This is a genomic window from Algibacter ulvanivorans (assembly GCF_048381495.1).
GTDB classification, from domain to species: domain Bacteria; phylum Bacteroidota; class Bacteroidia; order Flavobacteriales; family Flavobacteriaceae; genus Algibacter_B; species Algibacter_B ulvanivorans.
Window position 1 is genome coordinate 57672 of the sequence record NZ_JBLWGD010000001.1, and the last position, 57671, is coordinate 115342.

At 32.7% G+C, this 57671-nt stretch carries 54 protein-coding genes (2 of these 54 cut by a window edge); 22 read left to right on the forward strand and 32 right to left on the reverse strand.

Annotation, left to right across the window (positions count from 1 at the left end; genetic code table 11):
* The 3 genes in view from ACNG5D_RS00295 to ACNG5D_RS00305 are tightly spaced (at most 1 nt apart) and all read left to right on the forward strand, a layout consistent with a single transcriptional unit that may run on beyond the window.
* Positions 1-691 carry the 3' portion of a tetratricopeptide repeat protein gene (locus ACNG5D_RS00295; protein WP_418181494.1) on the forward strand. Its footprint begins 671 nt before the window's first position, so only the last 691 of its 1362 coding nucleotides appear in the window; the start codon falls outside the window, past its left edge; the stop codon is at positions 689-691.
* On the forward strand, positions 691-1458 hold the full coding sequence (gene lolB1, locus ACNG5D_RS00300; protein WP_418181495.1) for a lipoprotein insertase outer membrane protein LolB1: 768 nt from the start codon (positions 691-693) through the stop codon (positions 1456-1458). Before ACNG5D_RS00295 ends, lolB1 begins: the two co-directional genes overlap by 1 nt.
* A gap of 1 nt (position 1459) precedes the next feature.
* A complete protein-coding gene (locus ACNG5D_RS00305) occupies positions 1460-2689 on the forward strand; it encodes a murein hydrolase activator EnvC family protein (protein ID WP_418181496.1) in 1230 nt (409 codons plus the stop codon).
* A 278-nt stretch (positions 2690-2967) separates the two neighbouring features.
* Here ACNG5D_RS00305 and ACNG5D_RS00310 read toward each other — a convergent pair whose 3' ends face one another.
* Together ACNG5D_RS00310 and ACNG5D_RS00315 are read right to left on the reverse strand one after the other, a co-directional pair.
* On the reverse strand, positions 2968-3477 hold the full coding sequence (locus ACNG5D_RS00310; protein ID WP_418181497.1) for an acyl-CoA thioesterase: 510 nt from the start codon (positions 3475-3477) through the stop codon (positions 2968-2970).
* A gap of 66 nt (positions 3478-3543) precedes the next feature.
* Positions 3544-4479, reverse strand: a complete 936-nt coding sequence (locus tag ACNG5D_RS00315; RefSeq protein WP_418181498.1) for an HU domain-containing protein — start codon at positions 4477-4479, stop codon at positions 3544-3546.
* Positions 4480-4583: 104 nt separating this feature from the next.
* On the opposite strand from ACNG5D_RS00315, the gene dprA reads away from it, so the two are divergent.
* Positions 4584-5687 (forward strand): DNA-processing protein DprA, encoded by a 1104-nt coding sequence (gene dprA / locus ACNG5D_RS00320; protein WP_418181499.1) that lies wholly within the window; start codon positions 4584-4586, stop codon positions 5685-5687.
* Here the strand turns inward: dprA and ACNG5D_RS00325 are convergent, their stop codons facing one another.
* Positions 5688-7169 carry a hypothetical protein gene (locus tag ACNG5D_RS00325; RefSeq protein ID WP_418181500.1) on the reverse strand — a complete coding sequence of 494 codons (1482 nt, stop codon included), beginning with the start codon at positions 7167-7169 and terminating at the stop codon, positions 5688-5690.
* Positions 7159-8127 carry a tryptophan--tRNA ligase gene (gene trpS / locus ACNG5D_RS00330; protein ID WP_418181501.1) on the reverse strand — a complete coding sequence of 323 codons (969 nt, stop codon included), beginning with the start codon at positions 8125-8127 and terminating at the stop codon, positions 7159-7161. Before trpS ends, ACNG5D_RS00325 begins: the two co-directional genes overlap by 11 nt.
* Before the next feature lie 104 nt (positions 8128-8231).
* On the opposite strand from trpS, the gene ACNG5D_RS00335 reads away from it, so the two are divergent.
* Positions 8232-8969, forward strand: a complete 738-nt coding sequence (locus ACNG5D_RS00335; RefSeq protein WP_418181502.1) for a lysophospholipid acyltransferase family protein — start codon at positions 8232-8234, stop codon at positions 8967-8969.
* A gap of 88 nt (positions 8970-9057) precedes the next feature.
* On the opposite strand, the gene ACNG5D_RS00340 is transcribed toward ACNG5D_RS00335, so the two are convergent.
* The 4 genes from ACNG5D_RS00340 to recA all read right to left on the reverse strand — a co-directional run bounded on the left by ACNG5D_RS00340 (position 9058) and on the right by recA (position 12726).
* Positions 9058-10605 carry a hypothetical protein gene (locus ACNG5D_RS00340; protein ID WP_418181503.1) on the reverse strand — a complete coding sequence of 516 codons (1548 nt, stop codon included), beginning with the start codon at positions 10603-10605 and terminating at the stop codon, positions 9058-9060.
* Positions 10606-11148, reverse strand: coding sequence for an RNA polymerase sigma factor (locus tag ACNG5D_RS00345; RefSeq protein WP_418182483.1), 543 nt, complete (start codon positions 11146-11148; stop codon positions 10606-10608). It lies immediately after the preceding gene.
* 23 nt (positions 11149-11171) lie between these two features.
* Positions 11172-11582: a hypothetical protein gene (locus ACNG5D_RS00350; RefSeq protein ID WP_418181504.1), complete on the reverse strand. Its 411-nt coding sequence runs from the start codon at positions 11580-11582 to the stop codon at positions 11172-11174.
* Positions 11583-11715: 133 nt separating this feature from the next.
* On the reverse strand, positions 11716-12726 hold the full coding sequence (gene recA / locus ACNG5D_RS00355) for a recombinase RecA (RefSeq protein ID WP_418181505.1): 1011 nt from the start codon (positions 12724-12726) through the stop codon (positions 11716-11718).
* Between the two features lie 173 nt (positions 12727-12899).
* Here recA and ACNG5D_RS00360 point away from each other — a divergent pair, with 173 nt between their 5' ends.
* From ACNG5D_RS00360 to ACNG5D_RS00395, 8 genes are all read left to right on the forward strand, one after another.
* Positions 12900-13211 carry a hypothetical protein gene (locus ACNG5D_RS00360; protein WP_418181506.1) on the forward strand — a complete coding sequence of 104 codons (312 nt, stop codon included), beginning with the start codon at positions 12900-12902 and terminating at the stop codon, positions 13209-13211.
* Between the two features lie 277 nt (positions 13212-13488).
* Positions 13489-14559, forward strand: a complete 1071-nt coding sequence (gene trhO / locus ACNG5D_RS00365) for an oxygen-dependent tRNA uridine(34) hydroxylase TrhO (protein ID WP_418181507.1) — start codon at positions 13489-13491, stop codon at positions 14557-14559.
* Positions 14559-15563 (forward strand): radical SAM protein, encoded by a 1005-nt coding sequence (locus tag ACNG5D_RS00370; RefSeq protein ID WP_418181508.1) that lies wholly within the window; start codon positions 14559-14561, stop codon positions 15561-15563. The genes trhO and ACNG5D_RS00370 overlap by 1 nt, the downstream gene beginning before the upstream one ends.
* Positions 15564-15764: 201 nt before the next feature.
* Entirely contained in the window at positions 15765-17069 is a 1305-nt protein-coding gene (locus ACNG5D_RS00375) for a PSP1 domain-containing protein (RefSeq protein WP_418181509.1), read from the forward strand.
* Positions 17056-17550, forward strand: coding sequence for a gliding motility lipoprotein GldH (locus ACNG5D_RS00380; RefSeq protein WP_418181510.1), 495 nt, complete (start codon positions 17056-17058; stop codon positions 17548-17550). Before ACNG5D_RS00375 ends, ACNG5D_RS00380 begins: the two co-directional genes overlap by 14 nt.
* Before the next feature lie 76 nt (positions 17551-17626).
* Positions 17627-19978, forward strand: coding sequence for a penicillin-binding protein 1A (locus ACNG5D_RS00385; RefSeq protein ID WP_418181511.1), 2352 nt, complete (start codon positions 17627-17629; stop codon positions 19976-19978).
* A 127-nt stretch (positions 19979-20105) separates the two neighbouring features.
* Positions 20106-20807 carry a CoA transferase subunit A gene (locus tag ACNG5D_RS00390; RefSeq protein WP_418181512.1) on the forward strand — a complete coding sequence of 234 codons (702 nt, stop codon included), beginning with the start codon at positions 20106-20108 and terminating at the stop codon, positions 20805-20807.
* Between the two features lie 98 nt (positions 20808-20905).
* A complete protein-coding gene (locus ACNG5D_RS00395) occupies positions 20906-21559 on the forward strand; it encodes a 3-oxoacid CoA-transferase subunit B (protein WP_418181513.1) in 654 nt (217 codons plus the stop codon).
* A gap of 297 nt (positions 21560-21856) precedes the next feature.
* On the opposite strand, the gene ACNG5D_RS00400 is transcribed toward ACNG5D_RS00395, so the two are convergent.
* Complete coding sequence (locus ACNG5D_RS00400; RefSeq protein ID WP_418181514.1) at positions 21857-23536, reverse strand: ABC transporter ATP-binding protein; 1680 nt, start codon at positions 23534-23536, stop codon at positions 21857-21859.
* A 223-nt stretch (positions 23537-23759) separates the two neighbouring features.
* On the opposite strand from ACNG5D_RS00400, the gene ACNG5D_RS00405 reads away from it, so the two are divergent.
* Positions 23760-29177: an immunoglobulin-like domain-containing protein gene (locus ACNG5D_RS00405; protein ID WP_418181515.1), complete on the forward strand. Its 5418-nt coding sequence runs from the start codon at positions 23760-23762 to the stop codon at positions 29175-29177.
* A gap of 61 nt (positions 29178-29238) precedes the next feature.
* Here the strand turns inward: ACNG5D_RS00405 and ACNG5D_RS00410 are convergent, their stop codons facing one another.
* From ACNG5D_RS00410 to hemA, 18 genes are all read right to left on the reverse strand, one after another.
* Entirely contained in the window at positions 29239-29952 is a 714-nt protein-coding gene (locus ACNG5D_RS00410; RefSeq protein ID WP_418181516.1) for a 3'-5' exonuclease, read from the reverse strand.
* A complete protein-coding gene (locus ACNG5D_RS00415; protein WP_418181517.1) occupies positions 29949-31100 on the reverse strand; it encodes a serine hydrolase domain-containing protein in 1152 nt (383 codons plus the stop codon). Before ACNG5D_RS00415 ends, ACNG5D_RS00410 begins: the two co-directional genes overlap by 4 nt.
* Before the next feature lie 58 nt (positions 31101-31158).
* Positions 31159-31680 (reverse strand): DUF4442 domain-containing protein, encoded by a 522-nt coding sequence (locus ACNG5D_RS00420; protein ID WP_418181518.1) that lies wholly within the window; start codon positions 31678-31680, stop codon positions 31159-31161.
* Between the two features lie 2 nt (positions 31681-31682).
* On the reverse strand, positions 31683-32156 hold the full coding sequence (locus tag ACNG5D_RS00425; RefSeq protein ID WP_418181519.1) for a methylated-DNA--[protein]-cysteine S-methyltransferase: 474 nt from the start codon (positions 32154-32156) through the stop codon (positions 31683-31685).
* Positions 32156-33241, reverse strand: coding sequence for a CNNM domain-containing protein (locus ACNG5D_RS00430; RefSeq protein ID WP_418181520.1), 1086 nt, complete (start codon positions 33239-33241; stop codon positions 32156-32158). Before ACNG5D_RS00430 ends, ACNG5D_RS00425 begins: the two co-directional genes overlap by 1 nt.
* Positions 33242-33339: 98 nt before the next feature.
* Positions 33340-35847, reverse strand: a complete 2508-nt coding sequence (locus tag ACNG5D_RS00435; RefSeq protein ID WP_418181521.1) for a T9SS type B sorting domain-containing protein — start codon at positions 35845-35847, stop codon at positions 33340-33342.
* A 90-nt stretch (positions 35848-35937) separates the two neighbouring features.
* The gene (gene hemB / locus ACNG5D_RS00440; protein ID WP_418181522.1) at positions 35938-36927 is read right to left on the reverse strand and encodes a porphobilinogen synthase; all 990 of its coding nucleotides are present in this window, start codon (positions 36925-36927) and stop codon (positions 35938-35940) included.
* A 36-nt stretch (positions 36928-36963) separates the two neighbouring features.
* On the reverse strand, positions 36964-37329 hold the full coding sequence (locus ACNG5D_RS00445; RefSeq protein WP_418181523.1) for a YchJ family protein: 366 nt from the start codon (positions 37327-37329) through the stop codon (positions 36964-36966).
* Position 37330: 1 nt separating this feature from the next.
* Complete coding sequence (gene hemF / locus ACNG5D_RS00450) at positions 37331-38233, reverse strand: oxygen-dependent coproporphyrinogen oxidase (RefSeq protein ID WP_418181524.1); 903 nt, start codon at positions 38231-38233, stop codon at positions 37331-37333.
* Positions 38234-38271: 38 nt separating this feature from the next.
* Positions 38272-38907: a transposase gene (locus tag ACNG5D_RS00455; protein ID WP_418181525.1), complete on the reverse strand. Its 636-nt coding sequence runs from the start codon at positions 38905-38907 to the stop codon at positions 38272-38274.
* A 78-nt stretch (positions 38908-38985) separates the two neighbouring features.
* A complete protein-coding gene (locus ACNG5D_RS00460; RefSeq protein ID WP_418181526.1) occupies positions 38986-39333 on the reverse strand; it encodes a 5-carboxymethyl-2-hydroxymuconate Delta-isomerase in 348 nt (115 codons plus the stop codon).
* A gap of 2 nt (positions 39334-39335) precedes the next feature.
* Entirely contained in the window at positions 39336-39881 is a 546-nt protein-coding gene (locus tag ACNG5D_RS00465; RefSeq protein ID WP_418181527.1) for a GNAT family N-acetyltransferase, read from the reverse strand.
* Positions 39871-40629, reverse strand: a complete 759-nt coding sequence (locus tag ACNG5D_RS00470) for an EI24 domain-containing protein (RefSeq protein WP_418182484.1) — start codon at positions 40627-40629, stop codon at positions 39871-39873. The genes ACNG5D_RS00465 and ACNG5D_RS00470 overlap by 11 nt, the downstream gene beginning before the upstream one ends.
* Before the next feature lie 3 nt (positions 40630-40632).
* The gene (locus tag ACNG5D_RS00475) at positions 40633-41988 is read right to left on the reverse strand and encodes a TrkH family potassium uptake protein (RefSeq protein ID WP_418181528.1); all 1356 of its coding nucleotides are present in this window, start codon (positions 41986-41988) and stop codon (positions 40633-40635) included.
* Positions 41989-42203: 215 nt separating this feature from the next.
* The gene (gene hemE / locus ACNG5D_RS00480; protein WP_418181529.1) at positions 42204-43229 is read right to left on the reverse strand and encodes a uroporphyrinogen decarboxylase; all 1026 of its coding nucleotides are present in this window, start codon (positions 43227-43229) and stop codon (positions 42204-42206) included.
* A gap of 33 nt (positions 43230-43262) precedes the next feature.
* Positions 43263-43628, reverse strand: a complete 366-nt coding sequence (locus ACNG5D_RS00485) for a four helix bundle protein (protein ID WP_418181530.1) — start codon at positions 43626-43628, stop codon at positions 43263-43265.
* A 78-nt stretch (positions 43629-43706) separates the two neighbouring features.
* Entirely contained in the window at positions 43707-45281 is a 1575-nt protein-coding gene (hemC, locus tag ACNG5D_RS00490) for a hydroxymethylbilane synthase (protein WP_418181531.1), read from the reverse strand.
* Positions 45274-46539 carry a glutamyl-tRNA reductase gene (gene hemA / locus ACNG5D_RS00495; protein WP_418181532.1) on the reverse strand — a complete coding sequence of 422 codons (1266 nt, stop codon included), beginning with the start codon at positions 46537-46539 and terminating at the stop codon, positions 45274-45276. The genes hemC and hemA overlap by 8 nt, the downstream gene beginning before the upstream one ends.
* 189 nt (positions 46540-46728) lie before the next feature.
* Here hemA and ACNG5D_RS00500 point away from each other — a divergent pair, with 189 nt between their 5' ends.
* The 7 genes from ACNG5D_RS00500 (at position 46729) to ACNG5D_RS00530 (ending at position 53150) form a co-directional block, all read left to right on the forward strand.
* Positions 46729-47628 carry a helix-turn-helix transcriptional regulator gene (locus ACNG5D_RS00500; RefSeq protein ID WP_418181533.1) on the forward strand — a complete coding sequence of 300 codons (900 nt, stop codon included), beginning with the start codon at positions 46729-46731 and terminating at the stop codon, positions 47626-47628.
* 25 nt (positions 47629-47653) lie between these two features.
* A complete protein-coding gene (locus tag ACNG5D_RS00505) occupies positions 47654-47815 on the forward strand; it encodes a hypothetical protein (RefSeq protein WP_418181534.1) in 162 nt (53 codons plus the stop codon).
* 98 nt (positions 47816-47913) lie between these two features.
* Positions 47914-48948 (forward strand): ferrochelatase, encoded by a 1035-nt coding sequence (gene hemH / locus ACNG5D_RS00510; RefSeq protein WP_418181535.1) that lies wholly within the window; start codon positions 47914-47916, stop codon positions 48946-48948.
* 1 nt (position 48949) lies between these two features.
* Entirely contained in the window at positions 48950-49498 is a 549-nt protein-coding gene (locus ACNG5D_RS00515; protein WP_418181536.1) for a CopD family protein, read from the forward strand.
* A gap of 170 nt (positions 49499-49668) precedes the next feature.
* Positions 49669-51153: a sensor histidine kinase gene (locus ACNG5D_RS00520; protein ID WP_418181537.1), complete on the forward strand. Its 1485-nt coding sequence runs from the start codon at positions 49669-49671 to the stop codon at positions 51151-51153.
* Positions 51154-51166: 13 nt separating this feature from the next.
* The gene (locus ACNG5D_RS00525; protein ID WP_418181538.1) at positions 51167-51949 is read left to right on the forward strand and encodes an enoyl-CoA hydratase/isomerase family protein; all 783 of its coding nucleotides are present in this window, start codon (positions 51167-51169) and stop codon (positions 51947-51949) included.
* Positions 51950-52076: 127 nt separating this feature from the next.
* The gene (locus ACNG5D_RS00530; protein ID WP_418181539.1) at positions 52077-53150 is read left to right on the forward strand and encodes a PA0069 family radical SAM protein; all 1074 of its coding nucleotides are present in this window, start codon (positions 52077-52079) and stop codon (positions 53148-53150) included.
* A gap of 98 nt (positions 53151-53248) precedes the next feature.
* Here ACNG5D_RS00530 and ACNG5D_RS00535 read toward each other — a convergent pair whose 3' ends face one another.
* Complete coding sequence (locus ACNG5D_RS00535) at positions 53249-53851, reverse strand: hypothetical protein (protein ID WP_418181540.1); 603 nt, start codon at positions 53849-53851, stop codon at positions 53249-53251.
* A 292-nt stretch (positions 53852-54143) separates the two neighbouring features.
* Entirely contained in the window at positions 54144-54731 is a 588-nt protein-coding gene (locus tag ACNG5D_RS00540; RefSeq protein ID WP_418181541.1) for a hypothetical protein, read from the reverse strand.
* Between the two features lie 204 nt (positions 54732-54935).
* Between ACNG5D_RS00540 and ACNG5D_RS00545 the strand changes: the two genes are divergently transcribed.
* Complete coding sequence (locus ACNG5D_RS00545; RefSeq protein WP_418181542.1) at positions 54936-55811, forward strand: helix-turn-helix domain-containing protein; 876 nt, start codon at positions 54936-54938, stop codon at positions 55809-55811.
* Positions 55812-55822: 11 nt separating this feature from the next.
* On the opposite strand, the gene ACNG5D_RS00550 is transcribed toward ACNG5D_RS00545, so the two are convergent.
* The 3 genes from ACNG5D_RS00550 to ACNG5D_RS00560 all read right to left on the reverse strand — a co-directional run.
* A complete protein-coding gene (locus tag ACNG5D_RS00550) occupies positions 55823-56476 on the reverse strand; it encodes an HD domain-containing protein (RefSeq protein WP_418181543.1) in 654 nt (217 codons plus the stop codon).
* A gap of 77 nt (positions 56477-56553) precedes the next feature.
* Complete coding sequence (locus ACNG5D_RS00555) at positions 56554-57555, reverse strand: acyl-ACP desaturase (RefSeq protein ID WP_418181544.1); 1002 nt, start codon at positions 57553-57555, stop codon at positions 56554-56556.
* 14 nt (positions 57556-57569) lie between these two features.
* On the reverse strand, positions 57570-57671 hold the end of the coding sequence (locus ACNG5D_RS00560; protein ID WP_418181545.1) for a lysophospholipid acyltransferase family protein. It continues 636 nt past the right edge of the window; only the last 102 of its 738 coding nucleotides appear in the window; its start codon lies off the right edge, out of view; the stop codon is at positions 57570-57572.

Sequence of the window (57671 nt, forward strand, 5' to 3'; positions counted from 1 at the left end):
AAAAGAAAAAGCTTTTGAAACGGCAAAAGAGTTACTTAAAATTAACCCCAATTCGCAATTAGTACATTTGGCTTTGTATAAGTTTTATTTAGATGATAATGATGCCGAAAAGGCTATAAAATCTATGAAAACTGTAGTTAAAAGTCCCGAAATAAAACCAGAAGCTAAATTAAAAGTACTGACCGATTTTATAAATTTTGTTAAAGAAAACCCCAAATATGAAACCGATTTAGTAGAAGCAACAGCTTTGGTTAGTAATACCAACAACAGCAAGTCGGTTGAAGAGCTTGGGCAATATTATTTAGCTAAAAACAATAAACAAAAAGCGTTAGATAATTTTGAAGCAGCATTAAAATTAAACCCAGATAATTTTAGTGTATTACGAAATGTTATGCTTTTGTATTTAGATTTAAAAAAATACAATTTAGCTAAAGAAAAAAGTAGCGAAGCACTTGAAATATATCCATCTCAGCCAATTTTATATTTGGTAAATGGAGTTGCTTTAAACCAATTAGCTAAACCAAATGAAGCTATAGAGCCTTTAGAAACAGGTTTAGATTATATAATTGACGATACAAAAATGGAAGCCGATTTTTACAACCAATTAAGTAAAGCTTATACACTACTAAACAATACAGATAAAGCAAAAACGTTTAGTGATAAAGCAAAACAAACACACCCACAAAATTAATGCATAAATACTCTAAAATTATTTTAGGCATAGTAACTATTTTGTTATTTCATTGTAAATCTGCTAAAACCATTAGCAATGGCGAGGTAAATTACAACCTTTCTACCAGACAATTAATAAAAGAAAACACCAAACAAGTAGCAACATTTAATACCTTACAATCCAGATTAAAAATTACGTATACCCAAAAAGGAAAATCGCAAACACACTCGGTTAATTTTAGAGTTAAAAAAAACGAAGCTCTTTGGATAAATGCTACGTTTTCGGTAATAAGAGCACTTGTAACACCAGAAAAGGTAAGCTTTTATAATAAATTAGATAAAACATATTTTGATGGCGATTATAAATACTTAAGTCATTTATTAGGCACCGATTTAGATTTTGAAAAAGTACAAAATTTGCTGTTAGGCGAAACCATTTATAAATTAAATACCAGCGATTATAAAGCTACGGTTAATGATGGTGCCTATGTGGTACAACCTAAAAAACAGCGCGATTTATTTGAAATTTTCTTTTTATTAAACGCATCAAATTTTAAAGTTAAATCGCAACAAATATCTCAACCCGAAGCTTATAGGCATTTACAAATAGACTATTTAAAGTATCAAGATGTTAACCAACAAATAATACCCGAGTTAATTAAAGTAATAGCTGTAGAGGCTAACGAAGAAATGAGTATTGAGTTGGAAATGAAAAATGTATCTTTAAACGAAGAACTGCGTTTTCCGTTTAAAATACCATCTGGTTTTAAAGCAATAGAGTTTTAAAATGAAAAAAAATGTCGTTACATATAAACTTATTTTCATTTTAGGCTTTTTATTAAGCTCTAGCTTTTGTTTTTCGCAAAACGATAAGCAAAAACAATTAGAGTCTCGCAGACAAGAATTACGTCGAGAAATACAGAAAATTAACGAGTTACAAAGCGAAAATAAATCGAAAACAAAATCGGAATTATCATTAATAGAAGATTTTAATTATAAAATAAATGTACTTTCTAACCTAATAAAAGTTACCAACCAACAAGCCAATTTATTAACGCGCGAAATAAACTCAAACCAAAACAAAATATCAAGCTTAAGAGACGAATTAAAGGATTTAAAGGCCGATTATGCTGCCATGGTGGTAAAGTCTTATAAAAGCAAAAACGAGCAAAGTAGGATTATGTTTTTGCTTTCGTCTGAAGATTTTAAGCAAGCGTATAAACGACTACAGTATATTAAGCAATATTCAGATCATCAAAAGAAACAAGGCAACATTATAAAGCAAAAAACAGTAGAATTACAAGAGGTTAATGCTAGTTTATTAAAACAACAAGACCATAAAAAGAAACTTATAGCAGATAATCGAGTGGTTCAAAAATCATTAGAAGCCGAGCGTAAGCAACACCAAGCTGTTATGGTTTCTTTAGAAAAAAATATGTCTCGATATGTGGCTCAAATAAAGCAAAAGCAACGCGAAGCAGATAGGATAGACCGTGAAATTGATAGGATTATTAAAGCAGCCATTGCAAAGTCTAATGTTAAAGCAGGAAAAACATCAAATTCTAAAAGTTTTGCATTAACGGCCGAAGAGAAAGTACTAGCATCAAATTTTATATCAAACAAAGGAAAGTTGCCTTGGCCTGTAGAAAAAGGCTTTGTGCGTTTAGGTTACGGTACGCAACCACACCCTATTAACAGATCGTTAAAAATAAAAAGTAATGGTGTACGTATTGCTACCGAAAAAGGAGCAAAGGCAAGAGCCGTTTTTGATGGAGAGGTAAGTGAAATTTTAAAAATGAAAAACGTAAACCCAATAGTAATGATTCGTCATGGTAATTACTTAACATTATACAGAAACCTATCGCAGGTTTATGTAAAAAAAGGCGATAAAGTAAAAACCAAACAACCTATTGGCGAGGTTTTTACCAACCCTTCTAACGGAGAAACCATTTTAAGCTTTACTCTTTCTAAAGGAACAGCGACCGAGAATCCTGCTAGTTGGATTTATAAAATGTAATAAGCTGTTACCTTCTTGCGAGTTAATATTATATGTAATTTGATCTTGTGAAAATTTTTAGTAATCTCGTTTAACGTTGTACATAAGTTATTAAAACAACTTATATTTAATAATGTATTGAACGATTTTTTTAATAAGCACAAGCTATTTTATTTATAATCAGAATTTAGCAAACAAACCTGCGTTAGGGATTGTAATGTAAAGCCCACAGCCCGACGTAGGAGGTGCGAGGACTTGCAATGTAAAGCCCGACCCTTTTTGGGTAACGCCCAAATTATTTAATCGAATAAGGCTTTTAGCTCGGTAGCATCGCTAGGTTTTATTTTTCCGGCTAGTAATAGGCTTAGTTGTTTGCGGCGTAAAGCGGCATCGAAACGTGCTGTTTCAAGCTCCGATTCTGGGGTTATTTCGGGTACCTTTACTGGGCGGCCAGTTTCGTCTACAGCGACAAAGGTGTAAATGGCTTCGTTAGCTTTGGTTCTGGCTCCAGATTCGCGATCTTCCATCCAAACATCAATAAAAATTTCCATAGAGGTTTTAAAAGCCCTCGATACTTTAGCTTCTACGGTTACTACGCTTCCTAATGGAACTGCGCGGTTAAAAGCTACGTGGTTTACCGATGCTGTTACTACAATACGTCTAGAATGACGGCGAGCAGCTATACTTGCAGCACGATCCATACGGGCTAGTAATTCGCCACCAAATAGGTTGTTTAATGGGTTGGTTTCACTAGGTAAAACCAAATCGGTCATGGTTGTTTTTGATTGTTCTGGAGTTTTTGCCTTCATCTTTAAATTTTGATGCGGCAAAGTTACGTATTAAAGCAGTAAAATATAAGTGAAATGTTTGTTAAACTAATTTAGTTTTTTAACAAGTAACCAAGCGTCTTTATTATGCGATTTTCTAATGTCTCGTATAGCATTTAATGCTTCTTTTCCTGTTTGGTAACTGCCGTAAACAACTTGATGCAAACCGTATTTATTTGTGCCAATTTTTCTAGCACTAAAGCCTTCTGTTTTTAATTGTTTAACTTTTTTGTCGCAGTTTGCTTCTACTCTAAATGCTCCTGCAACAATATGATAGTTACCTGTTTGTTTGGTAAGATTTAAAGTTATTGCTGGTAAAGGGTTTAAATTAAATGTTGCTTGTTGTATTTTAGTATCTAACTCTTGTGTTGCTTGCTCTTGGGCTAATTGATTATGCGTTTCTACTTGGTTAACATAATATTTTGAAGCACCAAAACCACCTAAAGTTAAGGCTATTAAAGCAACAGCAGCATATTTTAAATACGATTTAGATTTGCGTTTTTCTGGTGTTACACCTATAGGAATAACATTTTCTATAGCTTTAGCTTCTTCTTTTAAGGCTTCGCGAGTTACAATTGGTGTTTCAAATTGCGATAAACCAAAAGCATCGGTTAAATAATTTAAACTATTTGTTGGTTCGAATAAAATTTTACCTTCTTTATTAAAAACAATTTCGCCAATATTTTTAAAGGTAAGGGTTTCGCCTTGTGTTAAGTAAGATTTTAAAAGTTTAACACGTTTTGCAATTTTTTTATTAGCAACCTCAAAAGGTATTTTTTCTACATCGGCTATATAATGTGCTAGTAAACCATCGTTTTGCTGAATTTGCTCATTAAAAGAGATTACTTTTTTAGGCGCATAAAATGTATTTGTTGCATCGTTAATAGAAGCAGATACGCGTTGGGTTAAAAATGCACCAAACTCTGGGATGGTAACACACTCATATCTATATAGTAAGTCGCTTATGTAGGTTTCTAATTGCATGAAAACAAAGTTAAAAAAATGTGCTTTCCAATAAAATTTGGGCTTAACTATTTATTAACAATGTAAAAATTCTTTTATTGCGGTTTCAAAATCAATAAGATACAATGGAAAAAAATAATTTGCTTTATACTTTAGCGCTTCAGCATGTGCCAAATATTGGAGATATTACAGCAAAACGTCTTATTTCTCATTGTGGTTCGGCCGAAGCTGTTTTAAAAGAAAAGAAGCAAAATTTATTGAAAATTGATGGTATTGGTAGTGTTACTATTAGCGATTTGTTTAAACCTCATCATTTAAAAGAAGCTGAAAAAGAATTATTTTTTATTAAAGAAAATAACATTAGTGTGTCTTATTTTGAAGATAAAAATTATCCTGAAAAGTTAAAGCATTGTATTGATGGGCCTATTTTGTTGTTTCAATCTGGAAACATAGATTTAAAGCAACAGCATATTATTAGTGTTGTTGGTGCTAGAAAAATTACAACTCAAGGCGTTGCATTTTGCGAGCGTTTAGTCGAGCAATTAGCGGTATATAATCCAATAATTGTTTCGGGTTTTGCTTACGGAACCGATATTACAGCTCATAAAGCAGCCATGAAACAAAATTTACAAACAGTAGCATGTTTGGCTCATGGCATGAACCAAATTTACCCAAAAGTACATAAGAAGTATATGGTAGATATGGAATTAAATGGTGGTTTTTTGTCCGATTTTTGGAGTACAGATACTTTTAATAGGAACAATTTTTTAAAGCGAAATAGAGTTATTGCAGGTTTAAGTGAAGCTACCATTGTTATAGAATCGGCCGAAAAGGGTGGTAGCTTAGTAACAGCCGATATTGCAAACTCATATAATAGAGATGTTTTTGCTGTACCAGGCAGAACTACAGATAGCCAAAGTATGGGTTGTAATAATTTAATAAAACACCAAAAAGCCCACATGCTTACCACACCTTTAGATGTGCCTTATATTTTAAATTGGGAATTAGAGGCTGAAAAAGAACCTGTAATACAGAAACAATTGTTTGTTGAATTGGATGCTTCTGAAACTTCTATTTATAATTATTTAAAAGCTAATAATAAGCAACAATTGGATGTTATTGCCATTAATTGTGAGTTGCCTATTTTTAAAGTAGCCAGTATTTTACTTAGTATGGAGTTAAAAGGTGTTGTTAGGCCGCTTCCAGGAAAATTGTTCGAGGTTATTTAATTATAAGTTTATTTTCATAACCCATATATCTTTAAAATCATTAAGTTTTAGTAAGGCTTTTTGTTTTTGGTAAATGGTGTTTGGGTTTGGGTCTGTTTTTAAATAAATGTAAGTCCACCCGTTTTCTGGGTTTACAAACGATTTGGGCAAATACCCTTTATTTTTTAAATAGTTAGTCCAGTTTAAGGCATTGGTTTTTTTAGAAAATATATTGGTTACTAAATAATAGCCTTTTTTTATTGTAGGGATGGAAATGGATTTTAATTTTTTTATTTTTTCAAGACCTTCATCTATAACTTTGTTATTCCTATTATTAAGTACTAAAATGGCGTTTTTGTCTTTTTTTATATCGATATAAATTGGCGATATTTCGGTTTCGAAGGCCACAAAAAACAAATAGAATTGGTCTGCTTTACTGTTAAGCTGTATAGTTGCTTCTGATACGTTATGAGAAATAACATGGTTATCATCATTTGGTAATTTAAATTTTAATGCATCAAAACCAAAGGTGTTTCTATGGTTTGGGTTTCTGTCAGTAAAAATGGTATCGTTAATAGAAATGGAACTATTAAAGAAATTTAATTTAGGTCTTAATTTATTAAATAAAGGAATGTATGTATTGTTTTGGTAATTATAAAACGCGCAATTATCCGATTTAAATTTTTGATCGCCTTCTAGAGCGCCTATTAGTAACGAAGTTTCTATTTTTCCTTCCTCTGGCGATTTAAAATCGTTAAAACGAATATTTACAGGCTTTTTGTATACATCTATAAAGCCATTATATGATGTAAAGTATTTTGGGGTTGCTGCTTCTGTTTTATAAACGATATAAAGCAACCATCCGCCAGCGGCACCTCCTGTAACAAAACCTTGGGTTGCTTTTATATTTGCAACGGTATAGGTGCCGTTTATAGTTGTATTGTTTTTTAAAAGCGAAGTTACATTAGCATAACATACATAAGGTTTGGTGTCTGGGTAGGCTTCTTCTTCATTAAAACTATCGTAAATAATTTGCCCATTAATAGGGTTGTATTTGCCATTGGGTGTTTTAAATAAAATGGAGTTTACCTTGGTAGTTCGAGTTTCGTTGCCTTTGTATACGTATTTTTTATAAAGCTTTCCTTTTCTTTTAAAATTTACTACATTTTTTTTGCCTTTATCATATTTATAAATGGCGCTCCAGTATAATGCCGCATATTCTATTTCAGCATTATTTTCTATACCATTTAAATTGGCTTGACTAGACGAAAACGTGTTTGGGTTATCATCAACATCAATAAAGTGTAGTTCACTAAAGTCGTTTACAGCATTATTGTTAAGTGTTTTTTTTGAGTCTATACTAAGAATATTATTTCCTATTAAGGCAGACTTTCCTTTAACATAGATTTTTGTGTTGGGTGTAAAATTTTTTTGCGCAAGAACAAAGTGTGTAATGCTTATAAAAGCAATAAAAAACGCGTTTTTTATAAGATTAATATCCAACTTTTTCTCGCACTCTTTTTAATACATTATCTGCAACTAATTTTGCTTTTTCGGCACCAACCATTAATGCTTTATCTACTTCATCAAGGTTATTCATGTAGTAATTATAGCGTTCTCTTGGCTCAGCAAATGTTTCTATAATTAACTCAAACAAAGCTTGTTTGGCATGCCCGTAGCCGTAACCACCTTTTTCGTAGTTAGCTTTCATTTCTGCAATTTGGGTGTTGTTAGCTAATAAACTATAAATAGCAAAACAGTTACATGTGCTCCAATCTTTAGGGTCTTCAAGCGCTGTGCTATCAGTTTGAATGCTCATTATTTGTTTGCGTAACTTTTTGTCGGTTAAAAATATATTAATAGTATTGTTTCTGCTTTTACTCATTTTTTCGCCATCAATACCAGGAATAAGTTTGGTGTTTTCTTGTACTTTTCCTTCAGGTAAAATAAAAGCATTTCCAACTTTAGCATGAAAACGAGAGGCTACATCGCGTGTCATTTCAATATGCTGTAATTGGTCTTTTCCAACAGGAACAAACTCTGCATCGTATAACAAAATATCGGCAGCCATAAGCATTGGATAGGTAAATAACCCAGAGTTTACATCGTCTAACCGGTCTGCTTTGTCTTTAAAACTATGGGCAAGTGTTAAACGTTGGTAAGGAAAAAAGCAACTTAAATACCAAGATAGTTCGGTTACTTGTGGTATGTCGCTTTGTCTGTAAAACACCGTTTTGTTAATATCTAACCCGAAAGCCAACCAAGTTGCAGCAACAGAGTATGTATTGTCGCGTAATACATTTGCATCTTTAATTTGAGTTAGCGTGTGCATGTTTGCTATAAAGAAATATGAATTATTTTCGGGGTTTTCGGCCATTTTTATAGCTGGTATAATGGCGCCTAAAATGTTTCCTAAATGTGGTGTTCCTGTACTTTGTATGCCTGTTAGTATTCTTGCCATAATATTTCCCGTTAAGACGAGAATTTTTTTATTGGTTAAACTTAATAAGCAAAGGTAATTTTTTTAATAGAATTGCTCAATACAATTGTGTATTTTTGGGTTTCATGAAAATATTTAAATACATATTTTGGGTATTGTACCGCGTTTGGTTTTATATTCTTGTAGCTTTACCTATACTTATACTTTTTCCTATACTTTTAATTTCTATTTTAAAAGAGTCTTGGTACCCCTTTTTTTTTAAGCTTGCTAGGTTGTGGGCTAACATTATTTTAGTAGGTATGGGTTTTGTTTATAAAATAGAAAGAGAGCAAACTCCAAAAAAGGATAAGAGTTACATGTTTATAGCTAACCATACTTCGATGGCAGATATTATGCTTATGTTGGTGTCGGTTAAAAATCCATTTGTTTTTGTAGGCAAAGCAGAATTAGCAAAAATACCTCTATTTGGATTTTTTTATAAGCGTACTTGTATTTTGGTTGATAGAAGTTCCCCTAAAAGTAGGCAAGCCGTTTTTTTAAGGGCGCAGCGTAGGCTGAAGTCTGGACTTAGCATTTGTATTTTTCCTGAAGGCGGTGTGCCAGAAGAGCATGTGGTATTAGACGATTTTAAAGATGGTGCTTTTAGATTGGCTATTAACCATCAAATATCAATTGTACCCATAACTTTTGCTGATAATAAAAAACGTTTTTCTTACACTTTTTTTAGCGGCAGCCCTGGAAAAATGCGTGTTAAAATTCATGAATTTTTATCAACCCAAGGTCTAGTAATTGCAGATACTAAAGTTTTAAATAATAAATCTAGGGGTATTATTTTAAAGCAACTTAAGACTTTTAATAAATAAAAAAACTGCTTGTGGGAGCAAGCAGTTTCTTTTTCGGTATAAGCTTTCGAGCTTAATTGAAAACCTATACCCAGATCTAACCAAAAACCTAGAATTTAATAGCAAATCCGGTATATACACCAATAAAAAATGGCGAGAAATTACCAGAAGTATTGTTAAATGTATTGAATTGATATTTAAAGATAGGCTCTAAATTCAAATCGAATTTTTTAGACACTTTATAGTTTAAACCTAAGCCAAAGTTTGCACTATAGCTTGTTTTGTTTATGTTGTTAGCTTCGCCAAGAAATGTTCTTGTGCCATTTTCTTGTTCAGAATAAATTTCATTATTACTTAAAAAGAACGAACTAAAACCACCAATAAGATTAACTCCAAATTTTTTATTAGAAAGTGAGTATTGAATTTCTAAAGGAATTTCAATATACCCTAGAGCTTGATTAATGGATGCGTTTGATGAAACTAAAGATTCTGAAACATCTATAGTTTCTGAGCTTATAAATGAAACAGCATCAGAATTATTTCTGGTATTAGAGCTTACATTTTGTAAAGCACTACTTTTCGAGCTAAAACCTACAGATTGAAAAACCACAACATTATTTGTATTGTAACCTAAATTAACACGATTAATACCAGAGCGTATGCTTAATTTATTGTTTACAGCATAACTAGCAGAAATACCGTAACTCATGTTAATTTCGCCAGATTTTGAATTTCCATTAAATTGTGGGTCTATAGACGAGCCTTCGCCAAGTGTATTAAAGTAAACAGGTGCTGCATTAGGTGCAACACTCCACCTGTTGTTTGGTTTGTTATTATCTTCTTCTATAACGTTTTTAGCATTATTTAATGCATCTTCTATAGATAACTTTTTTTCATCAGTATTTTTATCTGTTGTAGTTGTTTTTGTTTCGTTGTTATTTGTAGTCGTTGCAATAACTGTCGAGTTATTTTCTGTGGCGTTATTAAGAAGTGTTTTTGCTTTCTCTTTAGTAACGATTTGGGTGTCGTTATTGGTTGTAGTGTTTTTGCTTTTTTCCTTTAGAGTATTAGCTATGGTTGCTGTTGCGTTTTCTAGTTTATTTTGAAATTTAGTAGGATTATTTTTTTCTTTTTTAGAAACATAATTTGCAACAGCATGGTTGTGTTTTGTTGAAATTATTTTTTCTTTAAAATTAATGGTGTTTGAAGTGTTTTGCTTTGTGCTGTTTTCTTCTTTGTTTTTTGAAGCTGGTATTTTAGCAACAGAGCTTTGTTTTGATGGTTTACTATTAATTGGATTATTTAATTTTGTATTTAAACTACCCGAATTATTTGCGGTATTGATACCAGATGATGTTATATCTTGCGTGTTATCACTCTCTTTTAAAGTGTTATTTGTAGAAGTGTTATTGGTATTAACAATTTGGTTTTCTGTGTTATTGTTTGTGTTGTTAAAAAAGTGGTTGCCAACTGTTAAAAGTAATAACAATATAGCTGCTACACCAGCATAACGCCACCAAATAGGAATAACACGGCGTTTTTTCTTTTTTTCGTGTAGTTTACTTTCAATATTTTTCCAAACAATATCGTTAGGCGTAGCTTCAAAATCTTTGAAACCTTCTTGAAAAAGTCTGTCTATATGTTTTTTATCGCTCATTTATAATGATTGTGAACGTTGTATTAATTTATAATCTTCTATAGTTTGTTTCAAAATTTGCCTTGCACGTGCTAAGTTAGATTTTGAGGTGCCTATATTTATATCTAGCATATTTGCTATTTCTTTATGCGAATAACCATCAAGCACATATAGGTTAAAAACTAACCTGTATCTGTCTGGTAATTCTTGAATAATTTTTAAAAGGTAATCGATAGAGACGGTATCTTCATCAATTTCCAATTCTACATCTTCAACAGCATTTTCGTTTATGATATCAAAAACTTTTTCGTTTCGGTAGCGTTGTAAAACGGTGTTTACTGTTATTCGTTTTATCCAACCCTCAAAAGAGCCTTTGTTTTTATATTGTTCAATTTTTTTAAAAATTGTTAAAAATGCGTCTTGCAAATTATCTTCGGCTTCGGCATAGTTTCGCGAATACTTTAAGCAAATAGCGAATAGTTTACCCGAGAAGAGTTTATATAATTCGCCTTGTGCTTTAGTATTGTTAATTTTACAATTTTCTATGAGTTGTTTTAAACTCAACTTAAACATGTATTAATTAATACTTACTCTACAACTGGTACTTCAATGGTTAAGTATTGGGTTTCGCCATCGGTATCTTCGCCTTGCCAAAACTTAAAAATATACGATCCATTACTGGTTACTTTAAAATTAAAAGTTGCTTCTACTAAGTCGTCTTCAATTGCTTCGCAATCATTGTCGTTAAAAACATAGGTTATTGGGGCAACAGTTCTTACATTGTTTTCTTTTAAGTAATAAAATTCTTTAAAAGCATGACAGCTTGATGGTTTTAAATAAGATACAGTTATTGGGTAAACTTCTCCCATTATAAATTCATCTGGTATATCTACACTTTCAACAGGTAAAATTTCAAAACTATAGTTTGTGCCATCGTCATCAATACTACAAGATGCACAAAGTATAAGAGTTAAACAAAGTAATAATAATTTTTTCATAGCAAAATAAATTCAGGGTTATATACATGTTTGCATTATGTAGATGCAAGGCAAATAAAAAGGTTGCGTATAAAACGAATTTATTTAAAACTTGATTAGATAAAAAAAAATCCCGAATTAACGGGATTTTAAATTATTGTTGTTCTTTTATTGCGGCTCTCACTTTGTTTTCAAGCTCGTCCATAAGCTCTGGGTTGTCTTTTATTAATGCTTTTACAGCATCTCGCCCTTGGCCTAGTTTGGTTTCGTCGTAACTAAACCACGAGCCACTTTTCTTCACAATATCATGATCTACAGCTAAGTCTAAAATTTCTCCAACTTTAGATACGCCTTCGCCATACATAATATCGAATTCGGCTAATCTAAATGGAGGTGCTACTTTGTTTTTTACTACTTTTACGCGCGTTTTGTTACCCATAACATCGCCATCGGTGCCTTTTATTTGTGTAGAGCGTCTAATATCTATTCGTACCGATGCATAAAATTTTAAAGCATTACCACCTGTTGTCGTTTCTGGGTTGCCAAACATAACTCCAATTTTTTCACGTAATTGGTTAATAAAAATTACGGTGCAATTGGTTTTGCTAATAGAGGCTGTAAGTTTTCTTAAGGCTTGCGACATTAAACGTGCATGTAGCCCCATTTTAGAGTCGCCCATTTCGCCTTCAATTTCACTTTTAGGTGTTAAGGCAGCAACAGAATCGACAACCACAATATCAATAGCTCCAGAACGAATTAAATTATCGGCAATTTCTAAGGCCTGTTCGCCATTGTCTGGTTGCGAGATAATTAAGTTATCAATATCTACGCCAAGTTTTTCGGCATAAAAACGATCAAAAGCGTGTTCTGCATCAATAAATGCAGCAATACCACCTGTTTTTTGTGCTTCGGCAATAGCGTGTAGGGTTAAGGTTGTTTTACCAGAAGACTCTGGCCCATAAATTTCAATAACACGCCCGCGTGGATAACCACCAACACCTAAGGCAATATCTAAGCCTAATGACCCTGATGGAATGGACTCTACATCTACAATTGCAGAATCGCTCATTTTCATAACCGTACCTTTTCCGTAGGCTTTATCTAATTTATCTAAAGTTAGCTTTAGTGCTTTTAATTTTGCTTCTTTTTCTTTGTCGCTGCTCATTTCTTTATTTTTCTAAAAAATTGTATGCTAAAGTAATATATCTTTTTTCATGTTACAATAATAGTTGTCAACATAAATTGGAAGAAGGCATAAAATAAATAAACAGAATTACGCAACCTTTTTTTGTGGAAAGCATCTTTTATAAATAAAACGTAATGCTTACCAGTTATAATATGAAGGTAAATTTAATATTTGTGCTGTTGTTGTGTTTTGCTTGTAGTCCAACCAACGAAAATGAAAGCACTATTTTTAATGGTGTTGTAGCAAGCCAAACATCTTGTTCTGGAGGTAAAGAGCCCATTTTTATTATTAGGTTAGGTGAGGCAGACTCAATAATTACCGGAACATTACCTAAAGCATTTCAAGTACCTAATTTAAATATTCAGTTTAGAAGTAAAACAAATACGTTTAATATTTTTTGTACTACAGATAAGGTTTATCCAGAGGCTTTTAATGTGTATAATGTAAAAGCAACATCAAACTAAAAAAATAAAACAGTTTTATACGCAACCTTTTTAAATATTTTGCATCTAGTTAAAAAGAGGAAAAAATTTGCTATCAAATTTGCCAAATGAGTTTCGACATAATGACTAACTCTAAACTCACTAAAAGCATCTAAAAATATTTTTAGATGCTTTTTTATTATTACCCATTAAAGTGTAATCTTAACACCATTGGTATTGCTCTTAATTGTATAGTTGTTTTTATAATTGTATTTTTGCATTTTTAAAATATTCTTATAACCTTAAAAATTAGTATAGCATGCAACTGTACAATAAGTTAAGCGCAAAAGAAAGAGCCGAATTAATCGAAAAAGCCGGAAAGGATCGATTAACACTTTCTTTTTATCAATACGCTAAAATTACAAATCCTCAAGAGTTTAGAGACCAACTATTTATAGCCTGGAATAAACTAGATGTTTTAGGCCGTATTTATGTGGCTACCGAAGGTATAAACGGACAGCTATCTTTACCTGCTGAACGTTTTAATGCATTTAAAACACATTTAGATACTATTGATTTTTTAAAAGACATTCGTTTAAATATTGCTGTAGAGCAAGATAATATGTCGTTTTTAAAATTAAAAGTAAAGGTTAGAAACAAAATTGTAGCCGATGGTTTGGTTGATGATACTTTTGATGTTACCAACAAAGGAGTACATGTTGATGCCAAAAAATTTAACGCACTTATTGAAGATGAAAAAACCGTTTTGGTAGATATGCGAAACCATTACGAAAGCGAAATAGGCCACTTTAAAAATGCCATAACACCAGATGTTGATACCTTTAGAGAATCTTTAGATATTATTGAAGACGATTTAAAAGATCATAAAGAAGATAAAAACTTAGTGATGTATTGTACTGGCGGAATACGTTGCGAAAAAGCTAGTGCTTACTTTAAACATAAAGGATTTAAAAACGTATTTCAGCTTGAAGGAGGTATAATTGAATATACCAGACAAGTAAAAGACCAAGATTTAGAAAACAAGTTTTTAGGTCAAAATTTTGTTTTTGACCAAAGACGGGCCGAGCGTATTAGTAACGATGTAATAGCACAATGTCACCAATGTGGTGCACCTTTTGATACGCATACCAATTGTGCTAACGATGCTTGCCATCTATTATTTATTCAATGCGATGCCTGTAAAGAAGAAATGAATAATTGTTGCTCTACAGCTTGTAAAGAAATACATGCTTTACCCTACGAAGAACAAAAAAACCTTAGAAAAGGTCAAGGAAATAGCAATGACATATTTAAAAAAGGACGCGCAGACCATTTACCTTACAAAAAAGATTTAAGAAATATTTTTGATACCTTCACAAAAAAGGATTAATGAATATATACAAACTTTTACAGCTAAACAGAAAAATTAAAAATCATAGAATAAAATTTCTGGGTTTGTATCTTTTACATAAGTTTAATAAAAGATATCTAGCTGTAAATTTAGACCCTGTTTTAGCTTGTAATTTACGATGTAAAATGTGTTATTTTACAGATAAAGATTATGTAAAAAAATTAAAAGGCCAGTTTAAAGATAATGAGGTAGAAAAGGTTGCTAAAACTATTTTTAATCGTGCTTTAAAACTACAAGTAGGTTGTGGTACAGAACCAACACTTTACAAAAAACTTCCAGAATTAATTGCTTTAGGTAAACAGTATAAAGTGCCTTATATTTCGCTTACAACAAACGCTAATTTATTAACCGAAGCAAAAATTGAAACCCTATTAAAAGCAGGACTAAACGAGTTTACAATTTCACTACATGGTGTAAAAAAGGACTCTTACGAGAATTTTATGCAAAATGCAGATTATAACAAATTTCATAATGCATTTAATGCCTTTAAAAAGCTAAAAAAGGTTTATAATTTTAAAGTTCGCATAAATTACACCTTCAATAAAGATAATTTTCATGAGCTTGAAGTATTTTTTAATCATTTTGATGGCGGAAGCTTTGATATTTTGCAAATACGCCCCATTCAAAAAATAGGAAACACAGCATATAGTAATTTCGATATTTCTAGTTTAAAAGAAGATTACGCAAGAATAATAAAAGACATATCCAATAATTGTAAAGCTAACAACATAACATTATTAGCGCCACAATCTATAGCCAAATTAGCAAATAATAACGAAGCTAGTTTTATATTCGATTATACGTTTTGTTATGTGTCTCCAATAAGTTTTTGGAAAGAAGGCTTTAACTGGAAAGAAGAAAGTTTTAATGAATTTAGCAAAAAAATAGGTTGGAGCAAAGTACTTTTTTCAAACATTTTTAAATCAAAAAAACAATTAAGTACAACATCAAATAAACTTAACTATGATGTTAATTTTAATTGAAAAAAATTAATAAAAAGCTTTACTTTACAGTCTCTTATAATAATCTTATATTTACAACCAATAAGTGTTGTTTGGAAAAAATAAAAACAAACACTTTTAAATTTCATTATCAAGCCTTTAGCATATAAGGCGAGATTCAAAATAAATACGAACCATCTTTCGGTAGAATTTTATTCTATTCGAAATCAATATATAAAAAATATGGCTTGCGCAAGTTGCTCAACTAAAGACGGCTCACCAAAAGGCTGCAAAAATAATGGTACTTGTGGTACAGATAGTTGTAATAAACTAACCGTTTTCGATTGGTTAGCAAACATGTCACTTCCAAATGGAGAAAAACCCTTTAATTGGGTTGAAGTACGTTATAAAAACGGCAGAAAAGAATATTATAATAATACAGAAAACCTAACCTTAAGCATTGGCGATATTGTTGCAACGCAAGCCAAAGCAGGGCACGATATAGGTATGGTTACCCTTACGGGAGAATTGGTGCGTGTACAAATGAAACGCAAAAATATTCCTTTAAACACCGAAGAAGCCTTAAAAATATACCGAAAAGCAAGCCAAAAAGATATCGATATTTGGTCGGCAGCAAGAGACAAAGAAGAACCAATGAAGGTTAAAGCACGTCAATTTGCAATCGATTTGAAGCTTCAAATGAAAATTTCAGATATCGAATTTCAGGGCGATGCCAGTAAAGCAACTTTTTACTATACAGCCGAAGAACGTGTAGATTTTCGCGAATTAATTAAAGTATTTGCACGAGAGTTTAGAACCCGAATAGAAATGAAACAAGTTGGTTTTCGGCAAGAAGCAGCCCGACTTGGAGGCATAGGTTCTTGCGGGCGCGAGCTATGTTGCTCTACATGGTTAACAGATTTTCGTTCGGTAAGTACATCGGCGGCACGCTACCAACAACTATCGTTAAATCCGCAAAAGCTAGCAGGCCAATGCGGTAAGCTAAAATGTTGCTTAAATTATGAGTTAGATACCTATTTAGATGCATTAAAAAGTTTTCCTAAAAGCGATACAAAATTGTATACCGAAAAAGGTACAGCAGTTTGCCAAAAAACAGACATTTTTAAAGGGCATATGTGGTTTGCCTACGAAGGAGAGTGGATGAATTGGCATAAGATAACTACAGACCAAGCCAACGAAATTATCGAGTTAAACAAACAAAAGAAAAAGGTTGTTAGCCTAGAAGAATACGCCTCCGATCTTATTGAAGAGAATACTAAAGAAGTATTTGAAAACGTTGTAGGTCAAGATAGTTTAACACGGTTTGATAATCCAAAACGTAATAATAAACGTAGAAATAATAGAAGGAAAGGGAACCAAAAAAGAAACCAAGGCAATAAAAAGGCAACACCTAACCAAAAGCCAGCAAATAAAAAAACAGGAGGCCCATCAAACAAAAATGAAGCCCCAAAGAAAAACCCTAACCAAAATAGAAGAAGGAAAAACAATAAAAGAAAACCACAAAATAGTAAAAATGCCGAAAAGTAGAGTTTTTTTATATTTCTTAATGTTTATTTTCATCTTGGTTTCGTGCGACTCTAATCGAGTTTACGACAATTACAAACCTATATCTAATGCTTGGCATAAAGATTCTATTGTAAGTTTTAAAGTAAACCCACCAGACTCAACAAACGCCTATAATTTATTTGTTAATTTAAGAAATACAAATGCCTACAAATACAATAATTTATTTTTAATTGTAGAAATGGTTTTTCCACATGGAAAAACCATAAAAGACACTTTAGAATACAGGATGGCAGAACCTAGCGGAAAACTTTTAGGCACAGGTTATACAGATATTAAAGAGAATAAATTGTGGTATAAAGAAGGTGTTGTTTTTAAAGAAAAAGGCGAGTATCAAGTTAATATACAACACGCCATGCGAGAAAACGGAAAAGTTAATGGCGTTGTAAGGCTAGAAGGTGTAACCGATATAGGATTTAGAATAGAAAACCCAAGCATTAAATAAAAATGGTCTCACAAAGTCTTTCGTTTTAATTTAAAATAAACATAAAAAGACAAAGTGTTTTTTTAATACTAAGTAAATGGCAAAAGCAAAAAAAGAAACTAAAGCAGTTCAAGATTTTTCAAAGTACATCCGTTGGTTTTGGATGGTATTTTTAGGCGGAGTTATTTCTGTATTTTTAATTTTCTTCCTTACCTCAATATTCGGAGACTTACCAGATCATACCGTATTAGAAAACCCTAAAACACATTTAGCAACAGAAATTATTTCTTCCGATGGGCAAACATTAGGTAAATTTTACCTTAATGATAATAGAACACCGGTAAATTATTCAGAATTTCCGCAGCATTTAGTAGATGCACTTATTGCAACCGAAGATGTTCGTTTTCACGAACACTCAGGAATCGATGCACGCGGAACACTAAGAGCAATATTTTCTTTAGGAAAAGGTGGCGGTGCAAGTACAGTATCTCAACAACTAGCAAAACAATTATTTACCGGAGTAGCTTCAAGAAGTACATTTGGCAGAATTACTCAAAAAATAAAAGAATGGATAATCGCTATTCGTTTAGAACGCCAATACACAAAAGAAGAAATTATAGCCCAATATTTTAATATTTACGATTTTGGAAACAATGCCGACGGTATTCGAAGTGCAGCGCGAATTTATTTTGGCAAAGAACCTAAAGATTTAAACATAAAGGAATCTGCAATGTTGGTAGGGATGTTTAAAAATTCATCGTTATACAATCCAAGACCAGAACGTAATCCTGTAGGTGTAAAAAATAGGCGTAATGTTGTTTTATATCAAATGGAAAAATATGGTTTTATTAATAAAAAAGTTAAAGATTCATTACAAAAAACAGAGCTAGATTTAAACTATTCGCCAGAATCGCATCGCGAAGGTATAGCAACGTATTTTAGAGGTTATTTAGATGGTTTTATGAAGGCATGGATAAAGGACAACCCAAAACCAGACGGTACAAAATGGAACCTTTATAACGATGGTTTAAAAATTTATACAACCATCGATTCGCGTATGCAAACTTATGCCGAAAATGCCGTACAGCAACACATGCCAAGGCTTCAAGCAGAGTTTTTTAATCAAAACACACCACAACGTAATCCAACAGCACCCTTTTTAGAGTTAGAAAAAGAAGAAATAGATGCTTTAATGAAACGCGGAATGAGACAATCTGAGCGTTGGAGACACATGAAATACGACTTAAAAAAATCGAACGACGAAATAATTAAATCTTTCGAAAAGCCAATAAAAATGTCTGTTTTCGCATGGAAAGATGGAAAAGCTTCAGAGGTTGACACACTCATGAAACCAATAGACTCTATGCGTTACTATAAATCATTTTTAAGAACAGGAATGATGTCTATGAACCCTCAAACAGGCCATGTAAAAGCATGGGTTGGAGGTATAAATTACAGGCATTTTCAATACGATATGGTAAAGCAAGGTAAACGCCAAATAGGATCAACCTTTAAGCCATTTGTATATACAGCAGCAATCGATCAGTTACACTATTCGCCTTGCGATGAGTTTCCAGACGTACCCTATTGTATAGAAGCTAATAAATACGGGAATCCAGAAGAATGGTGTCCAAGAAACTCTGGAGGAGCCACAGATTATGGCGGAACAAGAACATTAAAAAACGCACTAGCTAACTCTGTAAATACAGTTACAGCTCAACTTATAGATAAAGTTGGCCCGCAAACAGTTGTAAATTTAGCTACTAAATTGGGTATAGAATCTGATATGCCAGCCGTACCATCAATAGCATTAGGAACACCAGATATAAGTGTTTACGAAATGGTAGGCGCATACTCTACTTTTGCAAATCAAGGCGTTTATACAAAACCAGTTATGGTAACAAGTATAGAAGATAAAAACGGAACCATTCTATATCAATTTAAACCCGAAACTCGCGATGTGTTAAGCCAAGAAACAGCTTATGTAGCTGTAAAACTAATGGAAGGTGTAACTCAAATAGGATCTGGTGTTAGGTTAAGAACAAAAGGAGCCGATGCCTACAGAGCAGATTTTAGAGAGGTTATTACAGGTTATCCTTACGAGTTTAAAAACCCAATAGCAGGAAAAACAGGAACAACACAAAACCAAAGTGATGGTTGGTTTATGGGTATGGTACCAAATTTAGTTACCGGAGTTTGGGTAGGAGCAGAAGATAGGGCAGCACATTTTGCTTCAATTACCTATGGCCAGGGTGCTGCAATGGCATTACCTATATGGGGTTTATATATGAAAAGTTGTTATGCAGATAAAGATTTAAATATCTCTAAAGAAGAGTTTGATGCACCAGAAAACCTATCAATTAATGTAGATTGCTCTAAGCACACAAGTACTATTGATACCGATGAAAGTCCTGAAGACGAAACTCCAGACGATTTAGATTTTGGTTAATACCACCATTTTAAATAAAAAATAAATTTAAAAAACCGTTTTTAAAAAAGAACGGTTTTTTCTTTCTCAATTATTTAGGCATATCATTCAATTATTCGTAATTTTATACAGCAAAAACTAAATAATAATGATTAATAAAAAAGTAGCTAATGTACAAGAAGCTTTAAAAGGGGTTTCTAATAACATGACATTTATGCTTGGTGGTTTTGGGTTAAGTGGAATTCCAGAAAACGCTATTGCACAACTTGTAAAACTTGGTACAAATGGTTTAACCTGTATTTCAAACAATGCTGGAGTAGACGATTTTGGCTTGGGGCTTTTGCTTCAAAAAAAGCAAATAAAAAAAATGGTGTCATCGTATGTTGGTGAGAATGATGAGTTTGAACGCCAAATGCTTTCTGGCGAATTAGATGTAGAATTAATTCCGCAAGGAACTTTAGCAGAGCGTTGTCGTGCTGCTCAAGCAGGTTTTCCAGCCATTTATACACCCGCAGGTTTTGGTACAGAAGTGGCCGATGGTAAAGAAACCAGAGAGTTTGATGGAAAAATGTATGTATTAGAACATGCATTTAAAGCCGATTTTGCTTTTGTAAAAGCCTGGAAAGGCGATGAGGCAGGAAATTTAATTTTTAAAGGAACGGCCAGAAACTTTAATCCAGTAATGTGTGGTGCAGCAAAAATTACAGTAGCCGAAGTTGAAGAAATAGTACCTTTAGGCGAGTTAGATCCTAATCAAATACATATTCCTGGAATATTTGTACAACGTATATTTAAAGGCGAAGTTTACGAAAAACGAATTGAGCAACGTACAGTAAGACCAAAAGATTAAACTAGGTTTTAGGTTGAGTAATTTAAAAATTTAAATCCCTTTTATCCTAACTTCAATTATAAGTTTGTGCATTTTAGGGCGAAATAAACAAAATAAAAATGTTAGACAAAAACGGAATAGCAAAACGAATAGCTAAAGAAGTACAAGATGGATACTATGTAAATCTAGGAATAGGAATTCCAACACTTGTGGCAAATTACGTTAGAAACGATATTGAAGTAGAATTTCAAAGCGAAAACGGTGTTTTAGGTATGGGACCTTTTCCTTTTGAAGGAGAAGAAGATGCCGATATAATTAATGCAGGTAAGCAAACCATTACAACTTTACCTGGCGCTAGCTTTTTCGATTCGGCTCTTAGTTTTTCCATGATTAGAGGTAAACATGTCGATTTAACTATTTTGGGTGCTATGGAAGTTGCCCAAAATGGAGATATAGCCAACTGGAAAATTCCAGGCAAAATGGTAAAAGGCATGGGCGGAGCGATGGATTTGGTAGCAAGTGCCGAAAATATAATAGTTGCTATGATGCATACTAATAAACGAGGCGAATCAAAACTATTAAAAACATGCTCGCTTCCTTTAACAGGGGTTGGTTGTGTAAAAAAAATTGTAACTAACCTAGCGGTTATTGAAGTTACTAAAAAAGGTTTTAAATTACTTGAAAGAGCTCCTGGAGTTTCTGTAAATGATATTGTAAATGCAACCGAAGGGAATTTAATAGTAGAAGGAGAAATTCCAGAAATGAGTATTTAAAATTGAAACTCTTATTGTGTAAGTAAAAATCGATTAAATGTTAAAAAAATAAGCATTTAATCGATTTTTTATGTTTTTTAACGATTTTAATGAAAATCTGTTTTATATTAGCAGTCCCCAAATAAACCAAATAATTATAGATTTTCCTCAAATCTACCATAAACTTAACCGCTTATGAATATTGCATCAAATCTACCTGAACAACCTACTAATAACGAAAGCAAATTCAAAGAAACTTTAAAACATAATTTACAGTTTTTAAAAAGCTTAGTTTATTTAACTAAAAAGATATTCATGCTATAATCCTTTGGGAATAGCATGAATTAACTTTTTTGTGTATTCTTTTTTGGGCGAATTATAAATAACATCTGCATCGTCTAATTCTTCAATTTTGCCCTTATTCATTACCAATAATTGATCAGACATATATTTAACCACAGCTAAATCGTGCGAAATAAATATATAAGTAAACTTAAAATCTTCTTTTAACTCGTTTAATAAATTTAAAACTTGTGCTTGAACAGATATATCGAGTGCCGAAACCGACTCATCACAAACAATTAATTTAGGCTGTAATGCTATAGTTCTAGCTATTCCAATACGTTGGCGTTGTCCGCCAGAAAATTCATGAGGGTAACGATTAAAATAGTCTTCAGATAAACCAACACGATTTAAAATATCAATTACTTTTTCTTTTCTTTTAGTGTTAGAAGTGTAAAGTTTATGGACTTTCATGGGTTCCATAATAGCTTCTCCCACAGGAATTCTAGGATTTAATGAAGAGTAAGGGTCTTGAAATATAATTTGAATATCTTTTCTTAGAGCTCTTGTTTCGGTTTTAGATAGTTTAGTAATATCTATACCTTTATACAATATGGTGCCAGAGGTAGCTTTATCTAATTGAAGAATTGTATTTCCTAAGGTAGATTTGCCACAGCCAGACTCTCCAACCAAACCTAAAGTTTCGCCTTCATATAATTTAAAACTTACTTTGTTTACGGCTTTAAAATAATGAGGTTTAGTAAACCATCCAGATTTAGTAATATACTCTTTTTCTACATTAACAACTTCTAAAAGGGGGGCTTTACTGTATAGTGCTTTGTGGTTTTTTTTGCGCTGTTCTGGTGTAACTATTTGGGTTGAAATGTTATTGTTTAAATAATCTTGAATTGTAGGTAGTGTTTTTAATCTAGAGCTTAAAGAAGGTCGAGAGTTTATTAATGCCTTAGTATAATTGTGTTGCGGCGTTTTAAAAATAGATTCTACTAAACCTTGTTCAACAATTTGTCCTTTGTACATAACTAGAACCCGATTGGCAATTTCAGAAATTAAAGCCAAATCGTGCGTAATAAATATAATACTCATTTTGGTTTTAGCTTGCAACTCTTTTAATAAGCTAATAATTTCTTTTTGTACAGTTACATCTAGTGCAGTTGTAGGCTCGTCTGCAATTAAAATATCAGGTTTACATGCAATTGCCATAGCAATCATAACACGTTGCTTTTGTCCGCCAGAAATTTCATGAGGAAATGCTTTAAAAACCCGATAAGGGTTAGGTAATTTTACTCTTTCAAATAAAGATATGGTTTCTTGTTTTACTTCAAGTTTCGATAAGTTTGTATGTTGTAATAATATTTCTTCAACCTGTTTACCACAGGTCATAGATGGATTTAAAGAACTCATGGGTTCTTGAAAAATCATGGCTATTTTACAGCCTCTTATGTTTTTAAAGTTTTTCGGTTTTAGTTTTGTTAAATCGTTTTCATTATAAATAATAGATCCTTTTGTAATTTTAGAAATATTTTTAGGAAGTAAACCTAAAATGGCTAACGAAGAGACAGATTTACCAGACCCAGATTCTCCAACAATACCTAAAATTTCATTTGTATTTAAAGTATACGATATGTTGTGTATAACTTCATTTTCACCAAAAGAAATAGATAAGTTATTAATTTTTAAAATAATGTTCGTCTTCAAATCAATAGGGTTAATTACTTCAAATATACTAAAAATACATAGTTGTTTTTTAATAGCAATAGTCTGTAAAACAGAATTAAATGTAAGTGGTTTCTTTGGGTGGTTTGTGGTTTTTCCGTAAAAACATAACTAACTGTAAATCAGATTTAAAAAAAGGTTGCCTTTTAACAAAAATCTTTTAAATTCAAACTTAAATTAATTTTTAACCAACCATCCAACCTTCATGAAAAACTTTACACTAGGGCTAGTTTTTTTAGCAAGCTCGTTATTAGGGTATTCTCAAGCTCAGATTTCAAAAAGAATAAAAATTAATAACCCCACAAATGCGGAACTGCTAAAAGTAAAAAAAGCGGGTATAGATTTGTCTTGTGGAGCTATTTTTACAAACCATAGTTTAATTTTAGAACTCGGTGCCAACGAGTTAGATATGTTAAAAAAACAGCATGTAAATTATTCTGTTTTAGTTGATGATTTGACAGCTCATTATAAAAAGAAAAATGAAATAGAACTTCCTCTAGCTAAGGCTCAGTTACAAGCCAAAAAGTCTCAAACTCTAGCTAGCAGATCATTAAGTACAAAAAGTACAAGTATAAATAATTTTATTCAGTATGAAGGTTGTTCCGAAGTAGATTGGGGCGTACCAGTAAACTTTAATTTGGGTAGTATGGGAGGTTGTTTAACCTATAGCGAGGTTTTAGCAGAGCTTGACCAAATGCGAGCATTATACCCCAATTTAATTTCTGTAAAAGCTAATGCATCTCCTAGCAACCAGCTTACTAATGGTAATTCTTATACCAATGGCGGGGCTTACAATAGTTGGTCTGGAAGTACAATTTATTATGTTAGAATATCAGACAACCCAGATGTAGACGAGCCTAACGAACCTGAGTCTTTGTATTCTGGAATGACACATTCTAGAGAAGTAAGTAGTTTAATGAATTTAATGTACTACATGTGGTACATTTTAGAAAATTACAATACCGATGCAGGAATAAAAAACCTGGTTGATAATCATGAAATGTATTTTATACCTATTGCAAACCCAGATGGTTTACGATGGAATGAGCAAGTAGCACCAAACGGAGGTGGACAGCAACGAAAAAATTTAGGACCATATAATACAGGCAACAATGTTCTAAGAGGTGTCGATTTAAATAGAAATTACGATTATTTCTGGGGTCCAAATTCTATTTATGGAGGGTCTTCAGGATCGCAAAGCAGTAATACTTATAGAGGCCCATCTGCTTTTTCTGAGCCAGAAACCCAAATTGTTAGAGATTTTTCTGCTACTAGAAATTTTAAAACAGCCATGAACCATCATGCAACCTCAAATTTAATTCCGCACGCTTATAATGGATATCCTAATGCTCCTGCATCGGGTAGAGAGGCCGAATATCATAAGTTTTGCCATGATATGACACGTTTTAATAGATATATATACGGCGAGGCGCCAGATATTTTAACCATTGCAAATGGCGATATGAGCGATTGGATGTTAGGTGGCGTAACCGATATTAATGGCTCTAATGGTTCGGGTCAAGGTATATTAGCGCTTGCTCCAGAGAATGGTTCTTGGATTTCTAGTGATGGTGAAGGTGGTTTTTGGCCTAACGCAACTAAAATTGTAGAAATTGCAGAGAGAGCGGTAAGAATGAATTTTGTAAATGCTTACCATAGTGGAAAATTTGCTCAATTTCATGATTTAAATAATACTAGTATTACAACAACTTCAGGTAATTTAGAGTTTGGTTTAGAGTATCTAGGGCAAACACTAGGTGATATTACACTTAATGTAACACCTGTATCTTCAAATATTACTTCAATTACACCACCGCCAACACAAACAGGGTGGAGTAAATTAGAGCAACGTACCGTTACTGCGGCTTATACTTTAGATGCTGGAATTCAAGCTAACGATGAAATTGAATTTCAAATTACTTTAAGTAACGATGATGGGTATGTAATGTACAGAGCTAACATTATTAAACATTATAACCCAACAGTATTATTTGCAGATAATCCAGATACAGATAATTTAACAAATTGGACAGCCTCAGGAGGTGCTTGGGGTACAACCTCCGATTCGTATTCTGGAACAACAGCCATTACAGATTCTCCATCTGGCGCTTACGGGAATAATCAATCAAAAATATTAACTTTAAATACAACTATAAATTTAGCATCGGCTACAGCATCAGTTGTTCAGTTTTATGCAAAATGGGATATAGAACGTAATTTTGATTATGTTCAAATCCAAGGTTCAACAAACGGGTCTACATGGCTTCCGCTTTGCGGAAAATATAGTAAGCCAGGCTCAAGCAGATCAACAAACAGGTATAGTAGCGGTAATAGTTCTAATACAAGTACAGGTAAATCTACTTCCGATCAAAATAATCAACCCACAGGAGAGCCTATTTACGATGCTGATACTATGGATAAATGGGTTATGGAGGAAATTTTAATTGATGGCACAGAAAATAGTTTTCTCTTTGAAGCTTCAAATGCACAGTTTAGGTTTGTTTTCGATTCTGATAATTCAAATAGAGCAGACGGTTATCCAACAACTTTTGATGGTTTTATTTTTGATGATTTTAAGGTAACTACCATACAAACACCATGCTTAGTTTCTGTACCAGTAAATTTGGTTAGTAATAATATAACAGCAACCGAAGCTACTATATCATGGGATAATATACCTTCTGCAACTTACGATTTAAGATATCGAATAGTAGGAGAAACTAATTGGACAGATATTTCTGGTATATCATCGCCAATAACAACTTTAACAGGGTTAAATTCAGTAACAAATTATGAAGTACAAGTACGCTCCAATTGTGGGGCTAATAACTCGGTATATTCTACCTTAATTAATTTTACAACTTTAGATGTTGTGTTAAATTATTGCGATTCTGCAAGTACAAATGTTAATGATGAATTTATTAGTAACGTACAATTAAATACAATCAATAATAGCTCTGGAGCCCAATTTTATTCTGATTTTACCGATATATCTACAACTTTAACTAAAGAAGAACAGTATACAATTACCATTACACCAACCTGGACAGGGACTGTTTATAATGAAGCATATTCGGTATGGATTGATTATAACCGAGATGGCGATTTTAACGATTCTGGAGAACAAGTATGGACACAAGGAAATACAAAAACAGCATCGGTAAGCGGAAACTTTATTGTTCCTACTAATGCCGTTGAAAGTTCAACCAGAATGCGTGTTTCAATGAAGTATAATGCTATACCATCATCGTGTGAAACGTTTCAATATGGTGAAGTTGAAGATTATACCATTATAATAGAAAGTTCGGGTCCAGATGTTGTTGCTCCTGTAATAACATTAAATGGAGCGTCTGCAGTAGATTTAAATTTAGGAGATATTTATACCGAAGAAGGCGCAACAGCGACAGATAATATAGATGGCGATATTACAGCAAGTATAGTAATAGGAGGCAATGTAGTAGATACCAATACAGCAGGCACATACGTAGTAACCTATAATGTAAGCGATGCAGCAGGTAATGCAGCACCGCAAGTAGAGAGAACAGTAAATGTTATACCAGACACCACAGCACCAGTAATAACACTAGTCGGGTCGTCTCCAATAAACATAAATGTTGGAGGGGTTTATACCGAAGAGGGCGCAACAGCGACAGATAATATAGATGGTGATGTTACAGCAAGTATAGTAATAGGAGGCGATGTAGTAGATACCAATACAGCAGGCACATACGTAGTAACCTATAATGTAAGCGATACAGCAGGCAATGCAGCATTACAAGTAGAGAGAACAGTAAACGTTGTGCCAGATACTACTGCGCCAGTAATAACATTAAATGGAGCGTCTGCAGTAGATTTAAATTTAGGTGATATCTATACTGAAGAAGGCGCAACAGCGACAGATAATATAGATGGCGATATTACAGCAAGTATAGTAATAGGAGGTGATATAGTAGACACCAATAGTGCTAATACTTATATAGTAACTTATAACGTAGTTGATAACTCGGGAAATAATGCTGTTGAAGTTACAAGAACAGTAAATGTACTCCCAGATACAACAGCTCCAATAATCTCCTTGTTAGGTGCAAGTGTAATTAATTTAAACGTGGGAGATGTTTATACAGAGCTAGGCGCAACAGCGACAGATAATATAGATGGCGATATTACAGCAAGTATTGTAATAGCTGGAGATGTTGTTAATACTAATATAGCAGGAAGCTATAATGTAACTTATAATGTAAGTGATGCTGCTGGAAATTTGGCTACCGAAGTTTCTCGATCTGTTATTGTGTCTGAGGCTAATACGGGTTGTTCTGGCGGCATTGCTTCATTTCCTTATAATGAAGGGTTCGAAAATACTTTAGGTGCATGGACGCAATCTACCTCTGATGATATAAACTGGATTGTTGATGCTTCAGGAACACCATCAAACAATACAGGGCCTTCTAGTGCTATACAAGGTAACTATTATGTTTATGTAGAAGCTTCTTCGCCTAATTATCCAAGTAGAAGAGCTATTCTTAATTCGCCTTGTTTTGATTTAAGTGGGTTAACAGAAGCTACGTTTAGTTTTAATTATCATATGTATGGTGCTTCAGATATGGGAAGCATAGATTTAGAAATTACACAAGATGAAGGACTTACTTGGACAAGTATTTGGAATGAAACTGGTAATAAAGGAAACTCTTGGCAAAATGCTATAATTGATTTATCGGCTTATACTGGTGGCGGTATTCAGTTACGTTTTAATAGATTTGTTGGAAGCACTTGGCAAGCAGATATTGCTATTGATAATGTGAGCTTAGTTGATGGGGAAATTGTAGTAAATGGTTGTACTGGAGGTATAACAAGTTATCCTTATACTGAGGGTTATGAAAATACACTTGGCTTATGGACTCAATCTAATGCAGACGATATTAATTGGACTATTGATGCTAACGGAACACCATCTAATAATACTGGACCATCAAGTGCTGCTCAAGGTAGTTATTATATTTATGTAGAAGCCTCTGGTAATGGTACTGGGTATCCTAATAAAAGAGCCATTATAAACTCGCCTTGTTACGATTTAAGTACTGTTTCTCAAGCTAACTTTAGTTTTAGCTATCATATGTACGGTGCTTCAGATATGGGAACAATTACTTTAGAAGCTAGTCATGATAATGGAATAAGTTGGGCGCCTATTTGGAGTGAATCTGGAAATAAAGGAAATACATGGCTTTCTGTTAATATTGATTTGTCTATTTTTATTGGTAATAGTGTTCAATTAAGGTTTAATAGAGTTACAGGAGGTACTTGGCAAGCAGATGTTGCTATTGATAATATAAGCTTAACAATAGCTGCGTTAGCTAAAAATGAATTAAAAGAAGAAAATGTATTGAATATTAGTACACATAGTGTTAATAAGCTTACGTTGTATCCAAATCCAGTTGAAGAGGTGTTAAACATTAAAACTTTAAAAGGAGGAAATTTATCGTATAAAATTATTAATGCACTTGGGCAGGTTGTAAACAAAGGAAAAACAACTAAAGCAATAGTTGTTGATAATTTAGAGGCTGGTATGTATTATATTGAAGTTGAAAATAATGGGATTAAAATAATGAAGCGATTTATTAAAGAATAAATCAACGATTGACTAACTCAAATGTAAAAAGTCCAGATTTTTAATCTGGACTTTTTTATTTTTATACATGAATTATTTCATCATCATTTAAAATTTCATCTCCTCTTAGGCGTAAAAATATTTGTGCTACAGCAATGGTGTCTTTTTCGCAATAAACAATTATTCTATCAATTTGGTTTTCTTCATAATATACGTTATAAACTTCACTACCATCAATATCGTCTTTTGGAGAGGGTATACCCAGTACATTGGTCATTAATTTTAAAGAAGTATAGGTTTTATAATCGCCAAATTTCCATAGCTCAAGAGTATCTAAGTGCGGAACTTCCCATGGTTTTTTGCCAAATAAATTTAGTTTGTACGGTAATTCAATATTATTAATAATCATACGTCTGGCTATGTAAGGAAAGTCAAATTCTTTTCCGTTATGTGCACATAACAAATGTTTATTTTGGCTAAAGTGAGCATTTAATAAGTTTTTAAAATCTTTTAATATTTTTATTTCATCGCCATAAAATGAAGTGACTCTAAACTTTCTGCGATCACCCAAATTTGTAAAATAACCAACAGAGATGCATACTATTTTGCCAAATTCTGCCCAAATTCCAGCACGATTATAAAACTCTTCTGCTGTATATTCATCCTTTCTTTGGTATCTAGATTTATGTTCCCAAAGGGTTTGCTTTGTTTCGTCTAAATCTGAAAAAAACTGCGTTTCTGGTACGGTTTCGATATCCAGAAATAAAATGTTTTCAAGATTTAATTTAGATATCATTTTTCTAGCATTTTATAGGCTTCTTCAATATAAGTATTAATATCTGTAGTAAACGACCCTATTTGTGTATTATCGCCTTTAGAGTGTCCGAGCCTTACAATTATTACATTGTCTGTAGGTTCTACTATTACGTATTGGCCTAGGTGCCCTCGCATCATAAAAAAGTGTTTGTTGCCAATGGTTTTTAGCCACCAACCGTAGCCATACATGTCGCCATCTGGATATACGGGTTTTAAAGACTTAGCAACAAATGTTGAGTCTAAAATTTGTTTTCCATTCCATTTTCCGTGGTCTTTGTATAATTTACCAAAACGAGCAAAATCTTTAGCATTACTAGCAATACAGCAGTAGGCTTTAACTAAATCGTGCGTTTTACTATCTACTTGCCAAAGGGTAGGGTTTTCAGAGTTTAAGGGTTTCCAAAAACTTTCTGTTAAATAATTATATATTTTTTTTCCTGTGGCTTTTTCAATTACCATGGCTAGCATTTGAGTGTCCCCACTTGAGTATTTAAAAGATTTTCCTGGTTCGGTTGCCATATTTAAGCCAAGCATAACGTTTTCTAAATTATCATCGAAATAAGCTCGGGTAACAATTGAAAATGGCGAGTAGTAGCGTTCGTCCCAAGTGGTTCCAGATGCCATGCTGGATAAGTCTCCAACCGTCATTTGCGCTGCTAGCCCTTGGCTAAATTCTGGTAGAAAATCGCTAACAGGTTGGTCTAGGCCTTTAATATAACCGTCCATTATGGCTTTACCCATAAGGCCAGAAACATAGCTTTTTGCCATAGAAAAGGAATTAGATTGCGAGTTTTCATTAAAACCATCGTAATAGTTTTCAAACCAAATACTATCGTTTTTTATAATAACATAAGCAATGGTACCATTGGCTTTATTTATAGAGTCTAGATTTTTGGTTTCTTTTACAGAATTGTAATTTTTATGATTTGGCCAAGGTTGAGGTGTCCCGTTTTCAATTATTTGGTTGTCAAATTTTTTATAGTCTTCAAGGTATGCAGTAGTGTATCCTTGCATATAAATGGTTCGAACAGCTTTTATTAAGTAATCTGTATTTGTGATGTATAATACAATAATTAATAATCCAATTATAATGGCTAACCATTTAAAAAGTTTTTTTAATAATTTCATGAGTTTAATTTAAGTTGCAACTAAAGATAAGTAATTAAAGCATTGGTGTAAAATAAAACTATTTTGAAACCGCTTTTTGTTTTAATTTTTCTTTGTAAAACGTTTTATTGGCAACATAAATGGTTTTAGAAAGCTCGGCAATAACAACCCCTTGTTTATTTACAATATTTGGTGTTTTTACAATGTTAATTTCTCCTTTGCTTTTAACATCTTTTTTTATTGAAATAATTTCTTCTGGAGAAAAAGTAAATTCGCAAAACACATCTTCTTTGCCAGGTCTTTTGTAGTTTATGGTTGCCGATTTGTCCCAAACTACATAATCATTTCCTAGAATATTTATAAGTTGAATCATATAAATAGGATCTGTAGCCGATAGCATGCTTCCTCCAAAAATAGAGCCTACATAGTTTTTGTTTTTCCAACTTAATGGTATTTTAATTTTTACATAGTGCAAATTTGCAGAAACGTTTGTTACTTTTCCTGTAGATCGTTTATACATAGGCGACCAATTAAATCCATATTTATAAATTTGTGCATCTGTAAAAAAACGACCGGCTATATTGGTAAGTGTTCTGTACATAATTAAAATAAGGTTTGTTGTTTAAATGGACTTTCGTGTTCTAATAGCCATTGTTTACGGTGTAAGCCACCAGCATAACCGGTTAATGAGCCGTCGCTTCCTATTACTCTGTGGCATGGTACAATTATCCATAATGGGTTTTTTCCGTTAGCATTTGCTACGGCTCTAATTGCTTTTATATCGCCCAGTTGTTTTGATAATTCTAGGTACGAAACTGTTTTTCCGTATGGTATTTGTTCTAATTGTTTCCAGACGCGCTTTTGAAAATCTGTGCCTTGTGCATTTAATTTTAAATTAAACGTTTTACGAGACCCTTCAAAATATTCGTTTAGTTGAATAACACAATCTTCTAATTCAACAGGGATAACATCTGTCGCTTTTTCTTTAGAATTAAGAACAGTAATAGAGTTAATTCCATTTTCATTTCCAACAATTTTGGTAAATCCAAGAGGCGAATTTATAATGCAGGTTTCCATTAGTTTGAAGGTGAATTCTCATCAAAAATACCTAATTTTTTTGCACGAGTTTCCCAACTTTTTCTAGCTAATTGTTGTAGGTCTGAAACATTATCGCTCTCGTCCATAATTTCTAATCCTAAAAGTGTTTCAATAACATCTTCCATGGTTACTAAACCGCTAACAGAGCCATACTCGTCTACAACTAAAGCCATGTGGTTTCTACTTTCAATAAGTTGTTCGAATAAATTAGGAATAGGTAAATTTCTATTTATAATAATAATATTTCGTAGTAATTCTGATAACTTTTTATTGCCATTACCAAGTGCCATTTCTTTAAAGATTTCATCTTTTAAAACGAGACCTTTTATATTGTCGGGGTCGTCTAAATATATAGGAATTCTTGAAAATCGAAGATTTAAGTTTCTGTTAAAAAAATCTTCTACAGTAGTGTTTTGGTTTTCAGCTTGCATGACGGTTCTAGGCGTCATTACATCTTTGGCAAAAACATCTTTAAAGGTTAGTAAGTTTTTAATAATTTTACTTTCATTTTCTTGAAAAACACCTTCTTCATGAGCCATGTCGGTCATTACCATAAAGCTTTCTCGGCTTAAAACACTTCCGTGGCCTTTGCCTCCTATTAGTTTAGTGGTAAGTTGTAATAACCATAAAATGCCTGTCCATTTTAATGGGAAAATTAAAATAGTTAGCGCTTTTGATGTAAAATTAGCTAGTTGTTTCCAGTAGGTTGCTCCAATAGTTTTTGGAATAATTTCTGAGGCTACTAGAATTAAAAAAGTCATTATTGCAGATACAATGCCTACAGTATTAATTCCAAAAAACTCAATTTTATAAGGAAGACTTTCGGCTTCTATACCAACCATCATGGCACCTAAAGTATGCGCAATGGTGTTAAGTGTAAGTATAGCTATAAGTGGTTTGTCTACGTCTTTTTTTAAAGATTCTAGAGTTGATGCGTAATCTTTACCTTCTTGCTTTTTAACATTAATAAATGTGGGTGTTACACTTAATAAAACAGCTTCGAGGATAGAACATAAAAATGAAAAGAAAATGGAAATGGTTGCCCAAAAAATTAATGCGCTCATAGTATTTTTTTGAAAAACTAAAAATACTAATTATTGATTGAATTGTGAATTTATGTTAGATGAATATTTTTTAGTTATAATAAATTGTTGGTATACGGTTATCGTTTTAATGTGAAGTGCGCTTTAAATTCTCTAGTTTTATTATTATTGTCTTTAAAATAAACTTTAAACCAATAGCCAGATTGTGGCAAGAGTTTGCCATTGTATATGCCATTCCATCCTAAACCTTTTGGGGCTAGATGTTTTAACATTTTTCCATACCTATCGAAAATATATATTTCTGGTGTTATTAAGTCTTCAACGCCTATTATTTGCCAATAGTCGTTAAAACCATCGTTGTTTGGGGTGAAGAATTTCATATAATCAATAATTGTTTTTTCTATATTAACTACGCCACAGCCCTTGGTATCAATAATTTGAAAAGTATGATAGCCAGATTTTAAGTTTTCAAAAATATTTGATTCTTGGGTTGGGCCATTGTTTACAGAAAAAATATAATTTCCGTAGCCGCTAGCTGTAATTTCTACAGTATGATTTTTAGAGAACGGTAAAGAGGTTACGACCACATCTAAAACTTGTGGTGGCCCAGAAGGGAAAACAGTAGCTTGTTTGGTAAAATGGCATCCTGTGCTTGTAAATGTTGCTTTTACAGCATAGTTTCCTGGTTCAGTTGCTGTTAATGCGCTAGAGGTTTCTCCTGGAATTATATTGCCTTCAAAATACCATTCAAAGGTATGATTAGTTTCAGATAGCTGTGTGTTAATTACGGGTAGTGCGTAGTCAAAGTTAACAGTATCGTCACTATTTAAACATATTAATGTGTCTTCAATTTCAAAAATAGGAGGTGTATTAATAGTTATTGTAAAAGGTAAATAAGAATAACAGCCAGAAGAATTATCTGTTTTTTTAGCAAATAAATTGTATGAGGTTTCTCCTGTTGTAGGGTAATTTGTTGCGGTAAGGTTAATGCCGTTTATAGCATTATTTACAGAATCATGATAGGTTATTGTATAATTACTTGGGTTATCAGGTCCTATAACAAAATGATCTAAATGGGTTAGGTTTATAGTGGTTAGGTAATCATAATCATCATCACAATAAAATTGATCTGGTATTTGATAAGATGTTGGTGTATCAGGCCCAATTATTTCTACTATTTCATGGCTGGAGGTTATACATTCATATTGTTCAAAAACAAAATCGGTATATATACCTTTTATTAGGTTGTCTAAGATTATATTACCTAAGCTATCTGCCATAAGGTCTTCAGGGCCATAAGGTGCGCCGTCGTGCGTAAAGGTTATAGTGTAGTTTGTTAATGGTGTTAGGCCAGAAAATATTAATTGTCCTTCTGGTGTTGTACAGTTTGTGTAATCTCTTTTGCTTATGGTATAATTTGGAGGCTCTGGGTCTGATAAATTAAAATCTGTATTAATAGTTGTGTCGCAGCCAGAGTAGTTTATTGATACATTGGTGTATAAGCCAGCATCTAAATCTGTAATTTCTACAATACCTTCGCTATTAGCGATGTATGCGGTTTCGGGAACTAAAATACCATCATCAACATAGCTTATTCCGTATGATACGCCTTCGGTTAATCCAGAAAATATAAGTTTACCGTCTTGCCCATTACATGTGCTTGGGTTTTCTTGAATGGCATTTACTATAAATGGAACAAAAGTCTCATCAACTTCTTCAAGAATATAATAATATGTAAATCTTACAGATTCGTTTGCAGGAATGTCTCCTAAATTAAATGCAATAGAAATGGCTTCATCTACATTTGTTTTAGTGTCGCCTTCGGTATTATTAAAACCAGTACCATTCCATATAGCACTAGCCGATCTATTATTAAATCCGCCAAAAGTAACTCTAGCTTTTTCGCTATTAGCATATAAACTAACGTTTGATCCATCCATGTCTTGCGGGATAGAAAGTGGGGCTTGCGATGCTGTAACTAAACACGTTTGATCTGTTACAGAGCTAGCTTGCGATAAAATTTCTAAATCTGTTTCGTATCTACCGCTTAGGGTTACATTGTTATCGGGGTCGACATTATGCATAAAATAAACATCGTCCTTTTGTGTATCTGAAAGGTTTTTTATAAATGTTGTCATTTGAATAAATAACCCGTCTTCTGTAATACTATAGTATCTTTTAATATTTAAGCCATTTACATTGCCTTCCCAAGATATTTGAGCAATATCTTCAAAACAATCTGAAGATATTACATTTACGCTTGTAACTTTTCCTGGGATACTAGAAAACTTAATTCCGTTGTTGTTATTGTAGTTAATACCTGCTATTTGAATACTGAACCCTTCTTCTGGATCGCCAGGAGTAAAAAAATCGCCATCGTAATCTATCCAATCGTCATTTAATGGGTTTGCTATAAAACCAAATAAATCATTTCCGGTTTCTCTGTTATTATGAAAAGTAGCAGGTCTATTTGCCGAATCTGCTCCGTAAACACCTTTTGCGTTAATACCTATTTCAACTAAATTGCCTTTTGCCCAACCTTCGCCATCTATATGGTGTACTTCTAGTTGTGCAAAACAAAAACTAACAGAAAATAATAGCGTTAAAAAAAGATAAAGTTTATGCATAACTATTGTAGTATATAGTTGACAATTATACATATTATTTTTAAACCGAATGTTAAATTATGTTAGTATTAGATAAACGGAAAATAATAACTACGAAATTAGTTTTATAACATCTTTAGCAAAGTAGCTAGCTATAATATCTGCACCAGCACGTTTAAAAGCGGTTGTGGTTTCCATCATCACTTGGTTGTGGTCTAGCCAACCTTTTTCGGCCGCAGCTTTTATCATGGCATATTCTCCAGATACTTGGTATACAGCAACAGGAACATCAACTTCTTCTTTAATATCTCTTAAAATATCCAGATAAGAAAGCCCTGGTTTAACCATAACAATATCGGCGCCTTCGTCAATATCCATTTCGGTTTCGCGAATGGCTTCAAAACGGTTTCCATAATCCATTTGATAGGTTTTTTTATCCTTCGGAATATCAACCAAATCTACAGGAGCAGAATCTAATGCATCGCGAAAAGGCCCGTAAAAAGCCGATGCATATTTTGCTGAGTAACTCATAATGCCTGTATTAATAAAACCTTCGTCTTCTAAAGCTTCGCGAATGGTAAGAATACGACCGTCCATCATGTCGCTTGGTGCTACAAAATTGGCTCCAGCTTGTGCGTGCGAAATGCTCATTTCGGCTAAAAAGTCGGCAGTTTCATCGTTTATAATTTGTCCGTTTTCAATAATACCATCGTGTCCGTAAGCCGAATAAGGGTCTAAAGCCACATCGGTCATTACTAACATATCTGGACATACGTTTTTAACTGTTTTAATAGCACGTTGCATTAAGCCATCTGGGTTTAAAGCTTCGGTTCCTTTATTGTCTTTTAAATTATCTGGAACTTTTACAAACAATAAAACCGATTTTAAACCTAATTTCCAAAGTTCCTTTACTTCAGCTTCTAATAAATCTAAGCTATAACGATAATAGTTTGGCATTGATGGGATTTCGTCTTTTATACCTTTACCTTCTACCACAAAAAGTGGTACTAAAAAATCGTTTGGTGATATGATAGTTTCTCTAACTAAGCTTCTTATTGCCTCGTTAGTTCTTAGTCTTCTATTTCTTCTTAAAGGATACATTAAATGGTGTTTTTTAAGTGTTTAGTTTAAATAGATTTATTTTGCAAAACCTAGGTAATACCAACGGTTATTTTCTTTTACAAATTTAGAGTTTTCATGGATAACATCTGGTTTTCCGTTTTCAAAAAAGAATGCATTAAATTTTACTGTATCTGCAGTAGTTTTTAATACTTCTAATTTTATCCATTGTACAGATTTTGCCCATTTTACAATGGCTTTTTTTTCTGAAATTGGTCGAGTAGATTTATGGTGTGTTTGCATTAAATAATTGCCATTTGCCAATACAAAAGCACTATAACGAGACCGCATTAATTGTTCGGCAGTTTCGGTTTTTCCATTATTTAAATGAAATACCTCACAACAGGTTTTGTAGCTTTTATTGTTTCCGCAGTAGCAATTCATATTACACCCAATTTACAGGATTTTTTAATACTTTAATGAGTTTTTCTTCTTCGCTTCCAGCTTCTGGATGATGATTGTAAACCCATTGAACGTGCGGAGGTAAACTCATTAAAATACTTTCTATTCTTCCATTTGTTTTTAAACCGAAAAGCGTGCCTTTATCATGTACTAAATTGAATTCGACATAACGACCACGACGTATTTCTTGCCAATCGCGTTGTGCTTTTGTGTATGGTAAATCTTTTCTTTTTTCAATAATAGGAACGTAGGCATTAAGGAAACTATCGCCAACTTCGGTAACGAAATTGTACCAGTTTTCCATGTTCATATTATCGGTTGCTTTGCAATAATCGAAAAATAAACCACCTAAGCCACGACCTTCGTTACGATGTGTGTTATAAAAATACTCGTCGCAACGGGCTTTGTATTTTGGGTAAAATTCTGGGTTGTGCTTATCGCAAGCAGTTTTACAAACTTGATGAAAGTGTTTCGCGTCTTCTTCAAACAGATAGTAAGGTGTTAAATCTTGTCCGCCGCCAAACCATTGGTCTACAATGTTACCTGTTTTATCATACATTTCAAAATAGCGCCAATTGGCATGAACGGTTGGAGCCATTGGGTTTTTGGGGTGCAATACTAAACTTAAACCGCAAGCAAAAAAATCGGCATCTTCTACGCCAAAGTATTTTTGCATGGTGTCTGGTAATTTACCGTGTACACCAGAAATGTTTACACCGCCTTTTTCAAAAACGTTTCCGTTTTCAATTACTCTGGTTCTTCCGCCGCCACCTTCTGGTCGTTTCCAAATGTCTTCTTGAAATTTTGCTTTACCATCAATGGTTTCCAGTTTTGAGGTAATGCGGTCTTGTAAATTTTGTATGTATTGGTAGAATTTGTCTTTCATTGGTGTTTTCAATTGGATTTTTTTGGTGTTATTAAAACCTACAAGGTCTTCGAGACCTCGCAGGTTAGGGCTCGTTTTCTTATCGGTGTTATTACCTTGTTTCTGCTAGTTACAGTCTCAAGACCTGCGAGGTTTTCAAAACCTTGTAGGTCTAATGTATGCACATATTCAAAATTATCTAAATCATCAAAAAGTTCTAAAACATATGGTTTTTCATTAGTAATTAAACTAGGATTGTTTAAAAAATAACTTTGATAGGATGTGAATTTATAATCTTTGAAATACTTTACAACATTATGGTTTTCTGGATTTTTATGAATGTATAAAATTAAATTTTTAAGATAATTTTCGTCAGTTATTTTTTTTCTTCGGAAGTGTTTTTCAAATAAACTACCCGTTCTGTTTTGTTGTTTATTAAATGCTTTTGCATAAGCGTTAAATAAGTTAGAAATGGATTGACTAGCTATTTTGCCATCAGAATTTATTTTTAACAAAAAATGAAAATGATTATCCATTAAGCAATAGCTTAAAATAGAAGTGTTACCTTCTAAATACTTTTTCATTAGACCCAAAAAGTAAGTTTTATTACCTTCATTTTTAAAAATAGTTTCGCTATTAATGCCACGATTAAATATGTGATAATAGTTACCTTGTTCTAATGTTTCAAGTTTCATTGTGTGTTTTTGGTTGAGACCTATAAGGTTTTGGAAACCTTGCAGGTTAAATCTGAAAATTTGTTTTAACTATTTATTTTACAGCATATTTTTATTGCAATATGTTGCTTTTTCAAAATCATTAATATTAATAGCAATAAACTCAATTGAAGGAAACATGGTATTTAATTTATTTACTATTTGTTTTGATAGTTTTGCTTTTTGCTCTGTAGTTCTTCCTTCCATGATGTTGGCAAAAACATGAATAAAATCGCCTTGTTTTCCACCAACTAAATAGTTTTCCTTGAATGGGTTTAAACGTACTTTAATATCTGGTTCATCAAATAGTCCGGTATTAGCTGCAGTTTTATGAACTTCAAGAGTTACTTTTTCGGGTTGTTGTAAATTTAAAATGTTTTCTGAGCAATCAATTACAAAATGTGGCATAATTAAGATTCTATTTTGTTATATAGTTCGTATAGTTCCATATGTAATGTCTTTTCTCCTGGTGGAGTATACGCGTTATTTAGTGTCTTTATCCAGGTGAAATTATTATTTTCTGCTACTTTAACACTTGCTATATTGCTTTTGTGTACAATGATTTGTAAAGTTTCTAAACCAAGTATTTCAAATGCGTAGTTTGATAGTTGATTGACAGCTTCTTTTATGATGCCTTTACCCTCAAAATTGTAATCTATACAATAAGCAAATTCGCCTTGTTTTTTATTCCAATCGAGTTCTTTTATGTAAACTAAACCTGCTAATGTGTTGGTTTTGTTCTCTTTTATGGTGAATAGAAACTCTTGTTTAGCTTTAAATTGCTTTGTTTTTTTTGCTGTAAAAATGCTTGATAAATTTGGTGTTAAATTCTGTTCTAGAGTTTTAGGGAAATAGCGTTTTAATCTATCTGCATTGGCTACACAAAAATTGCAGATGGTCCATCCGTCTTTGAGATGAATAGGAGTAATGTGATATGAACCAAAATTAAGCTGCATGAACAGGTTTGTTTTTAAGCTGAAGCGCTTCAACGGTTTTGGTTGATGCTGCTGTAACCGATAACGGAAGTACTAAAATTACACCTATTACTGGAATTAATAAAAATAAAATAAATACAATTCCGTTTCCTATGGCTAATCCACGATTTTTACGGACAAATTGTACGCTTTCTTTATATTTAAAATGACGTTCTAAAGTATAATCCATATTACCAAAACCTGCGTAATAGGCTTGTACTATAAATAGTAATATGGTTGAAAATATATTAACTATTGGAATGAATTTTAAGAGTAGAATAGGTATGGTTAATAGTAATTCTCTTAATAAATTTCTAACATTAATACGAATACCTCGCCAAAGTTGTGCTAAAAATGACGTGTCTCTATGCGTATGTGTTGTGTTACCTGTTAAGTGCGATTCTATTTTCTCGGAAACCGTACTCATAAATGGTGCTGATAATGCCATTATGATGTGTTTAAAAAGAATAAGACCAATTACAAGAACTATTAATCCACCAAGAAAACTACTAATTGTTGTGAAGGTTTCGTGCCCCCAATTCCAAATCCATATTTTTGAAATGTAAGCACCAATATTATCTGAAAGTGAATAGGCTGTACTAAAAACTAATATTGCAGTTACAAAACTAATTAGCATGGGAATAGCAAAGTATTTCCAGAGTTTTAGTTTTGATATTAAACCAAAAGCACCAAAGTATGCTTTAATTCCTGAAATGATATTTTTTACCATCATCTAAACGGCTATATCTTCTGTTAAAAAGTTTTTCTTTTCTTCTCTTATATTTCTAGACCATATTGCTAAACCAAAGGTAAGTACACCTAAGCGACCAATAAACATAAGAAAGATAATAACTATTTTTCCAAATGTATTTATTTCTGCAGTTATGCCAGTACTTACTCCAACAGTACCAAGGGCAGAAGCTACTTCAAATAGGATGTTTTCAAAACTAAAGTCGTTTGTTAAAGTAATTAAAAATGTTCCTATTAATATAATTATGGTGTAAAATATAAATGCCGACATGGCTGTGTATAATCTTTCATAAGGAATAATACGTCCTAAAAAAGTGATGTGCTTCCTGCCTTTTAATTGGCTTTTCAGAATGGCAAAAACCGCTGTTAGGGTTGTAATTTTTATACCTCCAGCAGTACCTGATGGTGATGCACCAATATACATTAAGAAAATACAGATTAGCATCATGGCTTGTGAGAAGGAACCAAAATCGACGGTATTAAACCCTACGGTTGTCATGGTTGTCATGGTTTGAAAAAAGGAAGCTAAAAATCGAGTTTTGCCAGATAGAGCTATTATTGAAGGCTCGAAAAAGTAAAAGAATAGTGTACCTAGAGTTAATAAAATTAAGAAGCCATAACAAATAATTTTTGTTGTAAAGCTTATTTTGTGTGCTTTGTGTTTAATCCATAAACCTAAATCGGTAATTACAATAAACCCTAAAGAGCCACAAATGGCAAGCATAGCAATGATGAAGTTTATAAAATTATTATCTACATAATCGGTAAAGCCATTATTAAATAAACTAAAACCAGCAGTACAGAAAGTACTTATGCTATGAAAAATGGATGACCAAAGGGCTTCTAAAAAAGGCATACCATCGTTTTTAAAAGCAATAAAAAATAGTATGGCTCCAATTAATTCCATTATAAAAGTGAATAGAATAACTGATTTTAAAAAATCGTTAATCTTTATGGTTTTTGGAAGCGTAAACTCTGTTGATAATATTTTTTTGTGCCAAAGGGTCATTTTTCTAGTGGTAGACAATAACATAAATGTAGTAAAGGTTAGATACCCAATACCTCCTAGTTGAATTAACACCATAATTATTAATTGGCCAAAAAGGTTATAAGTATCAAATATAGAAATGGTTACTAAACCTGTTGTTGATACTGCTGAGGTGGAAATAAATAAGTGATCTAAAATAGAGGCTTCTCCTTTTTGGAATATAGGTAAGCACAGTAATATAAAACCTAAAAGAATATAAGTAAAAAAACCATAAAAAAGATTTTGTTGCGGTGTCCAGCTTTTTTTTAGTAAAGTGTATTTTTTAGTTAATTTTTGAATTTTATTTGGCATAACATTCTGTTTTGCAGAATTATTTAAACTATTTTCGGCTTTAGTGTGTATGTGTTTGCGTTAGGGATTGAGGCATTTGTTGAAGCTCTTTTTGTGTTGTTGCGTCTATGCAACACAAAAAAGCGACTGCCGAAAGCCCGACCTACTTTTTTATGCCTATTAGTTGAATTTTATGACTAATTGTTACTAAAAAAGTAGGTGACGCCTTAAAAATTTTAAGCTTTATAGTTTTTTACAGCATCTATAAATGCTTTTGCGTTTTCTAAAGGTATGTCTGGTAAAATACCGTGCCCTAAATTAACGATGTATTTATCTTTACCAAATTGGTTAATCATATCGGTAACCATAGTTTTAATTTTTTCTGGTGAAGAATATAATCGTGTTGGATCGAAATTTCCTTGAAGCGTAATATTACCACCGGTTAAATAACGGGCGTTTTTTGGAGAACAGGTCCAGTCTACACCAAGTGCCGAAGCTCCAGATTTTGCCATAACATCTAAGGCAAACCAACAGCCTTTACCAAAGGCAATTACTGGTGCGTCGTCTTTTAAAGCATCGATTATTTGTTGTATGTATTGCCAAGAAAACTCTTGATAATCGTCTGGAGAAAGCATGCCGCCCCAAGAATCGAACACTTGTACGGCGTTACAACCTGCTTTTACTTTTTCTTTTAGATATGCAATTGTTGTGTCTGTTATTTTTTGAAGCATTTGGTGTGCTGCTACCGGATTTGTAAAGCAGAATTTTTTGGCTTTATCGAAGTTTTTACTGCCTTGGCCTTGTACGCAATAGCATAAAATGGTCCATGGTGAACCTGCAAAACCTATTAACGGAATTTCGTTATTTAGTTTTTCTTTGGTGGCTTTTATGGCTTGGTACACGTAGTTTAAAGCTTCGGTAACATCTGGCACAATAACATTATCGACATCTTTTTGTGTGCGAATTGGATTTGGCAAATATGGGCCAAAATTTGGTTTCATTTGCACCTCAATATTCATAGCTTGCGGAATTACCAAAATATCGCTGAATAAAATAGCGGCATCCATACCGTAACGACGGATAGGTTGTACTGTGATTTCGCTGGCTAGTTCTGGTGTTTGGCAACGTGTAAAGAAATCGTATTTAGCCTTTATTTCCATGAATTCTGGAAGGTAACGTCCTGCTTGACGCATCATCCAAACTGGTGGACGCTCTACGGTTTCTCCTTTTAATGCTCTTAAAAATAAATCGTTTTTTATCATATTAGCTTTTGGCTTTTGGCTTTTAGCGGTTGGCTAAAAAGCATTAACTATTTTTATTTTGCTTATTAAACTATTTATCATTCTTGCTTGTTTTTGAATTAAGCTAAAAATGGTTTTAAGTTCGTCTGTTTTTATAAATTCTAACTTTTGAGCTATAATAAGTTGAGTTTCTACTTCGAAAAGAGATCCAATTGATATTTCCATGAAGCGTTTAAATTCAACTTCACTATTTCTACTGCATCCTTCTGCTATATTCGATGGTACAGAAACTGCTGCTCTAGTAACTTGACTTCTTAAACCAAACTTTTCTTCGGAAGGTAGCTTATGTGATAATTGATAAACTTGCGTTACAATTTCAATACCGTTTTTCCAAATGTCTAATTTTTTAAAGTCTCTCATTTTGTTAGCTTTTGGCTATTTGCCTTTAGCTGTTGGTTATATTACGTAGTTGTGCTAAAAGCCAAGAACTAATAGCAATTAAACATAATGCTCATTTACTAATTCTATTACGCTCTCTACAGTAGGAACCTTAGCAATTCTAACATCGTTAAAGTGTTTTCTGGCTTCTTTTGCTGTGGTTTCGCCAATGCAAAATGCAATGACTTCGTTTTTATTACTTCTTACAAAACTCTCAACGGTTGATGGGCTGTAAAACATAGCAGCCTCAACAGAATCGTCTACCTTTACACCATCATATTTGGTTTGGTAAGCTTCAATTTCGTTAACTTTAATGTTGTTTTTAGTTAAAATGGTAGGTAAGTCGTCTAACCTTAAATCGCTACAAAAGTATGTTACTTCTGTGCCCTCTATATAATCGACTAAATAATCGGCTAGTTTTTTAGCATTCTTTTCGGTGTGCTTTACCTTACCTATTTTATTTTCGACTAAACGTTTTGTTCTGCGGCCAACGCAGTATATATTTTTGAATTGTAATTCTACAGCCGAATAATTTGTAGTTAAAGATTCTACTGCATTTTTGCTAGTAATTACTACGTTTTCAATTTCGTTTTTTAAGAAACGTGGATGAATCCTATTCAAACTTATTTTTATAAAGTCTGAACTCTCTGCAACTACCTTTTCATGAAATAATAAGCGTTGGTCTTCGGTAAAACTTTTTGTAGAATATACGTTTGTTTTTTTATCTGGATTTTTAATCTTATCCATTAAACGTTTTCCGCCACGTTCAATAACAAAATTGGCACAATACTGAGCCATATCGTTATGTTCGCCTAGTTTTTTTACGCGAGTAACATCAATTCTTTTGGTTCCGTCTGGGCTTAATAATACGCCTTTAAAGTTAATTTCTTCGTCTTTAATATAGGCTAAGGCTCCAATTGGTGCTGTGCAACCACCTTCTAGTTTGTTTAAAAATTCGCGTTCTATAGTGGTGCAAATTTCGGTTTCTTCGTGGTTTAATTCAGCGCAAGCTTCTTTTATAAAGTCATCTTCGTCTAAAGCTGTAATCATTATTGCGCCTTGGGCAGGAGCAGGAATCATCCAGTCTAAATTAATGGCTTCTTCTGGTCGTATTCCAATTCGGCCAATTCCCGCCGCAGCGAAAATAGCTCCATTCCAGTCATTATCTTTAAGCTTTTGTAAACGCGAGTTTACATTACCTCTTAAATCTGTAATGGTGTGTGTTGGAAAGCGGTTTAGCCATTGTGCTCTCCTGCGTAAGCTTCCTGTGGCAATAATGGCGTCTCTAGATCCTAAAAACTCTTCGTTGTTTTTAAAAACCAAAGTATCGTTAACGTTGCCACGTTTTAAAACGGCTGCTTGCACAATACCTTTTGGTAAAACGGTTGGCACATCTTTAAGCGAATGTACAGCAATATCGATATCATGATTTAACATGGCGATATCTAAAGTTCGGGTAAAAATTCCGGTAATTCCTAGTTGGTAAAGCGGTTTATCTAAAACTAAATCGCCGGTAGATTTTACGGGAACGAGTTCGGTTTTATGACCTGCTTCTTCTAGTAATTTTTTTACTATGTTGGCTTGCCATAGCGCTAATTCGCTATCGCGTGTGCCAATTCTAATGGTTTTAGACATTGGTTTTTTTAGGTTCTTCTAATTGGAATACTTTTTTAATGAGTTCCAAACTATCATTTGTAGAAACATCATCGTCTTTTAAATGATGTGCAAAATGATTGGTGATTTTTTGTATAATATTATTGCTAATTAACGTGGCTTGCGCTTCGTTAAAATCTGCATTTTTTTTGCGTTGCGTATCTAATTCGGCTGAAGCAAAATCGGTTAATTTATGTTTTAAAGCCTTAATGGTTGGTGCAAACTTTCGGGTTTCTAACCAACTATTAAATTCGGCTTTTACTTCTTCTATTATTATTTCTGCCGAAGGTATATGTGCTTTTCTTGCTTCTAGAGTTTCGTCTGTAATTTGCGATAAATGATCTAGATGTACAAGAGTTACGTTATCTAGATCTTGTACGTTTTCATCAACATTTTTAGGTATAGACAAGTCTAAAATTAAAAGTGGCTTTTTAGACTGAATAATGTGCTTGTCTATAGTTGGGCGTTGAGCGCCTGTAGCAACAATTAGTATATCAGAAGTGCTTACCTCTTCTTGTAAGTTAGCATAGTCTTTAACCAAAAGATTAAATTTTCCTGCAATTTGTTCTGCTTTATCTTTAGTTCTGTTAATTAAAGTAATATGTTCATTTTTGGTGTGCTTTACCAAATTTTCGCAAGTGTTTCTGCCAATTTTCCCTGTGCCAAATAGTAAGATATTCTTGCTAGAAACATGTTCTACATTTTTAAATATATATTGAACCGAGGCAAACGAAACGGATGTAGCACCCGAAGAAATATTAGTTTCGGTTTTAATACGTTTACTGGCTTGAATAACAGCATTTACTAAACGCTCTGTAAAATTGTTTAATAAGCCGTACTTTCTAGAAAGTTTAGCACTAATTTTTAATTGGCTTATTATTTCAAAATCGCCAAGAATTTGGCTATCTAAACCAGAACCAACACGAAACATGTGTGCTATAGCTTCTTTATTCTTGTATACGTAAGCAACGTTTTGGAATTCGTCTACAGTTCCTCTAGTGTTTTCACAAAGGAGTTGAATAAGTTGAAATGGGTGTTGGGTAAAACCATAAATTTCGGTTCTGTTACAAGTAGAAGTTACTACTAAGCTTTCAATATCATTTTCTTTAGCTTGATTTAGTAATTCTAATTTAGAGTTTTCATCTAAACTAAAACGACCTCTTATATCTGCATCGGCTTTTTTGTAACTTAAACCAATAGCATAAAAAGAACTACTCTTACTAATGTTATACTTCTGCATTGCTATACCTGAAAATGTGAGGCAAAAATATAAGTATGGTTTAAAAAAAAGTAACGCTAAAAGAACTTTTAGTGTCGTTTGTGGTTTTTTAGCGTTCTTTTTTCTTAAAACATGATATTTGTCATATTTTTGTAGTGAATTAGGCATGTTTTTACTGTTTAGTTTAGAATGAATCTAAATAAAAGAATTATGAATCAAGAGTTAAACCTAGAAAAAAGTATCGCTAAAAGTTCTTTTGAAGAAACAAATGTTGAAGATGGTTTTTTAATTTTAATGTTTAAGAACGACTCAAACATGCTTCAAAAGGTTGCAAAAGAAATAGATAGCACATTTTTGCAGTTTCATTTTTGTGTAAAAGGCGCAACTAAGTTTGTTTTTAACCAAGGTCGTTATACTTTAGATATTCATGAAGAAAACTCGTTGTTGCTTTATAACCCACAGCGAGAGCTGCCAATAAACCTTCAGGTAGATCCTAATTCATGGATTGTTTCTATTTTAATTTCTATAAAAAAGTTTCATGGCTTATTCTCGCAAGAAGCCGACTATATTACATTTTTAAGCGACGATAATAAGGATAAAAAATATTATAAAGATGGCGTTATTTCACCATCTATGGCCATAGTATTAAATCAATTAATTAATTATAATTTAAACCAATCTATAAAACCGTTATATTTTAAAGGAAAAGCATACGAGTTGTTAAGTTTATATTTTAACAGAAGTGAAGATGCTAATGTTGAGCAATGCCCGTTTCTGGTAGACGAAACCAATGTTATTAAAATTAGAAAAGCCAAAGATATTATTGTGTCTAGAATGGCAGAACCACCAAGTTTACAAGAATTAGCAGACGAAATTGGTTTGAGTCTTAAAAAACTTAAAGAGGGTTTTAAGCAAATTTATGGCGACTCTGTATTTAGTTTTTTGTTTGATTATAAAATGGAAGTAGCGCGTAAACTTTTAGAAGCTGGTAACGATAATGTAAACGAAGTTGGGCATAAAGTAGGGTACAGTACATCAAGTCATTTTATAGCTGCCTTTAAAAAGAAGTATGGCACAACACCAAAAAAATATGTAATGTCTTTAGCTTAATTTAATTAAAAAAACCATTTATACTATGAAATACCTAACCCCAGAAATAGCGGCTATGTCTAAAAACATTAACCTTGGTAAATCTTTGGCAAGAACCAATGTGTCTTGCGGTATATTTCAAGATTGCAATTATACCGATAAGCGACCAAAATTATATAACCCCAAAGTTAATAATAAACAGTTGTAAGAGTTTTGTAATTAACTAATAAAATTTATTTATAACACAAAAGCTAAAATGTTTATTGTTAAGCATAGTCATTATTTTTAGTATCGTATTTTTACAACATGAAAAAAGGAATTTTACTAGTAAATCTGGGATCGCCAGATAGCCCGTCGCCAAAAGACGTTAAAAAGTATTTAGGTGAGTTTTTAATGGACGAGCGCGTTATCGATATTCCATTTGCAGCCCGAACAGCACTTGTAAAAGGTATAATATTAAACACACGCCCAAAACAATCGGCAGCAGCTTACAAAAAAATATGGTGGGACGAAGGGTCTCCGCTTATAGTAATATCAGAAAGACTACAACATAAAATACAAGAACAAGTACAGCAACCCGTAGCATTAGCTATGCGATATGGTAGCATGACTATTAAAAAAGGACTCCAGGAATTGGTAGATAAAGGGGCAGAAGAGGTTCTTTTATTTCCTTTATACCCGCAGTTTGCTATGGCAACAACCGAAACCATTACGGTTTTGGCAGAAGCACTTCGCCAAAAACATTTTCCAAATTTAAAAATAGAATCTGTACCAGCATTTTATAACAAACCCGATTATATCGAGGTACTTTCAAATGCCATAAAAAATCATTTAAAAGATAAGAATCACGAACATTTATTGTTTTCATACCATGGTGTGCCAGAACGCCATATTCGTAAAAGCGACGTTACAAAATCGCATTGTAAAATAGATGGCAGTTGTTGTGTAACACCAAGTAAAGCACACGAGTTTTGTTATAGGCACCAATGCCTAGAGGTAACACGATTAGTAGCCCAAAAATTAAATTTAAAAGAAAACACATACTCAACATCTTTTCAATCTCGATTAGGGTTCGACCCTTGGTTATTACCGTACACAGACAGAACTATAGAACGTTTAGGTAAAAAAGGCATAAAAAACATGGCCATAGTAACGCCAGCCTTTGTAAGCGATTGCCTAGAAACTCTTGAAGAAATAGCCATGGAAGGCAAAGAGTTATTTTACGAAGTTGGAGGAAAAGAATTTACAACCGTACCCTGTTTAAACGACGATGAAGCATTTGTAAACTTGCTCTCTAAATGGATAAATAATTGGGTGAAAACCCCAACAGAAATAGCTTAAAATGGAGTATTATCAATACATAAAAGCCTTTCATCTTATTTTTGTAATAACATGGTTTGCGGGCTTATTTTATATTCCTAGGCTGTTTGTTTACCAAATAGAAGCTTTTTATAAACCATCGCCAGAAAAAGAAATTTTAGGCAAGCAATTAAAACTAATGGCAAAACGCCTGTGGTATATTATAACATGGCCATCGGCAATTTTAGCATTAATTTTTGGTTTAAGCCTATTTTCAATAAATCCAAATTTAGTATACCAACCTTGGATGCAGGTAAAACTAGGTTTTATTGTACTGCTATTTATTTATCATATAAAAACACACCAGTACTTTAAGCAGTTACAAAACAATGTGGTAAAAAAAACATCTAGTTATATGCGCCTCTGGAACGAAGGCGCAACCTTTATACTATTTGCCGTAATATTTCTAGTTATACTAAAAAGTGCTATAAACTGGATATGGGGCGTAATAGGCATTTTAATTTTAGGCATTCTACTAATGTTAGGATTTAAAATTTACAAGCGCATACGAGATAAAAACCCCGAAGCATAACCCATTTTTTTATTTGGGCGTTACCACAAGGGTCGGGCTTTCCATTACAAGTCCTCGCTCGTACCTCGCTGTGGGCTTTCCACTTCAATCCCTAACGCATGTATTGGCCAACATAAGTTTTTTAAATTAGCCTAATGCTGTTTGGTTTGATTATTGCTATATTTAAGCCAATGAATTTAAAAAAACTATCCTTACGCACACGTATATTTTTAGCCATGATACTATTAGTATTGGTGGGCTCTGTACTTATATCGGCAGTAGCCATATACCAATATAACGAGCAAAGTATGGATTATCACGAAGGCCGTTTAGAGCGTAAAGAAGCAAGCATACAAACACATTTAAAACGCGTGTTAAACGGTAGGCAAAATACATGGGAAGTAAAAACAAAAAATATTCCCTTAATTTTTAAAGAAGAGATTTATAATATTGCCGACATCCATAAACTACAAATTAACCTTTACGATCTAGATGGCGGGTTATTAATATCATCTAAAGCAGGCCTGCAAAACGACATAGCAGAAAAATGTATAGAAGCCGAAATTATGAATGCATTAACCCAGCAAATAGAATTTAATAATGCATCAGAAATAGCACAGCATAGGCATGTCGATATTCATAACGAAAACGGAGAAACCTTTCAATCTTCTTATACCTACATTACAGATAACAAATCTAAAGCCATTGCCATTTTAAACATTCCTTACCTAGAAAAAGACGATTTTTTGGTTAAGGAGCTGCAAGAGTTTTTAAAACGTATAGGTTTTGCTTTTATGTTGGTATTGCTAACAGCTATAGCCATTGCCTTTTGGTTATCAAAATATATTACTAAATCGTTAAAAACCATTAGCGATAAAATAAATACAACCAGACTAGAAAGACGAAACCAAAAAATAGAAGTAGACGATACTAGCGAAGAAATTTCGGCCCTTGTAAACTCTTATAATAGCATGATAGACGAGCTTGAAGAAAGTGCTGTGCAATTGGCAAAAAGCGAGCGCGAACAAGCTTGGCGAGAAATGGCAAAACAAGTAGCTCACGAAATAAAAAACCCGCTAACACCAATGCGATTAACGGTTCAAAATTTTCAACGTAAATTTAATCCTCAAGACGAGAATATACACTCTAAAGTAGACGAGTATAGTAAAACACTAATTCAGCAAATAGATACCATGAGTTCTATTGCATCAGCATTTTCAAATTTTGCCAAAATGCCAGCACAGCAAAACGAAACTTTAAATGTGGTTAAAATTGTAAAATTAGCTCTAGATATTTTTAACGAAAATTATATTGTTTTCACTTCAAATTCCGAAGAAATAATAGCAAAGCTAGACAGAACCCAACTTATACGTGTGGTTACAAATTTGGTAAAAAATGCCATTCAAGCCATGCCAAAAAATCAAACCCCAAAAATTATTATTAATGTAAGTAAAGATAATGGTAATGTAGTAATAACAGTAGCCGATAATGGTACAGGTATAGCAGAAGAAAATAAACAAAAGGTGTTCGAGCCAAAGTTTACAACAAAAACAAGTGGTATGGGACTTGGTTTGGCTATGGTTAAAAATATTGTAGAAACGTATAAAGGAAGTATTTCCTTCGAATCAGAAAAAAATAAAGGCACAACGTTTAAGGTGTCATTTCCTAAAGAATAAAACTATATAAATTATGAGTTATAATAATATCATTTCAGAAGAAAAAAACGGAATTGCAACCATTACAGTAAACCGCCCAAAAAAGTTAAATGCTTTAAATAGAGAAACTATACAAGAATTACACAATGCTTTTGATGCAGCAGATAAAGATAAAAATACTAAAGTTATAATTGTAACCGGAAGTGGCGAAAAAGCCTTTGTTGCTGGTGCCGATATTAGTGAGTTTGCACATTATAATGTAAACGACGGTACACGATTAGCTGCAAAAGGACAAGAGTTGTTGTTTAATTTTGTCGAAAATTTATCGACACCAGTAATTGCAGCTGTAAATGGTTTTGCGCTTGGTGGTGGCTTAGAGTTAGCTATGGCAGCACATTTTAGGGTGGCTAGCGATAATGCTAAATTAGGGTTGCCAGAAGTATCATTAGGTGTTATTCCTGGGTATGGAGGCACACAACGTTTGCCCCAATTAATTGGTAAAGGGCGCGCTATGGAATTGATTATGACAGCTGGAATGATTGATGCTAACCAAGCATTAAGTTATGGTTTGGTAAATTATGTTACAACACTTGATGAGTTATTGCCACTTTGCGAAAAAATAGCAAGTAAAATTTCAAGAAATTCAACAGTTGCTATTAGTGCAGCCATAAAAGCTATAAACGCTAATTTTAAAGATGGTGTAAATGGGTTTAACGTTGAGGTTGAAGAATTTGGAAATTGCTTTGGTACTAAAGATTTTACTGAAGGGACTACAGCATTTTTAGAAAAAAGAAAGGCCGATTTTCCTGGCGCATAGTTTTTAAAGGGTGTGTTGTTATTTAGTGTTTTGTTAATAACCTATATTTACTTTAACATTTTTAAGAATAAATTATAAGTAAATTTAAAGCACTTATAAAGCAACAAACCCTTTAAATTTATTAATAATGCCCCAAAAACCAGTTATAAAAGGACGTGGCGCTCAGTTAAACGTTCCTAATCGTTTTTTTGAATTAAGTCATGAAATGCGTGACGATTTTCTAGAATATTGTTATAAAGAGGGCGAACAAGCCAATAAAAATAAAACCCAATATCAAGACGTATACCCCAAAACTATTATAAATAAAATACAAAGCCCAGATGTTGGTATGGCTTATTCAATGAATATTTACCAAGGTTGCGAGCATGGGTGTATTTATTGCTATGCTAGAAATTCGCATGAGTTTTGGGGTTATGGTGCTGGTTTAGATTTTGAAAGGCAAATTTTGGTTAAAAAAGATGCTTCTAATCTTTTAGAACAAAAAATAAAAAAGAAAAGTTGGAAAGCTTATCCTATAATTTTGTCTGGAAATACAGATTGTTACCAGCCAGCAGAAAAAAAATATAGTATTACTAGAGCCTGTTTGGAAGTGTTTTTAAAATACAAACACCCCGTTGGAATTATTACTAAAAATGCTTTAATTTTAAGAGATTTAAAGCTTTTAAAAGCCTTGGCTAAAGATAATTTAATTGCTGTAAATATATCTATAACATCGCTGTCTGAAGATACAAGGCGCATTCTAGAACCTAGAACGACAACCATAAAAAAACGACTAGAAACAGTTAAAATACTAAGCGAAAACGGAATTCCTGTAAATGTAATGTTAGCGCCTATAATTCCGTCTATAAATAGTCATGAAATTTTACCTTTAGCCAAGGCCGCAGCTAATTCTGGAGCTTTATCTATTGGGCATACTATTGTTAGGTTAAATGGAGCCATTGGCAACATATTTACAGATTGGATTAAAAAAACCATGCCAGATCGAGCCGAAAAGGTTTTGCATCAAATAGAAAGCTGTCATGGCGGTAATTTAAACGACTCTAGATACGGAACCAGAATGCGAGGAGAAGGTAAAATTGCCGAGCAAATAAATAATTTAATAAAATTGGCAAGACATAAATATTTTAAAAATAAAACAATGCCCAAGCTTAATTGTAATTTACATGAATCTTATAAAAACGGGCAGCTTAAATTGTTTTAAACCAATATCTTAACCTGTGTTTTTGTAAATAAAAAGAAAGTGGGTTGTATAAATACAGCCCACTTTAATTAAAAAAACTTGTAAATAGATTGCTTAAATTAATTTAAAAGCTTGGTAAATTTTCTACCGTTAGAGTGAAATACTATTTTGTATTTACCTAAATCCAAGCCTTCCAATTTGTAAATTCTTTCAATGGATTTTACGTTTTCAATTTTTTCTTTGAATACTAGCTCATTCTCAGCAGAGTTATTAAAGTAAATTTCAACCTTTAAAGGCTCTCCGTTTAAAGCAAGTTTGGTAAGGTAAACTAAATTGTTTTTAACCACTACCATAGGCTTAAAAATTGTTTTTTCTTTTTCTTTTTCAAAAAGAACTACGTTAGCTTTTACTGTAAAAGGTATGGTATTAATTTCTAAATCTTTTTCTAATTCAAAAATATAAGCACCATTTGGTAAAGCAGTTAAATCAAATCCTTTATTATACGTTCCCGATTCTTGTATTAGTTCTTTAAATAAAATTACACCATTAATATCTTTTACAGATAAAAGGTTGCCTTGCTTTACATTATATAAAGTAAGAGATGTTCTTTTTGCATCATTTTTAACATTAAATAACGATGCATCATTTGCGAAACTTAACAAGGTAGCAAGCATAGTTACCATTAAGATTCCTTTTTTTGAGTGTTTAATTACGTTTTTCATAATTTGGGTTTAATAACGTTCAACACTACAAATATATGTTAGAAAAAAAGTATGTAAAACATTGATATTGACTTATTTATGTGCTAAATTATCTGTTAATTTTGCATCATTTTTAGGTAAAATTAATGTGTTGTTTTAAAGAATATCATGGCAAAACTGTAGAGAATAAAAAATGCTTTTATTAAAAAGCATTGAAGATATTTTTTTTGATTGTAAAAAAACGGTATAAAAAATGAAAGTGGGCCACCACAGCCCACTTTACCAACTAAACTAAACTAAATAAGACATTAAACTAATTATTAATGAATGTTGTATACTCTTTGTTGTTAGAGTTTATTTGTATTTTGTAATTACCTTTTTTTAATTTGAAAACTTTTTCGATAACCTTGCCTTCATCAATTTTTTCAGAATGGCATAGTTTAAAGTCTCCATCATAATTTGCATATACGTTAATTGTAGTAGCCTCTTGGTTTAAGTTAAGCTTTGATAAGTAAACAAATTCGTTTTCTTGCTTTACAAAAGGTTTAAAATAAGTGCTTTCGTCTGTTTTGTTAAAGCTAACTTTGTTTGCTTTTACTGTAAAAGGAATGGTTTTTATTTCTAAATCTTTTTCAAGTTCAAAAACATAATTTCCGTCTGGTAATTCTGTTAAATCAAAACCTTTTTTATATAAACCATTAGTTTCAATTAATTCTTTATATAATGTAATACCATATATATCTTTAATAGAAAGTAAGTTTCCTTCTTTTACGTTTTCAATAATCAAAGCCGTTTTTTTAGCAACTTTGTTAGCGTTACCGTCAATAGCGAATCCTGTAACCGTAGCTAAAAGTGCTACCATTAAGATTCCTTTTTTAGTGTTTTTAATTACGTTTTTCATAATTTGGGTTTAATAACGTTCAACGGTACAAAGGTATGTAGGGACTAGGCTTTTGAAAACATCAATTTTGACCAATTTATATGCTAGATTATCTGTTAACCTATTGTTAATTCAATGTGAAGTTAATATAGCATATGTTTAGGGTAATTAAATATATAATGTGTGCATAATAAGTAGTAAATTTGCTTTAAACTCATCTTGGTCATGATTAAAAAGAAACCTACTTTAGAAAAACTCACCCCAACTTTTGGAAGTTCGATACTTGTAAAACAGCATGGTGAGAGTGCCGATAAAAATAATGCCTTTTGGCATTTTCATCCAGAATTAGAGCTTGTTTATGTAAATAAGGGGCAGGGAAAAACGCACATAGGCAATCATTTATCTTATTTTAATAATAGCCAACTTATATTAATAGGTGCTAATTTACCACATAATGGCTTTTCAGATAGGCTTACAGCTAGCGGAACCGAAACCATAATTCAATTTAAAGCGGAGTTTTTGGGCGAAGATTTTCTTAATGTTCCAGAAATGGCTCATATAGTTGCTTTGTTTGAAAGAGCTAAAAAAGGTATTCGTTTTCAAATTAATACTAAAAAGAAAATAGGTCTAAAAATTGAAAAACTATTAGAACATGATGGCTTAAAACGTGTTATTAAGTTTTTAGAAATTTTAAACCACTTAGCTAAGACGGATGATTATACTTTATTAAATGCCGATGGTTTTGCTTTCGAGGCAGAAGCACAGGATAGTGCAAAAATAGGCTCGGTATTTAAATATATACGAGAAAATTTTCAGCATCATATAGCTTTAGATGAAATTGCAGATAAGGTAAGCATGACTGTTCCTGCGTTTTGTAGATATTTTAAAAAATCTACAGGAAAAACTTTTACTCAAGTTGTTAATGAGTATAGAGTAGTGCATGCCACCAAGTTATTATCTGAAGAAAGTGAAATGAGTATTGCCGATGTGTGTTTTGAGTGTGGTTTTAATAATTTTTCTCATTTTAATAAAGTATTTAACGATATTACAGGGAAAAGTGCATCAAACTACAGGAAAGAAATAAAGATGATTATACAGTAAAAAACAAACCCTTACTTTATACCTTTCCATTCGGCATAGAATTGATTTAAAAAATCTAACATAAAATGATGTCGTTGTTTAGCAATTTTTTTTCCAGTTTTTGTATTCATTTTATCTTTTAGTAACAGTAATTTTTCGTAAAAATGATTTATTGTTGGTGCTGTAGAGTTTTTGTATTCTGCTTTAGTCATATTAAGATTTGGCTTAATATCTGGGTTGTAAAGCGCTCTGTTTTTAAAACCGCCATAATTAAAACAACGCGCAATACCTATGGCGCCAATGGCATCTAGCCTGTCGGCATCTTGTACAACATCTAACTCTGGCGATTTAAACTTTTGCGGTTCATTACCGCCTTTAAACGAAATGTTTTCAATAATGTTTACAACATGCTCTATAACTATAGAATCTACATTTAGTTTAAATAAAAATTCGCGAGCTTTTTTAGGGCCAATTGTTTCATCGCCATTATAAAACTTACTATCTGCAATATCATGTAATAATGCGCCTAAAGAAACTATAAATGTATTAACAGTTTCGGTTTTAGCAATTAAAAGACTGTTTTTGTATACGCGTTCTATATGAAACCAATCGTGCCCGCCTTCAGCGTTAACGAGTGTGTTTTGTACAAATGTTATGGTTTGCGATATAATGTCTTTTTGGTTCATGTTATTAATAAAAATAAAAATTCCTTTCAAAACATTTAGTGTATAGAAAGGAATTTAAATAGTTAAATGTTTTTTTATTACTTAATTACTGCAGGTTCTACCCATTTAAATTGAAATGAGTTTTCTGGAATTTTCATGCGTTCAGACAAACGATACATTCTAGCAGGTAGTTTCATTAAATAATCTCTAGCCTTTTCGGCTTCATCGTTTAATCCTGTAATGCTTCCTATATCCCAACGCTCAATTAGTTTTTGTAAAATATCTACATAGTCTGTAGAGGTGTATACACCAATACGTTGTGCTGTGTTTGAAAACTCTTCGAAGGCAGAACTAATTTTGCTACCCGATTCTCTTAAAAAATGGGCAGGCATGGTTATTTTTTGTTTCATCATGTAGTGAAAGGCCATCATCATTTGGCTTGGGTCTACTTTAAAAATACGCTCAACAAAATCGGAATAAGCATGGTGGTGGCGCATTTCATCACCAGAAATAATTTTACACATTTTAGCTAAACGTTTATTGCCTTTATCTTTTGCAATTTTTGCAACACGATTATGCGAAATGTAAGTGGCTAATTCTTGAAAACTAGTATACACGAAGTTTTTGTATGGGTCTCTATCTGTTCCAATATCAAAACCATCGGCAATAAGGTATTGCGTAGTTTTTTCTATTTCTTTCATGTTTACACGTCCAGAAAGGTAAAGGTATTTGTTTAAAACATCGCCATGTCTGTTTTCTTCGGCTGTCCATTGGCGTACCCATTTACCCCAGCCATTGCCGCCACCTTCAATTTGATCTACACCTTCAACATCCATTAACCACGATTCGTAAGTTGGTAATGCTTCTTCGGTAATCATATCGCCAACTAAAACCACCCAAAAATCGTAAGGTAAATCTTTAGCAAGTTCTCTAATTTCTTTTACCTCTTCAAAAAAGGCATCGTTTGTAGTTTCAGAATTTGGTAAAAAATCTGTTGGTTGCCAAATGTTTTCTATAGGTATTAAGTATTTTTCCATTAACGCATCAACGTCTTTTTCTAAAAACTTCATTACCTCTAATCTCTTATTCTTTAAAGACATCTTTTTTTGCTTTTTTAATGTTCAATATGTGTTGTTATTGTCGACTCTATAGTGCTAATAAGTTCTTCTTTATTAACAAATGTAGCCAATTCTAAAGGTTTGTGTACTATAAATTT

Bases quoted from the DNA above. Each gene is read 5' to 3' on its own strand.
- ACNG5D_RS00390 (WP_418181512.1), top strand. From the start codon at position 20,106: ATGATTAATAAAAAAGTAGCTAATGTACAAGAAGCTTTAAAAGGGGTT.
- ACNG5D_RS00465 (WP_418181527.1), bottom strand. From the start codon at position 39,881: ATGCAGCTTAATTTTGGTTCATATCACATTACTCCTATTCATCTCAAA.
- ACNG5D_RS00455 (WP_418181525.1), bottom strand. From the start codon at position 38,907: ATGAAACTTGAAACATTAGAACAAGGTAACTATTATCACATATTTAAT.
- ACNG5D_RS00350 (WP_418181504.1), bottom strand. From the start codon at position 11,582: ATGAAAAAATTATTATTACTTTGTTTAACTCTTATACTTTGTGCATCT.
- ACNG5D_RS00310 (WP_418181497.1), bottom strand. From the start codon at position 3,477: ATGAAGGCAAAAACTCCAGAACAATCAAAAACAACCATGACCGATTTG.
- ACNG5D_RS00410 (WP_418181516.1), bottom strand. From the start codon at position 29,952: ATGATATCTAAATTAAATCTTGAAAACATTTTATTTCTGGATATCGAA.
- ACNG5D_RS00430 (WP_418181520.1), bottom strand. From the start codon at position 33,241: ATGAGCGCATTAATTTTTTGGGCAACCATTTCCATTTTCTTTTCATTT.
- ACNG5D_RS00420 (WP_418181518.1), bottom strand. From the start codon at position 31,680: ATGTACAGAACACTTACCAATATAGCCGGTCGTTTTTTTACAGATGCA.
- ACNG5D_RS00340 (WP_418181503.1), bottom strand. From the start codon at position 10,605: ATGAGCGATAAAAAACATATAGACAGACTTTTTCAAGAAGGTTTCAAA.
- ACNG5D_RS00415 (WP_418181517.1), bottom strand. From the start codon at position 31,100: ATGAAATTATTAAAAAAACTTTTTAAATGGTTAGCCATTATAATTGGA.
- ACNG5D_RS00505 (WP_418181534.1), top strand. From the start codon at position 47,654: ATGAAATACCTAACCCCAGAAATAGCGGCTATGTCTAAAAACATTAAC.
- ACNG5D_RS00475 (WP_418181528.1), bottom strand. From the start codon at position 41,988: ATGCCAAATAAAATTCAAAAATTAACTAAAAAATACACTTTACTAAAA.
- ACNG5D_RS00380 (WP_418181510.1), top strand. From the start codon at position 17,056: ATGCCGAAAAGTAGAGTTTTTTTATATTTCTTAATGTTTATTTTCATC.
- dprA (WP_418181499.1), top strand. From the start codon at position 4,584: ATGGAAAAAAATAATTTGCTTTATACTTTAGCGCTTCAGCATGTGCCA.
- ACNG5D_RS00305 (WP_418181496.1), top strand. From the start codon at position 1,460: ATGAAAAAAAATGTCGTTACATATAAACTTATTTTCATTTTAGGCTTT.
- recA (WP_418181505.1), bottom strand. From the start codon at position 12,726: ATGAGCAGCGACAAAGAAAAAGAAGCAAAATTAAAAGCACTAAAGCTA.
- ACNG5D_RS00405 (WP_418181515.1), top strand. From the start codon at position 23,760: ATGAAAAACTTTACACTAGGGCTAGTTTTTTTAGCAAGCTCGTTATTA.
- ACNG5D_RS00520 (WP_418181537.1), top strand. From the start codon at position 49,669: ATGAATTTAAAAAAACTATCCTTACGCACACGTATATTTTTAGCCATG.
- hemA (WP_418181532.1), bottom strand. From the start codon at position 46,539: ATGCAGAAGTATAACATTAGTAAGAGTAGTTCTTTTTATGCTATTGGT.
- ACNG5D_RS00460 (WP_418181526.1), bottom strand. From the start codon at position 39,333: ATGCCACATTTTGTAATTGATTGCTCAGAAAACATTTTAAATTTACAA.
- ACNG5D_RS00375 (WP_418181509.1), top strand. From the start codon at position 15,765: ATGGCTTGCGCAAGTTGCTCAACTAAAGACGGCTCACCAAAAGGCTGC.
- ACNG5D_RS00530 (WP_418181539.1), top strand. From the start codon at position 52,077: ATGCCCCAAAAACCAGTTATAAAAGGACGTGGCGCTCAGTTAAACGTT.
- ACNG5D_RS00525 (WP_418181538.1), top strand. From the start codon at position 51,167: ATGAGTTATAATAATATCATTTCAGAAGAAAAAAACGGAATTGCAACC.
- ACNG5D_RS00485 (WP_418181530.1), bottom strand. From the start codon at position 43,628: ATGAGAGACTTTAAAAAATTAGACATTTGGAAAAACGGTATTGAAATT.
- ACNG5D_RS00545 (WP_418181542.1), top strand. From the start codon at position 54,936: ATGATTAAAAAGAAACCTACTTTAGAAAAACTCACCCCAACTTTTGGA.
- ACNG5D_RS00540 (WP_418181541.1), bottom strand. From the start codon at position 54,731: ATGAAAAACGTAATTAAAAACACTAAAAAAGGAATCTTAATGGTAGCA.
- hemF (WP_418181524.1), bottom strand. From the start codon at position 38,233: ATGAAAGACAAATTCTACCAATACATACAAAATTTACAAGACCGCATT.
- ACNG5D_RS00445 (WP_418181523.1), bottom strand. From the start codon at position 37,329: ATGAATTGCTACTGCGGAAACAATAAAAGCTACAAAACCTGTTGTGAG.
- ACNG5D_RS00500 (WP_418181533.1), top strand. From the start codon at position 46,729: ATGAATCAAGAGTTAAACCTAGAAAAAAGTATCGCTAAAAGTTCTTTT.
- ACNG5D_RS00425 (WP_418181519.1), bottom strand. From the start codon at position 32,156: ATGGAAACCTGCATTATAAATTCGCCTCTTGGATTTACCAAAATTGTT.
- ACNG5D_RS00335 (WP_418181502.1), top strand. From the start codon at position 8,232: ATGAAAATATTTAAATACATATTTTGGGTATTGTACCGCGTTTGGTTT.
- hemH (WP_418181535.1), top strand. From the start codon at position 47,914: ATGAAAAAAGGAATTTTACTAGTAAATCTGGGATCGCCAGATAGCCCG.
- ACNG5D_RS00315 (WP_418181498.1), bottom strand. From the start codon at position 4,479: ATGCAATTAGAAACCTACATAAGCGACTTACTATATAGATATGAGTGT.
- ACNG5D_RS00515 (WP_418181536.1), top strand. From the start codon at position 48,950: ATGGAGTATTATCAATACATAAAAGCCTTTCATCTTATTTTTGTAATA.
- ACNG5D_RS00370 (WP_418181508.1), top strand. From the start codon at position 14,559: ATGAATATATACAAACTTTTACAGCTAAACAGAAAAATTAAAAATCAT.
- ACNG5D_RS00385 (WP_418181511.1), top strand. From the start codon at position 17,627: ATGGCAAAAGCAAAAAAAGAAACTAAAGCAGTTCAAGATTTTTCAAAG.
- hemE (WP_418181529.1), bottom strand. From the start codon at position 43,229: ATGATAAAAAACGATTTATTTTTAAGAGCATTAAAAGGAGAAACCGTA.
- ACNG5D_RS00395 (WP_418181513.1), top strand. From the start codon at position 20,906: ATGTTAGACAAAAACGGAATAGCAAAACGAATAGCTAAAGAAGTACAA.
- trpS (WP_418181501.1), bottom strand. From the start codon at position 8,127: ATGGCAAGAATACTAACAGGCATACAAAGTACAGGAACACCACATTTA.
- ACNG5D_RS00550 (WP_418181543.1), bottom strand. From the start codon at position 56,476: ATGAACCAAAAAGACATTATATCGCAAACCATAACATTTGTACAAAAC.
- hemC (WP_418181531.1), bottom strand. From the start codon at position 45,281: ATGTCTAAAACCATTAGAATTGGCACACGCGATAGCGAATTAGCGCTA.
- ACNG5D_RS00360 (WP_418181506.1), top strand. From the start codon at position 12,900: ATGAAGGTAAATTTAATATTTGTGCTGTTGTTGTGTTTTGCTTGTAGT.
- hemB (WP_418181522.1), bottom strand. From the start codon at position 36,927: ATGTATCCTTTAAGAAGAAATAGAAGACTAAGAACTAACGAGGCAATA.
- ACNG5D_RS00435 (WP_418181521.1), bottom strand. From the start codon at position 35,847: ATGCATAAACTTTATCTTTTTTTAACGCTATTATTTTCTGTTAGTTTT.
- ACNG5D_RS00555 (WP_418181544.1), bottom strand. From the start codon at position 57,555: ATGTCTTTAAAGAATAAGAGATTAGAGGTAATGAAGTTTTTAGAAAAA.
- ACNG5D_RS00470 (WP_418182484.1), bottom strand. From the start codon at position 40,629: ATGGTAAAAAATATCATTTCAGGAATTAAAGCATACTTTGGTGCTTTT.
- ACNG5D_RS00535 (WP_418181540.1), bottom strand. From the start codon at position 53,851: ATGAAAAACGTAATTAAACACTCAAAAAAAGGAATCTTAATGGTAACT.
- trhO (WP_418181507.1), top strand. From the start codon at position 13,489: ATGCAACTGTACAATAAGTTAAGCGCAAAAGAAAGAGCCGAATTAATC.
- lolB1 (WP_418181495.1), top strand. From the start codon at position 691: ATGCATAAATACTCTAAAATTATTTTAGGCATAGTAACTATTTTGTTA.